Source organism: Mesorhizobium sp. URHB0026 (assembly GCF_054059755.1).
The window spans coordinates 1668930-1726600 of the sequence record NZ_JBSSCN010000001.1; the positions used below are offsets into that span (position 1 = coordinate 1668930).

46 protein-coding genes and 1 pseudogene (2 of these 47 cut by a window edge) are annotated in these 57671 nt (G+C 64.2%); 27 read left to right on the forward strand and 20 right to left on the reverse strand.

The window, feature by feature from the left end:
• Together ACVWWD_RS08515 and ACVWWD_RS08520 are read left to right on the forward strand one after the other, a co-directional pair.
• Positions 1-1467, forward strand: the 3' portion of a protein-coding gene (locus tag ACVWWD_RS08515) for a malate synthase G (protein ID WP_352546333.1). 702 nt of this gene lie to the left of the window's left edge; the window shows 1467 of its 2169 coding nt (coding positions 703-2169); its start codon lies beyond the left edge, outside the window; it ends in the stop codon at positions 1465-1467.
• Between the two features lie 178 nt (positions 1468-1645).
• On the forward strand, positions 1646-2266 hold the full coding sequence (locus ACVWWD_RS08520; protein WP_352546334.1) for a class I SAM-dependent methyltransferase: 621 nt from the start codon (positions 1646-1648) through the stop codon (positions 2264-2266).
• 81 nt (positions 2267-2347) lie between these two features.
• Here ACVWWD_RS08520 and ACVWWD_RS08525 read toward each other — a convergent pair whose 3' ends face one another.
• From ACVWWD_RS08525 to gshB, 3 genes and pseudogenes are all read right to left on the reverse strand, one after another.
• Positions 2348-3880 carry a YifB family Mg chelatase-like AAA ATPase gene (locus ACVWWD_RS08525; RefSeq protein ID WP_023772055.1) on the reverse strand — a complete coding sequence of 511 codons (1533 nt, stop codon included), beginning with the start codon at positions 3878-3880 and terminating at the stop codon, positions 2348-2350.
• 138 nt (positions 3881-4018) lie between these two features.
• Positions 4019-4626 (reverse strand): annotated as a pseudogene (locus tag ACVWWD_RS08530) (class I SAM-dependent DNA methyltransferase).
• A gap of 377 nt (positions 4627-5003) precedes the next feature.
• Complete coding sequence (gshB, locus tag ACVWWD_RS08535) at positions 5004-5945, reverse strand: glutathione synthase (RefSeq protein ID WP_023781957.1); 942 nt, start codon at positions 5943-5945, stop codon at positions 5004-5006.
• A 218-nt stretch (positions 5946-6163) separates the two neighbouring features.
• On the opposite strand from gshB, the gene ACVWWD_RS08540 reads away from it, so the two are divergent.
• From ACVWWD_RS08540 to ACVWWD_RS08580, 9 genes are all read left to right on the forward strand, one after another.
• The gene (locus tag ACVWWD_RS08540; protein ID WP_023781956.1) at positions 6164-7399 is read left to right on the forward strand and encodes a glycosyltransferase family 2 protein; all 1236 of its coding nucleotides are present in this window, start codon (positions 6164-6166) and stop codon (positions 7397-7399) included.
• Positions 7396-7818: a GtrA family protein gene (locus ACVWWD_RS08545; protein ID WP_352546335.1), complete on the forward strand. Its 423-nt coding sequence runs from the start codon at positions 7396-7398 to the stop codon at positions 7816-7818. Before ACVWWD_RS08540 ends, ACVWWD_RS08545 begins: the two co-directional genes overlap by 4 nt.
• A 125-nt stretch (positions 7819-7943) precedes the next feature.
• Positions 7944-9761, forward strand: a complete 1818-nt coding sequence (locus tag ACVWWD_RS08550; RefSeq protein WP_352546336.1) for a GtrA family protein — start codon at positions 7944-7946, stop codon at positions 9759-9761.
• 185 nt (positions 9762-9946) lie between these two features.
• Positions 9947-11296 carry a putative bifunctional diguanylate cyclase/phosphodiesterase gene (locus ACVWWD_RS08555; RefSeq protein ID WP_015314675.1) on the forward strand — a complete coding sequence of 450 codons (1350 nt, stop codon included), beginning with the start codon at positions 9947-9949 and terminating at the stop codon, positions 11294-11296.
• Positions 11297-11463: 167 nt separating this feature from the next.
• Positions 11464-12231 carry an SDR family NAD(P)-dependent oxidoreductase gene (locus tag ACVWWD_RS08560; protein ID WP_023772061.1) on the forward strand — a complete coding sequence of 256 codons (768 nt, stop codon included), beginning with the start codon at positions 11464-11466 and terminating at the stop codon, positions 12229-12231.
• Positions 12228-13187 carry a 2-dehydro-3-deoxygalactonokinase gene (locus ACVWWD_RS08565; protein ID WP_352546337.1) on the forward strand — a complete coding sequence of 320 codons (960 nt, stop codon included), beginning with the start codon at positions 12228-12230 and terminating at the stop codon, positions 13185-13187. Before ACVWWD_RS08560 ends, ACVWWD_RS08565 begins: the two co-directional genes overlap by 4 nt.
• On the forward strand, positions 13184-13822 hold the full coding sequence (locus tag ACVWWD_RS08570; RefSeq protein ID WP_352546338.1) for a 2-dehydro-3-deoxy-6-phosphogalactonate aldolase: 639 nt from the start codon (positions 13184-13186) through the stop codon (positions 13820-13822). Before ACVWWD_RS08565 ends, ACVWWD_RS08570 begins: the two co-directional genes overlap by 4 nt.
• Positions 13822-14703: an SMP-30/gluconolactonase/LRE family protein gene (locus ACVWWD_RS08575; RefSeq protein ID WP_023772064.1), complete on the forward strand. Its 882-nt coding sequence runs from the start codon at positions 13822-13824 to the stop codon at positions 14701-14703. Before ACVWWD_RS08570 ends, ACVWWD_RS08575 begins: the two co-directional genes overlap by 1 nt.
• A gap of 136 nt (positions 14704-14839) precedes the next feature.
• On the forward strand, positions 14840-15898 hold the full coding sequence (locus ACVWWD_RS08580) for a D-alanine:D-lactate ligase-like protein (protein ID WP_457103019.1): 1059 nt from the start codon (positions 14840-14842) through the stop codon (positions 15896-15898).
• Here ACVWWD_RS08580 and ACVWWD_RS08585 read toward each other — a convergent pair.
• From ACVWWD_RS08585 to dnaK, 6 genes are all read right to left on the reverse strand, one after another.
• The gene (locus ACVWWD_RS08585; RefSeq protein WP_023772067.1) at positions 15895-16182 is read right to left on the reverse strand and encodes a DUF1330 domain-containing protein; all 288 of its coding nucleotides are present in this window, start codon (positions 16180-16182) and stop codon (positions 15895-15897) included. The genes ACVWWD_RS08580 and ACVWWD_RS08585 overlap by 4 nt on opposite strands.
• 26 nt (positions 16183-16208) lie before the next feature.
• The gene (gene pyrF / locus ACVWWD_RS08590; RefSeq protein WP_435053901.1) at positions 16209-16907 is read right to left on the reverse strand and encodes an orotidine-5'-phosphate decarboxylase; all 699 of its coding nucleotides are present in this window, start codon (positions 16905-16907) and stop codon (positions 16209-16211) included.
• An 11-nt stretch (positions 16908-16918) separates the two neighbouring features.
• Positions 16919-17515, reverse strand: a complete 597-nt coding sequence (locus ACVWWD_RS08595) for an NADPH-dependent FMN reductase (RefSeq protein WP_352546341.1) — start codon at positions 17513-17515, stop codon at positions 16919-16921.
• Positions 17516-17750: 235 nt separating this feature from the next.
• Positions 17751-18356, reverse strand: coding sequence for a phospholipid N-methyltransferase PmtA (gene pmtA, locus ACVWWD_RS08600; RefSeq protein WP_352546342.1), 606 nt, complete (start codon positions 18354-18356; stop codon positions 17751-17753).
• Between the two features lie 104 nt (positions 18357-18460).
• On the reverse strand, positions 18461-19588 hold the full coding sequence (dnaJ, locus tag ACVWWD_RS08605; protein WP_015314665.1) for a molecular chaperone DnaJ: 1128 nt from the start codon (positions 19586-19588) through the stop codon (positions 18461-18463).
• A gap of 223 nt (positions 19589-19811) precedes the next feature.
• Positions 19812-21728 carry a molecular chaperone DnaK gene (gene dnaK, locus ACVWWD_RS08610; RefSeq protein ID WP_352546343.1) on the reverse strand — a complete coding sequence of 639 codons (1917 nt, stop codon included), beginning with the start codon at positions 21726-21728 and terminating at the stop codon, positions 19812-19814.
• 242 nt (positions 21729-21970) lie between these two features.
• On the opposite strand from dnaK, the gene ACVWWD_RS08615 reads away from it, so the two are divergent.
• From ACVWWD_RS08615 to ACVWWD_RS08635, 5 genes are all read left to right on the forward strand, one after another.
• Positions 21971-24184 carry an NHL repeat-containing protein gene (locus ACVWWD_RS08615; protein WP_352546344.1) on the forward strand — a complete coding sequence of 738 codons (2214 nt, stop codon included), beginning with the start codon at positions 21971-21973 and terminating at the stop codon, positions 24182-24184.
• A 10-nt stretch (positions 24185-24194) separates the two neighbouring features.
• Complete coding sequence (locus ACVWWD_RS08620) at positions 24195-28055, forward strand: DUF7929 domain-containing protein (protein ID WP_457103020.1); 3861 nt, start codon at positions 24195-24197, stop codon at positions 28053-28055.
• A 219-nt stretch (positions 28056-28274) separates the two neighbouring features.
• Entirely contained in the window at positions 28275-28952 is a 678-nt protein-coding gene (rpe, locus tag ACVWWD_RS08625; protein ID WP_023772073.1) for a ribulose-phosphate 3-epimerase, read from the forward strand.
• Between the two features lie 386 nt (positions 28953-29338).
• On the forward strand, positions 29339-30076 hold the full coding sequence (locus tag ACVWWD_RS08630; protein ID WP_023772074.1) for a GntR family transcriptional regulator: 738 nt from the start codon (positions 29339-29341) through the stop codon (positions 30074-30076).
• A gap of 155 nt (positions 30077-30231) precedes the next feature.
• Positions 30232-31758, forward strand: a complete 1527-nt coding sequence (locus ACVWWD_RS08635; protein ID WP_457103021.1) for a malonate--CoA ligase — start codon at positions 30232-30234, stop codon at positions 31756-31758.
• 33 nt (positions 31759-31791) lie between these two features.
• Here the strand turns inward: ACVWWD_RS08635 and ACVWWD_RS08640 are convergent, their stop codons facing one another.
• From ACVWWD_RS08640 to ACVWWD_RS08660, 5 genes are read right to left on the reverse strand one after another with little or no spacing between them, the layout of a single operon-like run.
• Entirely contained in the window at positions 31792-32904 is a 1113-nt protein-coding gene (locus tag ACVWWD_RS08640; RefSeq protein WP_352546347.1) for an NAD(P)/FAD-dependent oxidoreductase, read from the reverse strand.
• 10 nt (positions 32905-32914) lie between these two features.
• Complete coding sequence (gene nagA / locus ACVWWD_RS08645; RefSeq protein ID WP_352546348.1) at positions 32915-34087, reverse strand: N-acetylglucosamine-6-phosphate deacetylase; 1173 nt, start codon at positions 34085-34087, stop codon at positions 32915-32917.
• Positions 34084-35118, reverse strand: a complete 1035-nt coding sequence (locus tag ACVWWD_RS08650) for an SIS domain-containing protein (protein WP_352546349.1) — start codon at positions 35116-35118, stop codon at positions 34084-34086. Before ACVWWD_RS08650 ends, nagA begins: the two co-directional genes overlap by 4 nt.
• Positions 35115-35897 (reverse strand): GntR family transcriptional regulator, encoded by a 783-nt coding sequence (locus ACVWWD_RS08655; protein WP_023772079.1) that lies wholly within the window; start codon positions 35895-35897, stop codon positions 35115-35117. Before ACVWWD_RS08655 ends, ACVWWD_RS08650 begins: the two co-directional genes overlap by 4 nt.
• Positions 35894-36775: a BadF/BadG/BcrA/BcrD ATPase family protein gene (locus ACVWWD_RS08660; RefSeq protein ID WP_457103022.1), complete on the reverse strand. Its 882-nt coding sequence runs from the start codon at positions 36773-36775 to the stop codon at positions 35894-35896. Before ACVWWD_RS08660 ends, ACVWWD_RS08655 begins: the two co-directional genes overlap by 4 nt.
• A 198-nt stretch (positions 36776-36973) precedes the next feature.
• On the opposite strand from ACVWWD_RS08660, the gene ACVWWD_RS08665 reads away from it, so the two are divergent.
• From ACVWWD_RS08665 to ACVWWD_RS08695, 7 genes are all read left to right on the forward strand, one after another.
• The gene (locus tag ACVWWD_RS08665) at positions 36974-37924 is read left to right on the forward strand and encodes an N-acetylmuramic acid 6-phosphate etherase (protein ID WP_352546351.1); all 951 of its coding nucleotides are present in this window, start codon (positions 36974-36976) and stop codon (positions 37922-37924) included.
• Between the two features lie 116 nt (positions 37925-38040).
• On the forward strand, positions 38041-39300 hold the full coding sequence (locus ACVWWD_RS08670; RefSeq protein ID WP_023772082.1) for an ABC transporter substrate-binding protein: 1260 nt from the start codon (positions 38041-38043) through the stop codon (positions 39298-39300).
• Between the two features lie 229 nt (positions 39301-39529).
• The gene (locus ACVWWD_RS08675; RefSeq protein ID WP_023772083.1) at positions 39530-40459 is read left to right on the forward strand and encodes a carbohydrate ABC transporter permease; all 930 of its coding nucleotides are present in this window, start codon (positions 39530-39532) and stop codon (positions 40457-40459) included.
• A 10-nt stretch (positions 40460-40469) separates the two neighbouring features.
• Positions 40470-41309 carry a carbohydrate ABC transporter permease gene (locus ACVWWD_RS08680; RefSeq protein WP_023772084.1) on the forward strand — a complete coding sequence of 280 codons (840 nt, stop codon included), beginning with the start codon at positions 40470-40472 and terminating at the stop codon, positions 41307-41309.
• Positions 41306-41773 (forward strand): DUF4304 domain-containing protein, encoded by a 468-nt coding sequence (locus ACVWWD_RS08685; protein WP_352546352.1) that lies wholly within the window; start codon positions 41306-41308, stop codon positions 41771-41773. Before ACVWWD_RS08680 ends, ACVWWD_RS08685 begins: the two co-directional genes overlap by 4 nt.
• A 3-nt stretch (positions 41774-41776) precedes the next feature.
• A complete protein-coding gene (locus ACVWWD_RS08690; RefSeq protein ID WP_352546353.1) occupies positions 41777-42832 on the forward strand; it encodes a Gfo/Idh/MocA family protein in 1056 nt (351 codons plus the stop codon).
• 67 nt (positions 42833-42899) lie between these two features.
• Positions 42900-43898 (forward strand): ABC transporter ATP-binding protein, encoded by a 999-nt coding sequence (locus ACVWWD_RS08695; protein ID WP_023772087.1) that lies wholly within the window; start codon positions 42900-42902, stop codon positions 43896-43898.
• A 245-nt stretch (positions 43899-44143) separates the two neighbouring features.
• Here ACVWWD_RS08695 and ACVWWD_RS08700 read toward each other — a convergent pair whose 3' ends face one another.
• The 5 genes from ACVWWD_RS08700 to ACVWWD_RS08720 form a co-directional block, all read right to left on the reverse strand.
• Positions 44144-44989, reverse strand: a complete 846-nt coding sequence (locus ACVWWD_RS08700; protein ID WP_352546354.1) for a fumarylacetoacetate hydrolase family protein — start codon at positions 44987-44989, stop codon at positions 44144-44146.
• Between the two features lie 199 nt (positions 44990-45188).
• Complete coding sequence (locus ACVWWD_RS08705) at positions 45189-45920, reverse strand: SDR family oxidoreductase (RefSeq protein WP_023772089.1); 732 nt, start codon at positions 45918-45920, stop codon at positions 45189-45191.
• A 170-nt stretch (positions 45921-46090) separates the two neighbouring features.
• On the reverse strand, positions 46091-48463 hold the full coding sequence (locus ACVWWD_RS08710) for an aldehyde dehydrogenase family protein (protein ID WP_457103023.1): 2373 nt from the start codon (positions 48461-48463) through the stop codon (positions 46091-46093).
• Positions 48464-48531: 68 nt separating this feature from the next.
• Positions 48532-49578 (reverse strand): deoxyribose-phosphate aldolase, encoded by a 1047-nt coding sequence (gene deoC / locus ACVWWD_RS08715; protein WP_031251958.1) that lies wholly within the window; start codon positions 49576-49578, stop codon positions 48532-48534.
• A 211-nt stretch (positions 49579-49789) separates the two neighbouring features.
• Complete coding sequence (locus ACVWWD_RS08720; RefSeq protein ID WP_023772091.1) at positions 49790-50617, reverse strand: ferredoxin--NADP reductase; 828 nt, start codon at positions 50615-50617, stop codon at positions 49790-49792.
• Between the two features lie 219 nt (positions 50618-50836).
• Here ACVWWD_RS08720 and ACVWWD_RS08725 point away from each other — a divergent pair, with 219 nt between their 5' ends.
• The 4 genes from ACVWWD_RS08725 (at position 50837) to ACVWWD_RS08740 (ending at position 56700) form a co-directional block, all read left to right on the forward strand.
• Complete coding sequence (locus ACVWWD_RS08725; protein ID WP_457103024.1) at positions 50837-52921, forward strand: hydantoinase/oxoprolinase family protein; 2085 nt, start codon at positions 50837-50839, stop codon at positions 52919-52921.
• Position 52922: 1 nt separating this feature from the next.
• A complete protein-coding gene (locus ACVWWD_RS08730; RefSeq protein WP_352546357.1) occupies positions 52923-54632 on the forward strand; it encodes a hydantoinase B/oxoprolinase family protein in 1710 nt (569 codons plus the stop codon).
• 111 nt (positions 54633-54743) lie between these two features.
• Positions 54744-55520, forward strand: coding sequence for an ABC transporter substrate-binding protein (locus ACVWWD_RS08735; protein WP_352546358.1), 777 nt, complete (start codon positions 54744-54746; stop codon positions 55518-55520).
• A gap of 49 nt (positions 55521-55569) precedes the next feature.
• Positions 55570-56700, forward strand: coding sequence for an aminomethyltransferase family protein (locus ACVWWD_RS08740; protein ID WP_352546359.1), 1131 nt, complete (start codon positions 55570-55572; stop codon positions 56698-56700).
• Between the two features lie 505 nt (positions 56701-57205).
• Here ACVWWD_RS08740 and ACVWWD_RS08745 read toward each other — a convergent pair.
• Positions 57206-57671: the 3' portion of a methionine ABC transporter permease gene (locus tag ACVWWD_RS08745; protein ID WP_023772097.1), read on the reverse strand. It continues 191 nt past the right edge of the window; only the last 466 of its 657 coding nucleotides appear in the window; its start codon lies beyond the right edge, outside the window — the gene reads right to left on this strand; it ends in the stop codon at positions 57206-57208.

The following is a 57671-nucleotide window of genomic DNA, read 5'->3' on the forward strand; positions in this document are numbered from 1 at the left end:
GGGCTGCATGTCGAGATCGTCATCGACCGCGACAACCAGATCGGCCGCACCGATCCGGGTGGCATTGCCGACGTCATCCTGGAATCGGCGCTGACCACCATCCAGGACTGCGAGGATTCGGTCGCGGCCGTGGATGCCGAGGACAAGGTCGTCGTCTACCGCAATTGGCTCGGCCTGATGAAGGGCGATCTCGCCGAAGAAATCAGCAAGGGCGGCAAGAGTTTCGTCCGCAAGCTCAACCCCGACCGCGCCTACATCGCCCCAGCCGGCGGCACGGTGACCGTGCCTGGCCGCTCGTTGATGCTGGTGCGCAATGTCGGCCACCTGATGACCAATCCAGCGATCCTGGACCGCGACGGCGACGAGGTGCCGGAAGGCATCATGGACGCGGCGATGACGGCCCTGATCGCGCTGCACGATGTCGGGCCGAAAGGACGGCGGATGAACTCCCGCGCCGGCTCGATGTATGTCGTGAAACCCAAGATGCATGGCCCGGAGGAGGTCGCCTTCGCCGTCGAGATGTTCGACCGTGTCGAAGCCCTGCTCGGCATGGCCCAGAACACCATCAAGATGGGCATCATGGACGAGGAGCGGCGCACCACAGTCAACCTCAAGGAAGCGATCCGCGCCGCGAAGGAGCGCGTGGTGTTCATCAACACCGGCTTCCTCGATCGCACCGGCGACGAGATCCACACCTCGATGGAAGCCGGCCCGATGATCCGCAAGGGGGACATGAAACAGGCCGCCTGGATTTCCGCCTATGAGGCCTGGAACGTCGACACGGGCTTGGAATGCGGGCTCGCCGGCCATGCCCAGATCGGCAAGGGCATGTGGGCGATGCCCGATTTGATGGCCGCGATGCTGGCCGAGAAGATCGCCCACCCCAGGGCCGGCGCCAACACCGCCTGGGTACCGTCGCCAACGGCGGCGACGCTGCACGCCACGCACTATCACAAGGTCGATGTCCATGCGGTTCAGGCCGCGCTGAGGACCCGCCCGAAGGCGAAGCTCGACGACATATTGTCGGTGCCGGTGGCCGTGCGGCCCAACTGGACGCCCGACGAGATCCAGCGCGAACTCGACAACAACGCGCAAGGCATTCTGGGCTATGTCGTGCGCTGGATCGACCAGGGCGTCGGCTGCTCCAAGGTTCCCGACATCAACGATGTCGGGCTGATGGAAGACCGCGCCACGCTGCGCATCTCCTCGCAGCACATCGCCAACTGGCTGCGCCATAAGGTCTGCTCGGAAATCCAGGTGATGGATTCCTTGCGGCGCATGGCGGCAATCGTCGATCTGCAGAACGTCGGCGACCCGCTCTACCGGCCGATGGCCGCCGACTTCGAAAAGTCGATCGCCTTCCAGGCCGCCTGCGACCTGGTGTTCAAGGGAACAAGCCAGCCCAACGGCTACACCGAGCCGGTGCTGCACAAGCGGCGGCTGGAGCTGAAGGCCCATCAAGGGTAGGACGATGTCGCGTTGAAAGAGTTTGGAGCGCCGACTGGATGTCGCCGGTCCGCGTCGGCGAAGACGGCGGCGTCAGCCCAGCGGCAATGTCGTGCCGAAGGCGGCAGGCTCTTATGGCTGGATACGGTTCCTTTGCTTTTTTCAGCTAGTGCTGGCTGGAAGGCTACGGAGCATTGGCATGGCCAACACGATGGCGATCGAAAAGAAACTGTTGAATTCCGTCCATGACCGGGCGGTTTTCCAGCGCCGCGTGCGCGTCCTGTCTCAGCGGCTGGCCGACGAACTGGGCCCGGCCGGCACCGTTCTCGATCTTGGCTGCGGCGACGGCTCCATCGCCAAGGCGATCATGGAAAAAAAGCCGGGGCTGACGTTTCGCGGCATTGACGTGCTGATCAGGCCGCAAACCCATATCCCGGTCGAACTGTTCGATGGCGGCACCATTCCCGCCGCGAATGGCTCCTATGACTGGGTGACGATCGTCGATGTGCTGCATCATGCCGACCACCCGGGCCATCTCGTGCGCGAGGCGGCCCGCGTGGCGCGCAAGGGCGTTGTCATCAAGGATCACCTGCGCCAAGGCTTCGCGGCCTACCAGACGCTTCGTTTCATGGATTGGGTGGGCAACAAGGGGCACAATGTTCGCCTGCCTTACAACTATCTCTCCAAGGCGGAGTGGGACGCCGTTTTTGCCGCCGCGGGTATCACACCCCGCACCTGGCGTGAGAAGCTGTCGCTCTATCCGTTCCCGGCCAGCGTGTTTTTCGACCGTCGCCTGCATTTCATCTCGACCTTGCGATAGGCAAGGCGGACAGGCTGTTGACAGCTTCATTGACGGGCGCCGTGAAGGTGGGGTGCATGCGTGTGCTGCCGCGGGCAGGCCCTACGCCGCCTGCGCCACGCGCTCCGAACTCATGCGATAGGAAATCGCTTCGGCCAGATGGATGCGGCCGACAGCTTCGCTGGCGTCGAGATCGGCGAGCGTGCGCGCCACTTTGAGCACCCGGTGGTAGGCCCGCGCCGAAAAGGCGAGTTTTTCGCTGGCATCCTTGAGCAGCGACAGGCCGGCGGCGTCCGGCATGGCGATCGTTTCGATGACGGCTGGAGAACAATGCGCGTTGGTGGTGGCGCTGTTGACGCCGAGCCGCTCGAAACGCTCACGCTGAATGGTGCGGGCACGCGCCACCCGCAGCGCCACGTCGGCGCTCTTTTCCGCCCGGTCGGGCCGGATCAGGTCGCTGGCCGAGACCGCCGGCACTTCGATCCTGAGATCGATGCGGTCGAGCAGCGGACCTGAAATACGCGCCTGGTAATCGGTGCGGCAACGGTCGCCGCGCAGGCAGCGATAACCCGGTTCGCCGGCCATGCCGCAGCGGCACGGGTTCATTGCCGCCACTAGCTGGATGCGGGCCGGATAGGTGACGCGATGGTTGGCCCGTGCGATCATGCAGTCGCCGGTTTCAAGCGGCTGGCGCAGCGCATCGAGCGTCTGCGGCGTGAATTCGGGAAACTCGTCGAGGAACAGCACGCCGTGATGGGCAAGCGACACCTCGCCCGGCCGCGCGCGCAGGCCGCCGCCCACCATCGCCGCCATCGAGGCCGAATGGTGCGGGGCGCGGAACGGCCGCCGGTCGGTCAGCTTGCCTTCGCCGAGTTCGCCGGCCACCGAGGCGATCATCGAGACTTCGAGCAGTTCCTTCGGCGCCAGCGGCGGCAGGATCGACGGCAGGCGCTGCGCCAGCATCGATTTGCCTGAGCCTGGCGGACCGATCATGAGCAGATTGTGCCCGCCGCCGGCCGCCACTTCCAGAGCCCGCTTCGCTGTCTCCTGGCCCTTGATGTCGGCAAGGTCGGGCAGGTCGCGTGCCGCCGCGCGGATGCCGGCCTCCGGGCGCGACAGCACCTGCGTGCCGCGGAAATGATTGGCGATCGCAATCAGGCTGCGCGGCGCGAGAATGTCGAATTCCCGCCCTGCCCAGGCTGCTTCCGGCCCGCAAGCGAAGGGGCAGATCAGCCCTTTGCCTTCGCCATTGGCGCCGATTGCCGCCGGCAAGGCACCGGCAACGGCGGTGATCGTACCGTCGAGCGATAGTTCGCCCAGCACGACATAGCCAGCCAGCATGTCGCCCGGAATGGCGCCAAGGGCCGCCATCAAGCCGAGAGCGATCGGCAGATCGTAGTGGCTGCCTTCCTTCGGCAGATCGGCGGGCGCCAGGTTGACGGTCACCTTCTTCGACGGCATCGACAGGCCCGACGCATGCAATGCCGCCTGCACCCGCTCGCGGCTTTCCGCCACCGCCTTGTCTGGCAGGCCGACGATATGCATGTTGACCTTGCCGGGCGCGATCATCACCTGCACATCGACCGGCACCGCCTCGATGCCCTGGAAAGCGACCGTACGAACCCGCGCCACCATTGTCTGCCCCCGATGCCGGCTCGCCCTTGCCCTTGTGAACGGGCCGCGAGTGACGTCAACGCAAGACAACCACGGATTTCAGCCCAAGGCAAGAACATTACAGGAACAAAGTAGAGTAAACGCATGGCTCGCGCCCGATCATGACGGCCTCATCGCCAAGAAGGTGTTCCAGCCCTGCTCATTTCTACCGATGCGGAAGCTGTGGCTGAGAAGCTCCATGCCGGCGGCCTCGATGCGCGCCGCGAAGGCGTCCCTACGCCAGTCGACGCTATGGTACTTGCCACCCGTTTCGCCGTCACCATCTCGCATCGAGACGACGAAGGCACCGCCTTGGCGCAACGAACGCGCAATCTTCTCCAGAACTTGGTCGATCTGGTCGCGAGGCACATGGATCAGCACGGCGAGCGCCACCACCGCGTCGTAGGGACCGCCAAGCTCGTCGGTGATCACGTCGAGGAGTTCGCCTGCCTTGCCGCGCGCGGCCTGCAGTTCGAGAAAGCGTCGTGTGCGTCGGTCCGCCGGACCTCGACCCCAAGGGCCTCCAGGAAGTCCGCGTCGCGGCCCGGGCCGGATCCGATTTCCAGGATGCGGCCGCCCGCTCCGGCGATCGCCGCGGCGCGCTCGAGCGCGGCCCTGTCGTTCGGGTGAGGAACATGCCCAACGATCTCGTCATAATGGACCGCATAGTCCTCATACGACTCTATCGTCCGACGGCTTTGGGCCAGAACCTCTGCCGGTATCTTCATCGTGTTCTCCCATCGGTGTGTGTCTGACGGATTTGGTCAAATCGAGAACATCACGCGAACTGGCAGTTTGCGCCGGTTGCAGCCGGGTGGCGTCCGGTTGCAAAAGCGGAACATGGTTAATACAAAATGAAAACGGAAAACAGGGCCGCGAAGCATGATCGCGGAATGGCGGTTGTGCCGCCATTCATCGTCGGGCTCGGTATCTAGCTCTTCGTTTCGTTAGACCGGTGTCACGGCGAGGGATGTGCGGTGACGTTTGGCGTCGCCGCTTTTTTTGGATATTGGCGCAGCCATCAGCACGGTTGTCAGCCTGATAGCGTTGGCCGTTGCCATACTCAACCGACTGCCTGATTAGGATCTGTGAAAGAGGCTTGCGCCTACTGCCGCTTTTCCTCCACGCAATCCCAGAACAGGCTGGCGATGTCGGCGCCGCCGAAGCGCTTGACCTCGCGCACGCCGGTCGGCGAGGTGACGTTGATCTCGGTCATGTAGTCGCCGATGACGTCGATGCCGACCAGGATGAAGCCGCGCTCTTTCAGCGACGGCCCGATGCGGGCACAGATCTCTCGCTCGCGTGTCGTCAACTCGGTCTTTTCGGCGCGGCCGCCGACATGCATGTTGGAGCGGGAATCGTGCTCGGCCGGCACCCTGTTGATGGCGCCGACCGGCTCGCCGTCGATCAGAATGATGCGTTTGTCGCCCTTGCGCACGTCCTTCAGGTAACGCTGCACGATATAGGGCTCGCGAAACATCTGGCCGAACATTTCGAGCAGCGAGGCGAGATTGCGGTCGGCTTCCAGCATATGGAAGATGCCGGCGCCGCCATTCCCGTAGAGCGGCTTGACGATGATGTCGCCGAACTCCTTGCGGAAGGCGGCGACTTCGAGCGGATCCTTGGTGATCAGCGTATCCGGCATCAGGTCCGGGAACTCGGTGACGAAAATCTTTTCCGGGCTGTTACGCACCCAGGCCGGGTCGTTGACGACCAGCGTCTTTGGATGGATGCGCTCGAGGATGTGGGTCGTGGTGATGTAGTTCATGTCGAAGGGTGGGTCCTGGCGCAGCAGGACGACGTCCATTTCGGACAAGTCGGTGCGCACCTTTTCGCCCAGCGAATAGTGGCTGCCCTTTTCGTCGCGCACCGTCATCTCCTCGACGCGGGCAAACACCTTGCCGTCGCGCATCGACAGCCGGTCGGGCGTGTAGTGGAACAGCTGATGGCCGCGCCGCTGCGCCTCCAGCGACAGGGCGAACGAGGTGTCGCCGGCGATCGACACGGTGGAGACATGGTCCATCTGGACGGCGATTTTCAACTTCATGGCAGGTCCCCAGCGTAGTCGACGCAAGCGATATAAGCGTCGCGGCGCGTTCTGCCAATCGCGACGTTTTGAACATTGGGATCAGCAAGGCGCGTCTGCCGGTTGCAGACAAGACGAGGACTGACGTCATCGCTTTCTTAAGCCTTGCCGTGCGACGGTAAGCTCCGAATGCAGCGGCCGACCTGACGCAGCGCCGGGCACCCGATGGAACGACGATCATGAACGCGCTCACTGCCGTCCGCGCAGCCTCGACCCAGCAGCTCGAACTCACCATCCTGATGCCATGCCTCAACGAGGCCGAGACGCTCGCCGTCTGCATCGGCAAGGCCAGGGCGTTTCTCGACCAATCCGGCATAGCGGGCGAGGTGCTGATATCAGACAATGGCAGCACCGACGGCTCGCGGGAGATCGCCGCGCAGGGCGGTGCTCGTGTCGTCCCGGTCGCGCAGAAGGGCTATGGCGCGGCGCTTCTGGGCGGCATCGCCGCCGCCAGGGGTCGCTTCATCATCATGGGCGACGCCGATGACAGCTATGATTTCGGTGCACTGGAGGCATTCGTGGCGCGGCTGCGCGGCGGCGCCGATCTGGTCATGGGCAACCGCTTCCGGGGTGGCATAGAGGCTGGCGCCATGCCGCCCCTGCACCGCTATCTCGGCAATCCGGTGCTGAGTTTCGTCGGCCGCCTGTTCTTCCGCATCAAGACCGGGGATTTCCACTGCGGTCTGCGCGGCTTCAACGCGGACAGCATCAGGAAGCTCGATCTGCAGACCACCGGGATGGAATTCGCAAGCGAAATGGTGGTGCGCAGCGCGCTTGCCGGCCTGCGTATCGAGGAAGTGCCGACCACGCTCAAGCCCGACGGCCGCGGCCGGCCGCCGCATCTCAGGACCTGGCGCGACGGCTGGCGGCACCTCAAATTCCTGCTGGTCTACAATCCGCGCTGGATGTTCTTCATTCCAGGCGCGGTGCTTTCAGGCCTCGGCACGCTGTTCGCGGCGCTGCTGGTGTTCGGCCCCTTGCGGGTGGTCGACAATCTTTCGCTCGATCTCAACACCTTCGTCGCCGCCTGTTTCATGATCGTCACCGGCATCCAGCTCATCACCTTCGGTGCCATTTCGCGATACTATGCCGAAATTACCGGCATCCTGCCGCGAAGCCGCGGGTCGGACTGGCTGACCAGGACCATCAGCACCGACCGTCTCGCCGCCAATGCCGGCATTTGCTTTGCCGCCGGCTTCCTGTTCTGCCTCTATGCCGTCATGCGCTGGGCCCATCTCAATTTCGGCCCGCTGGACGATTCCGAAATTCCGCGCATCGTCGTGCTCGGGTTGAGCCTGATCGTCATTTCCTTCCAGGCCTTCTTTTCGGCATTCCTGCTCGGTGTCCTGGAAATCCCGGTCAAGCGACTGAAAGCTGGCCTTTCCCAGGAAGCGCCGGCCAGCGAACAGCAATGACCGACGTGCTGCCGGCGCTTGTCCAGGCGCGCCCGTTCCGCTTCATGGTGGTGGGCGTCGGTGCGGCGGGATTGTTTTTCGCGCTCTCGTGGCTGCTGGTTTCGCTGGGGGTTTCGCCGTTCGCCGGCAGTGCCATCGCTTATGCAACGGCGTTCGTCATTGCTTATCGGGCGCAACGGGGCTGGACGTTCGGTGCGGAACACGATCACAAGGTCGCGTTCCCGCGCTATCTTACGCTGCAAGCCGGATGCGCCGCTTTTGCCGGCCTTGTCTCGCAGGTGGCGGTGACGCATTTCGGCCTGTCGCCCGTCGCCATGTCGGCGCTGGCGACGGCCGTGACAAGCACCATCAGCTATGTGGTCTCGAGACTGTGGGTGTTTCCGGCGCGCGGCCACGGCAAACTCGGGAAAACCGTGTAGCGGTTGTCCGTCCGGTCGAGCCAAGACCAGGAGTGGTCCAGCGCCTCCGCGACGCACCGTGCTTTACGCTTTGTGAAGCGAGAGGCACTAGCCTGTAGTCCCGACCATCGGCCGAAAGTCGCTCCATGACCGCTGCCCATGCCGCGATGCCTTCAAAGCACACCGCCCGTCTCTCCTGGCGGGCGGACATGCTGGCGGCGCTCCTCGCGGCCCTGGTGCCGCTCCTGGTCTATGCCATCGCCGGATTTCCACAACTGGCCAACCCGGCGGGCGACAATGACAGCCTGCTGCAGCTGGTCGAAGTCCGCGATCTTCTGGCCGGCCAGGGCTGGTTCGACCTGCACCAGTACAGGATGGGACTGGACGGCGGCTTCGTCATGCATTGGTCGCGGCTGCTCGACGCGCCGCTGGCCCTTGGCGTCCTTGTCATGTCGGCCCTGACAGGCAATGTCGCCCTGGCTGAACAGGTCGTGCAAGTCGCCTGGCCTGCCCTGCTGTTCTGGCTGGCGGTCTTCTTCCTCATCCGCGCCGCGCGCGCTTTCGCCGGCGGCCACGCTGTCCTGCCCGCCGCCGTCGTCGGTGGCGCCGCGCTCTACTACCTCGGCATTTTCTCCCCAGGTTCGCTGGATCATCACAATGTGCAGCTGACGCTGATCCTGGCGAGCCTTGCCTTGCTGCTCGGGGCTCCCTTGCTCCGGCCGGCCGCCTTGCTTTCGGGCATCTGCGCCACGCTGAGCGTGGCCATCGGCATGGAAAGCGCTCCCTGCGCCGGCACCCTTGGCGCCGCTGTCGCGCTGCTGTTTCTTGGCGATAGTGCTCGGGAAAGGCTGACCGCGAGGGATTTTGGCCTCGGCGTCGCCGCTGTTTCGGCTCTCGTCTTCGTCGCCACCGTCCCGGCATCCGCATGGACCCAGGCACAGTGCGACACATTTTCGATTGTTCAGTTCGCCGTCGCCGGACTTGCCGGCGCGGGGCTGGCGATCATCGCCTCGTGGAAGGCCGCCAGTGCGACCGTCGCCGGCCGCCTGGCCTCGCTCGGCCTGCTTGGGCTAGCCCTTGCCGCTGTCGTCGTATTCCTGTTCCCGCAATGCCTGGCCTCGCCCTATGCCAACCTCAATCCGCGCCTCAAGGAGATATGGCTCAGCCATATCGACGAGGCGCAGCCGATTTTCCAGATCGTCACCCATGATCCGGCCAGGGCGGTGGCCCGGTTTGCCACCCCGCTGGTGGCCATCATCCTGATGGCGCTCCGTATCGGTCATGTCTGGCGTCGGCAGGACAGCCTTGTCGGCTCGCTGCTGGTGGTGGCGTTCCTGGTCAGTGCCTGGGAAGTTCGCGGCTCGACCTTCTCCATCGCCTTCGCGGTGATCCCGCTTGCGGCATGGATCGCCCGCTGGCGCCAGCGTGCGCAAACCAGTCCGTCCAACGGCGCCGCACTCAGGATGGCCGCGGCCTGGCTGATCTCTGTAAATGCAATCTGGGCAGGCGCTGCCGGGGCGGCGTCTAGTGCTTTCCAAACCGACGCGGCGGCCACCAGTGCCAAGGCCGACGATGCGGCTTGCCTTGGCAAGGCCTCGTTCGCGGCGCTCGGCCGGATGCAGGCCACGACAGTCCTTTCGCTGTCCAACCTCGGCTCACCGATTCTGGCCTTTACCAGTCATCGCGTGCTGGCCGGGCTGTACCACCGCAATGTCACCGGAAATCTGGTTGCACTGGATGCCTGGCTGGGCTCGGAGGCGGACGCCAAAACCGTCATCGAAAGCCGCCATGTCGGCCTTGTCGCGCTCTGCCGTGGCAATGCGGAAAGCCACCTGCTCCTGGCCAGGGCACCGGAGGGGTTCCTCGCCAGGTTGATGAGCGGCGATGTGCCGAACTGGCTGGAGCCGGTGGCACAAACCCGAGGTGCCCCGCTGGAGCTTTATCGCGTCAAACCAAAGGGCTGAAAATCCAAGTGTTTGACGCATCTTTTAGCCGGCTTCACGACGGTGTCGCGGCGAAAGCCGGACCCCATTTTTCGGGATCGTGCTCCGGCCACGAAAATCGGTCAGTGGGATACGTTTCCTAAAGGGTTTGCTGCCAGTCTGGAAATAAATTCCGACGACAAAAGCAGGGACGAACAGGGACACCGATGCAAACTCCGTTTGGCACCGGTCAGGCAAACAGGGAAAGCACGGATCTGGCGTTCACCGATCCGTTGACCGGGCTTGGCAATCATCGCCGCTTCTTCGACAAGGTCGATCGCCTGATCAGCGACCGTTCCGACGATCCCGCGCCCTTCACGGTCGGCATTCTCGACCTCGACGGCTTCAAGCCGATCAACGACCTGTTCGGCCACAAGGCCGGCGACGACATCCTGATCCAGGTGGCGATGCGGCTGCGCGCCTCGATGGACGGCCATTCGACGGTCTGCCGCATCGGCGCCGACGAATTCGCCTTCCTCTACCCGCTGGTGTTCTCGGAGGAGGCGGCGGCGGAAAAATCCCGTATGCTGATCGAGATCCTGTCGGCGCCCTACGATGTCGGCGAGCGCACCGCCAGGCTCTCGGCCTCGGTCGGATGCTCATTGTTCTATTCCGGCGACGAGACTACCGAGATCCTCATCAACAAGGCCGAAACGGCGCTTTACCATGCCAAGCGCTCCGGCCGCGGCCGCGTCGTCGTCTATACCCGCGAGATGGAGGAAGCCGCCAAGCGCGTCACCCGCATCGAGCAGGCGCTGCGCCGCGCCGTCTCGGCCGGCGAGGTGGAGCCGCATTTCCAGCCGATCGTCGATCTCACCACGCGCCGCACGATCGGCTTCGAGACGCTGGCGCGCTGGACAGACCGCGACCTCGGCGCGGTGCCGCCGACCGTCTTCATCCCCATCGCCGAGGAGCGCGGCATCATCGGCCCGCTGTCGCAGCTCGTGCTGCGCAAGGCCACCGAGGCCGCCAGGAGCTGGCCGAAAGACCTGTTCCTGTCCTTCAACCTGTCGCCTTCGCAGCTCGTCGACCAGAATACCGGCCTGCACATATTGGCGATCCTCGACCGCACCGGCTTCGATCCGCGCCGGCTGGAGATCGAGATCACCGAGACCGGCCTGATGAACGACCCGGCCTCGGCCGCGCAGATCGTCGAGGATCTGCGCCGCGTCGGCATACGTGTCTCGCTCGACGATTTCGGCACCGGCCAGTCCTCGCTCGGCCGCCTGCGCGAGTTCCATTTCGACAAGCTCAAGATCGACCGCGCCTTCGTCTCCTCCATTCTCGATGACCGGCCGTCCGAACACATCATCCGCGCCATTCTCGCCATGTGCGAAGGGCTTGGCATGGACGTCGTCGCAGAAGGCATCGAAGAGGAAGCGCAGGCCGACCGGCTGGTCCAGTTCGGTTGCGCCGGCGGGCAGGGCTATCTGTTCGGCAAGCCGGCCGATGCCGACGCCACATTGGGCTATCTCCGGGATTCCTTCCGTGGCGCCTTGCGCGCCAAGGCGATCTGAGCGGCAGGTTTCGGCGCTGCCCGCCATGCGGCGATGCCTCCTGGCGGGTCAAGCGCGGGCGCGATCGCCTTTTTGTCAGACATAAGCCCGGAAATCAGTCTTTTCGCCCTTGCCCGCCGGACGTGTCTGGCTAGGATGCGCGCCGGTTGACCCGGAGACGAAAAATCATGATGCCATCGGCGTATTTTGCCGACCTCGAAGGCGCTTCGGTGCTGATCACCGGCGGCGGCTCCGGCATCGGTGCGGCGCTGACCGAAGGGTTCATGCGCCAGGGCGCCAAGGTCGCCTTCATCGACATCGCCGATGCGCCCAGCACGGCGCTTGCCGATCGCATCGAGAAGGAGGTCGGCCATCGTCCGCTCTATCTCAAGACCGATCTGCGCGACGTCGAGGCTTTGCGGGCGTCGGCCGTGAAGGCAGCCGAGGCGCATGGCGACCCCACGGTGCTGGTCAACAACGCCGCCTGGGACGAACGTCATGCCGTCGAGGATGTCACCGTCGAGTTCTGGGACAACAACCTTGCCATCAACCTGCGGCCGCATTTCTTCACCGCGCAGGCCGTGGCACCAGGCATGAAGCGTGCCGGCGGCGGCTCGATCATCAATTTTACCTCGACCTCCTATCTGATCAACCATCCCGACATGCCGGCCTATACCGCCGCCAAGGCGGGCATACTCGGCCTCACCAAGGGTCTGGCCGGCAAGCTTGGCCCCGACCGCATCCGCGTCAACGCCGTCGCGCCCGGCTGGGTGATCACCGAGCGGCAGCAACAGCGCTGGGTCACCGAACAGGCGCTTGCCGCCCATGTCGCCAAGCAGTGCATCAGGGACGTCATGCGGCCGGACGATATGATCGGCACGGTCCTGTTCCTGGCCTCGGATGCCTCGCGCATGCTGACCGCGCAGATGCTGGTCGTCGATGGAGGTTTCCTGTGAGCCCGGAGTTTGCCAGCAGCGTGCCGGCAGTCGCGGCGCTCGATTGGGGCACGACCCGCCTTCGGGCCTGGCTGATCGACGGCGTCGGCAAGGTGCTTGCGGAGCGTCGCGGCGACGATGGCCTGATCACCGCGCGCGAAAAAGGCTTCGCCAACGTTCTGGAGGGCCATCTGGCAGCGATGGGCGCGCCGGAGGAATTGCCCGTCATCATCTGCGGCATGGCCGGCTCGCGCCAGGGTTGGCTGGAGGCACCCTATGTCGGCGTGCCGTCGCCGCTCGGCGCCATTCTCGGCGGCGCCGCTAGGGTGCCCGGGCAGAAGCGCGACATCCGCATTATGCCCGGCCTCGCCCAGCGTCTGGCCGACGCGCCCGATGTCATGCGCGGCGAGGAGACGCAGCTTGCAGGCGCCGGCCTGCCGGCCAAGGGCCGCGAATCGGTCTGCATGCCCGGCACGCATTCGAAATGGGTTCTGGTGGAGGACGGCGCCGTCGCCGGCTTCGGCACCTGGCCGACGGGCGAGCTGTTTTCCGTGCTTGCCGCGCACTCGATCCTGCGCCACTCGCTGGGTGAACATCCGGGCCCGGTTGCTCCAGACAATCCGTTCTTCCGCCGCTGGTGCGAAACAGCGCTAGGCGATGGCGGCGACGTCACCTCTCGGCTGTTTGCCATCCGCGCCGCCGGCCTGCTCCAGGACCTCGAGGCCGATGATGCGGCCGCCTGCCTGTCCGGCTTGCTGATCGGCGGCGAGATCGCTTCTGCCCGGCGCCGGCATGGCGCCGGCGCGACATCGGTCGTGCTGATTGCCTCGGGCGCGCTGGCCGGGCTCTACCAGGCCGCCCTCGGCCTTGCCGGGCTTGGTGTGCGGACAGTCGACGCGGACGAGGCTGTACGCGCCGGTCTCATCGAGGCCGCGCGGGAGAATGGCATGATTACCAGAAGTGGAGCCGCCATATGACCGAGACCGCAACCTTTCCAAAACTCAAGCGCGGCCTGGTCGCCATCCTGCGCGGCCTCAAGGCAAGCGAGGCGATCGCCATCGGCCAGGCATTGTTCGATGCCGGCATCGAGGCCATCGAGGTGCCGCTCAATTCGCCCCAGCCGTTTTCGTCGATCGCCAGGCTTGTTCAAGTGCTGCCGAAGACAGCTTTGGTCGGCGCCGGCACGGTGCTGACGGCGGCCGACGTCGACAGTCTTCACGCGGCCGGCGGACGACTGCTGGTCAGCCCCAACATCGATGCCGAGGTGATGGGCCGCGCCGCGCGTTACGGCATGGTCACCATGCCTGGCGTGTTCACCCCGACCGAAGCCTTCCAGGCGATCCGGCTCGGCGCCTCGGCGCTGAAATTCTTTCCGGCCAGCGTGCTCGGCGCATCGGGCATTTCCGCGATCCGGGCGGTGCTGCCGGCGCAGACGCTGGTCGGCGCGGTCGGTGGTGTTTCGGAAAAGGACTTTGCCGGGTACAAGGCGGTTGGCGTGACGGTCTTCGGGCTTGGCTCCAGCCTGTTCAAGCCAGGCATGAGCGTCGATGATGTGGCGGCGCGCGCCTACGCAGCCGTCACTGCCTGGGATGAGGTATTCGGAGAAGCATGATGAGTGAACCGATCGTTGCCGTCTTTTCCGATCATGTCTGTCAGCTCGGCGAAGGGCCAAGTTACGATCCCGGCACGGATGCGCTGTTCTGGTTCGACATTGTCAACAGCCAGCTCATGGAAAAGCCCTTGGCGGGCGGTGCGCTGAAAATCCACGAGCTTGGCCAGATGGCAAGCGCGATCGCCATCATCGATGACAAGCGACAGCTGATCGCCACCGAAACCGGGCTTTTTGTCCGCGACGTCGCCACCGGCGCAATGACGCTGCACACCGCCATCGAGGCCGACAACCCGGTCACCCGTTCCAACGATTCCCGCGTCCATCCCTGCGGTGCCTTGTGGGTCGGTACCATGGGCAAGGGCGAGGAGAAGGGCGCGGGCTCGATTTACTGGTTTTTCAAAGGCGAACTGCGCCGCCTGTTTTCGGATATTACCGTGTCCAACTCGATCTGCTTTTCATCCGACGGCGCGCTTGCCCACTACACCGACACCTCGACCGGATTGCTGATGCGCGTTGCCTGCGATCCCGCGACCGGCCTGCCCGTCGGCGAGCCGAAGATCTTCGTCGATCACCGCTCAGCCAAGGGCTATATCGACGGTTCGGTGCTCGACCGCGACGGCATCCTGTGGAACGCCGTCTGGGGTGGCAGCGTCCTCGAGGCCTATGGGCCGGACGGCAAGCTCGTCCGCACGGTCGCCATGCCGGTGACGCAGCCATCCTGTCCGGCCTTCGTCGGCAGGAATGCCGATCGGCTGGCCGTGACCTCGGCCTGGTCGGGCAAGAATGAAAAGCAGCGTCTGCTCGACCTGCAGGGCGGCATGACCTTCCTGATCGATATTCCTGTCAATGGCCGCCTGGAACCGCGCGTCCTGATCGCCTGACTTTGCGGGGCCACGGGGCCACGGTTCTCAATCCCGGCGCTGTCACGCAGGCGTCCGGCGCGCGTCGATTTCGCGAAAGCCGATTGCGCGGGCCGTGCGATGGTAGGTCATCGCACTGTCGGGAACCTGCCACATCATGCCAATGCACAAGCCGAAACTCATCCTTGTCCACGAACCCGAAAAGGTGTGTTTCGACCGCTTGCTCGCCGACGGTCATGCATCGCAGCGTGCCGCCGAAATCTCGTCCTATCTGGCGCAGTCAACCGATCTCGCTCTCGAATTCGATGCGCTGGCCGCCGCCTGCGAGGCGCGCGGCCTGTCCTTTGCGCCGGTGGTGCTCGACGATGCCGCCAAGGTGCTCGACGGTGAGGATCCGCGAAGCGCGCTGGTCTGGACGCTGACCGACGGCGTCGCCTATTTCCGTGGCGGCGCGGCCCCCGCTTTGGCAAGACTGAGCGGGTTCAACACCATCGGCGCCGACGATTCGCTGTTCGCGCTCTGCCAGGACAAGTTCCGCTCCGGCGCCGTGCTTGGCGCGCTCGGCCTGCCGGTGCCGCGGGCCGGTCTTGCCCGGGATGGCAAATGGCTGGTCGAGGCGCCCGCTTCCGCCGCCGGCTGGTTCGTCAAGCCCAACCGGCTCGGCGCCAAGATCGGCATCTGGCCGGATTCGCGCGTAACCGATCTCGATCACGCCCTGGAGCTTAGCCGGCGTGTTTTCGCCGCCTATCACGACGATGTCGTCGTCCAGCCCTATGTCGCCGGCCGCAACGTCCGCGCCAGCTTCCTTGGGCTGATGCGGGATACCGGCGTCGAAGCGCTCGGCGTCGCCTTTGTAGAGTCGGGAGGTGATTTCCAGACCATGGAAGACAGTTTGGCGCTCTATGGCGGGACCGGCGAAGCGGCAAGGGCGGCGGGCCAATATGCCGAGCCGGTACTGCTCCCGGTTGGCGAAAGTCAGCCGGGCGCTGATGCCGCAATCCGCCGCATCGCGCAAAGGCTGATCACCGGGCTCGGCCTGCGCGACGTGTTTTCCGTCGACCTGCGCGTCGAGGCCGACGACACGGTTCATCTGATCGAGTTCGAGGTCTGTCCCGGCCTGCCCTGCTTCGATTTTCGCGCTTATTGCGCCTCGCAATGGGGGCTGAGCCTGGCCGACGCGATGGCTGAAACCGCGGCGAACAGGCTTTCGCGCTAGATACCCTCGACCAAGACGATCTCGCCGTCGGCGACCTTCTGGCGGATGGCGACGGCGCGTTGGTATTCCGGCGAGTGGTAGCAGTCATGCGCGGCGGCCAGCGATTCGAACTCGATAAGCACATTGCGCTCCCGCCCTGGGCCCTCGGCCTTCTCATGCTCGCCGCCACGGGCCAGGAATTTCGCGCCGAAGCGCTCGAAAGCTGGTTTTGCCGCCGCGACGTAGTCCTTGTAGCCTTCCGCGTCACGCACATCGACGCGGGCGATCCAGTATCCCTTGGGCATTCTTTTTCTCCTTCCGTGCCGGCTCGTCAGGCCGATCGCATTTCTTCGAGTATCGCCTCCGCCGCGGCGCGCCGGTTGCTGGCCGCGACGATCGGGCGGGCGACGACAAGATGGCTGGCGCCGTTGCGAATGGCTTGCGCCGGGGTCACCACCCGCTTCTGGTCGCCATGGTCGCTCCCCGCCGGCCGGATGCCGGGCGTCACCACCGCCATGTCCGGGCCGACGATGCGGCGCACCGCTTCGGCTTCCGCGGCCGAGCAGACGATGCCGCCCATGCCGGCATGCAGCGCCTGTTCGGACCGCCTCAGCACCAGCGTGTGTGGGTCATATTCATAGCCGGCATCGATCATGTCCTGCTCGTCCATCGAGGTCAGCACGCTGACGGCGAGCAGGCAAAGCTCGCTGCCGCGCGCGGCCTCCACCGCCGCCTGCATCGCCTTGGGATAGGCGTGGATGGTCAGCATGGTCATGCCCATCCTGACGATGTTCTCGACGCCTTTGGCCACCGTGTGGTCGATGTCGAGCAGCTTCATGTCGAGGAAGATTTTCGTCCCACCGCTGGCCAGCTCCCTGGCGAAGTCGAGGCCGCCGGCAAAAGCCAGCTGATAGCCGATCTTGTAGAAGGAGACGACGCCGTCGAGCTCGCGCACCGCCTGCTCGGCCTCCTTCACGGTCGGCACGTCGAGGCCGACGATCAATCGCTCCTGCATGGAATGAGGCTGCATGGTTGCGGCAGTCACGCCTCGACCCGGATCGACAGCATGCGCGAGGTTTCGATCAGCGTGCGGCATAGGTGCTCCATCGATTTGTGCAGTCTTTCGTCACGGAAATGGCCGTCCCCGTCGAAGGCGTCGCCACCCTCCGGCACCGAGCATTCCGGTGTCACCACTTCCATTTGGCAGCGCACCAGCACGGCACGCAAATGGTTGATGCAGCGGATGCCGGCGAGGTGCCCGTTGGAGGACGAGCAGAGGCCGGCGATCTTGCCGGCAAGCGGCCTGACCGACCGGCCGCCATCCCGGCGCACCCGGCTCACCCAGTCGATCGTGTTCTTGAGCAGCGGCGGAATCGAACCGTTATATTCGGGTGTCGCGATCAGCAGCCCGTCATGGGCGGCAATCAGCCGCGCCAGCCTCTGGGCGTTTTCAGGAACGCCGTTTTCCTTTTCCAAGTCCTCGTCGAGGATCGGCAATGGGTAATCGGCAAGCGAAATACGGGTCACCTCGGCACCTTGCACCGCAAGTTCCTTCTGCGCCACGTCGGCGGTCCTGCCGCTATAGGCGCCGCTGCGCACCGAGCCGGCGAAGACGAGGATTTTCGGGATCACTGCCATGGGCCACCCTTGTTCCCGGACAGGTACAGCCGGAGGCCGCGCGAATCAACGCGCCAGCGCGAAAATTGAAAACGACCTGGCGTAAACGCCTGATGGGTGCGTCGAAAATTCAGGTCAGGGCGAGTCGAAAATGGCAGATGCCGAGAACCGGAGCGGAGCGTACTTTCGTACGTGAGCACCGGAAGCGCAGGTATCAGCCATTTGCAGGCCGGCCTCACCTGAATCTCGACGTATCCTAATGTGCCTCGCGCCGGTAGATCCACAGCTGCGTCGGCGGGATGTTGCGGAAGATGAAGTCGAAATGCTTCACCGTGTAGTTGCCGCGGCCGGCCGGGATCGGCGACATCGGACCATAGGTCAGTTGCACGATCGGCCGTCCGACCGGAATGCGGTCGAGCAGGCTCTCGATATAGGCGATGCGCTGGGCGACCGGGAAATTGAGCAGCGGCACGCCGGAAACGACGCTGTCGAAGATCATCCCGCTCCTCTCGCCAAGCGTGGCGTCGAGGTTGAAGGCATCGCCCTCGATGACGTTGACGCCGGGGTAGATCTGGCGCAGGTGGCGCACGAAATCGGTGGAATATTCGACCGCGTAGAGGTTTTCGGGCCGCACGCCCTGGGCGAGGATGGCGCGGGTGATGACACCGGTGCCGGGGCCGACCTCGAGCACCGGCAGGCCGGACTTGGGATTGACGATCGAGGCCATCTTGCGCGCGGTGATCGAACTGGTCGGAACGATCGAGCCGACCGTCTTCGGCTTGTCGATCCAGCCCTTGAAGAATTTGAGTTCGTCGTCGAACTTCTCGGCAAACGCCTTCCGCAGTCCGTGACCACGTGCCATGCAAGCTCTCCTCAGCGCGCCCCTTGAAGCTACTTAACACCTGGATGACGCAAGGCAAGGCGCGGCCTTGCCTATGGCGTGGATAAGATAGTTTTCGTCGCGTCTCAACGCTCGCCGAAAGACTCGAAAAAGTCCTTCATGCGGGCGAAAAAACCGCTCGATTGGGGGGAATTGTCCTGCGAGGAGAGCTGTTCGAACTCTTCCAGCAATTCGCGCTGGCGACGCGACAGGTTCTGCGGCGTCTCGACCGCGGTCTGGATGTAGAGGTCGCCGACATTGGGCTGGCGCAGCACCGGCATGCCCTTGCCCTTGAGCCTGAACTGGCGTCCGTTCTGCGTACCTTCGGTCACCTTCACCTTGGTCTGCGTGCCGTCGAGCGTCGTCACCTCGAAGGAGCCGCCAAGGGCAGCGGTGGTCATCGAGATCGGCACCTTGCAATAAAGATCGGCGCCGTCGCGCTGGAAGAATTCGTGCGGCTTGACCGCCAGAAAGATATAGAGGTCGCCCGATGGCCCGCCGCGCAGTCCGGCCTCACCCTCGTTGGCCAAGCGGATACGGGTACCGTCCTCGATGCCGGCCGGGATGTTGACCGACAGCGAACGCTCCTCGGTGACACGGCCCTGGCCAGCGCATTTCGGGCAGGGATCCTTGATTGTCTGGCCACGGCCCTGGCATTGCGGGCAGGTCCGCTCGATCGAGAAAAACCCTTGCGTGGCGCGCACCTTGCCGTGGCCGTTGCACATCGAGCAGGTGACCGGCTGGGTGCCCGGCTTGGCGCCGCTGCCGGAGCATTCCGTGCAGGAGATCGAAGCCGGCACGCGGATTTGCGCGGTCTTCCCCGCGAAGGCTTCCTCCAGCGAGATTTCCATGTTGTAGCGCAGGTCGGCGCCGCGCTCGCGGCCACCGGAAGAGCGGCGCTGGCGGCCGCCCATCATGTCGCCGAAAATGTCCTCGAAGATGTCGGCGAAGCCGCCGGCGCCAAAGCCCTGCGCGCCATTCATCCCACCCTGCTCGAAGGCGGCATGGCCGAAACGGTCATAGGCCGCGCGCTTCTGCGGGTCCTTCAGCGTCTCGTAGGCTTCGTTGATTTCCTTGAACTTGTGCTCGCAGGAATGATCGCCGGGGTTGCGGTCGGGATGGAACTGCATGGCGAGCTTGCGAAAAGCGCTCTTGAGCTCCTTCTCGTCGGCGCCCTTTTGCACGCCCAGCGTTTCGTAGAAATCAGCTTTCATTTTTTCCCGCAGTCCGGATGTTCAACGTCTTGATGCAATGTTGCGTCGTTTGCCGGCACGTTGTTTCGATTTAGGAGCGGTGCTGCCCGTATGCTAGGGCCGGCGCGAACTTGTCCGTGGTTTTCAGTGATTTTTTCTGAAGTGCGCGCCACTATTTCAGCAAGGGTTGCAAAAAAGCCCGGCCTTGCGCCGGGCTCTTCGCATTATCCTGCCGTCAGGCCGCTCAGGCCGACTTCTTCTTGTCGTCGTCTTCGTTGATTTCCTCGAAATCGGCGTCGACGACGTCAGAGTCCTTGGCGGCATCCGCCTTGGCGTCGGCTTCCGCCGCTTCCTTCTGAGAGGCCTCGTACATGGCCTGGCCAAGTTTCATGGAAGCTTCGGCAAGCACCTGGCTCTTGGCCTCGATGTCGGCCGGATCGTCGCCCTCGGCAGCGGTCTTCAGCGCTGCGATCGCGTCCGAAATCGCCGTGCGCTCGGCCTCCGAGACCTTGTCGCCATATTCCTTCAGCGACTTCTCGGACGAATGCACCAGGGCTTCGGCCTGATTGCGGGCCTCGACCACGGCGCGACGCTTCTTGTCGGTATCGGCGTTGGCCTCGGCATCCTTGACCATCTTCTCGATGTCGGCGTCGGAAAGTCCACCCGACGCCTGGATGCGGATCTGATGCTCCTTGCCGGTGCCCTTGTCCTTGGCCGAGACGTTGACGATGCCGTTGGCGTCGATGTCGAACGTGACCTCGATCTGCGGCACGCCGCGCGGCGCCGGCGCAATGCCGACCAGGTCGAACTGGCCGAGCGCCTTGTTGTCGGCGGCCATTTCACGCTCGCCCTGGAAGACACGGATGGTCACGGCGGACTGACTGTCTTCGGCCGTCGAGAACACCTGGCTCTTCTTGGTCGGGATCGTCGTGTTGCGCTCGATCAGCCGGGTGAACACGCCGCCCAGCGTTTCGATGCCGAGCGACAGCGGCGTCACGTCGAGCAACAGCACGTCCTTGACGTCGCCCTGCAGCACGCCGGCCTGGATGGCGGCACCGAGTGCCACGACCTCATCCGGGTTGACGCCCTTGTGCGGCTCCTTGCCGAAGAACTGCTTCACGATCTCCTGGATCTTGGGCATGCGGGTCATGCCGCCGACCAGGACCACTTCGTCGATCTCGCCAGCCTTCAGGCCGGCATCCTTGAGCGCCGCCTTGCACGGCTCGATGGTGCGCTGGACGAGGTCTTCGACCAGGCTTTCGAACTTGGCGCGCGTCAGCTTCAGCGTCAGGTGCTTCGGTCCGGTCGCGTCGGCGGTGATGAAGGGCAAGTTGATTTCGGTCTGTGTGGTCGACGACAGCTCGATCTTGGCCTTTTCAGCCGCCTCCTTGAGGCGCTGCAGGGCGAGCTTGTCATTCTTCAGGTCGATGCCCTGTTCCTTCTTGAACTCGGCCGCCAGATACTCGACCAGGCGCATGTCGAAGTCCTCGCCGCCGAGGAACGTGTCGCCATTGGTCGACTTCACCTCGAACACGCCGTCGCCGATTTCGAGTACCGAAATGTCGAAGGTGCCGCCGCCAAGATCATAGACGGCAATGGTTTTGCCTTCCTTCTTGTCGAGGCCATAGGCAAGCGCTGCCGCGGTCGGCTCGTTGATGATGCGCAGCACTTCCAGGCCGGCGATCTTGCCGGCGTCCTTGGTGGCCTGGCGCTGGGCGTCGTTGAAATAGGCCGGAACGGTGATGACCGCCTTCTCGACCTTCTCGCCCAGATAGGCTTCCGCCGTTTCCTTCATCTTCTGCAGGATCATGGCCGAGATCTGCGAGGGCGACTGCTTCTTGCCGCCGGCCTCGACCCAGGCATCGCCATTGTCGCCCTTGACGATCTTGTAGGGGACAAGCTTCTTGTCCTTCTCCGTCACCGGATCGTCATAGCGGCGGCCGATCAGGCGCTTGACCGCGAAGATGGTGTTTTCAGGATTGGTGACCGCCTGGCGCTTGGCCGGCTGGCCGACGAGGCGTTCGCCGTCGCCCGAGATGGCGACGATGGAAGGCGTCGTGCGCGCGCCTTCCGCATTCTCGATTACCTTCGGCTCCTTGCCATCCATGATGGCGATGCACGAGTTGGTGGTGCCGAGATCGATACCGATTACTTTTGCCATTTTTCTAGTCTCTCCGCTAAGCAGGCTCTCAGGACCCGGGTAAGGCGTTCCGACGAAAGCCCCTGTTCACAAGAAATACCGTCCACCCACCGGTTCTCCGGCGCCGCACGGCTTGGCGCGTATATAAGAACAGGCGGCATCGCGCGCAAGCATTCTGCGCAACGCTTCCATGAACCTTTCCGCGCCGGCCCGCGACTGATGTCCAGGTGCCGCATGGCGCGGCCCCGGAAAGGAAGCCCCCCATGACCAGCAACCCAGAGACTCCATGGTCTCCGGGACCAACAGGAGCTCGGCGCGACCACCGCCTTCGGGACGGGGTCGATGCGCTGGGCTTCCCGCTGATTCCGTTGACCCTGCGCAGGAGCAGGCGTATCGTCACTGCGAGGAAAGCAGACAATTCGATCAGGGAAGAACGAGCCGGACCACCGCGCCTTGCCCTGATTTGCGCGGCAAGTCCGGACGTCTCTCCCCTGGACTACGGGGGTAGTGTCATGTCTCGCATCCGCGGCGCGTTCGTGCTTTTTTTTGAGTTCGACAACCGCTTGCGCGGTGCCTTGCAGGCCGGTGGCCTGCTGGCTCTGGCGCTTGCCGCCAACCTGTGGCTGAGCGCCGCCGCCCAAGCGCAGGAAACCCAGATCATCTATCCCGGCTCGATGGCGGTCACCGGCTTTCCCGGCACCATCATCCCCAATTTCGACGAGGGGCTGCCGCCCGGCGTCGATCCGGTCGACGAAACCTTCATCGACATCTCGCGCGCCACCTTGCGCGTCTTCGACGTTTCACACCTGGGTGGTCCGGCTTCGGGCCAGCTCGTCTTCACGCCGCCGCCCTTCGAGGTGACAGCAGGCCAGATCGGTGAGGTGTTCGGCCTCACCTATGATGACGCCGTGCGCGACGGTGTGCCGTCTGGCGTTCCCAACCTCTATGCGGCCGCTACCTCGCTGCATGGCATTGAGATCGTCACGCCGGACGCAGACAGGGACGGCAGGCCGGAGCGGCAGCGCCGCGGCACGGCGGGCGCCACCTTCATGGAGGGCCAATTCGGCACCGAAAACGGCGGCGGACCGGGCACCATATGGAAGGTCGACGGCATCACCGGCCAGGTCGCCAAATTCGCCGACATCGACACCAACAGCGGACCCGGCATCGGCAATATCACCTTCGATCCCGCCCACCGCCAGTTCTTTGCCTCCGATCTCGACACCGGCCTGATCCATCGCATCGACGCCGACGGCAGACTGGTCGACACGTTCGACCATGGCGTCGCCGGCCGGCCGGCGCATGGGCTGGCCCCGGTCGCCGACGACGGCGCGGTGATGGACGTACAGGGCGCGGCCTTCGACTCCGAGGACCCCGACAGCTGGGGCTACACCCAGGACGAGCGCCGGGTCTGGGCCGTCTCCTATCATGGCGGCCGGCTCTATTATTCGGTCGGCGAAAAGTCGGAAATCTGGTCGGTGGGCATTGCTCGCGACGGCACCTTCGCCGGCGATCCCCGCTGGGAACTGACTGTGAAGGCCGACAAGGACTACGCCGTCAACGACATCGCTTTCGACAACAGCGGCTTCCTGTATCTCGCCCAGCGCGGCCCGATCGAAAACCGCTATGATTACAGCCGCTTCGCCGATTCCGGCAAAGGCGAGGTCATCCGCTACTTCAGGGAAAATCCCGACGATCCCTCGACGGAATCGGTCTGGGTGGAAGCGCCGCAGGAATATGCGGTCGGCTTCCCGCAAGGCAACAGGCAGTCGGCCGGCGGCCTCGATCTGCAATATGGCTACGATGCCGACGGCAATCTCGACACCTCGGTCTGCACCCAGACCTTGGTCAACACAGGCGACAAATTGCGCGACAACCCCGAGTTCGCCGAAAAGCTCGCCGTGGGCGGGCCGCTTGCCGTGCATGGCGTGCAGATCACGCCCAAGGAGCTGGTCAAGCCGGACAACGTGCCGCCCTTCGGCTCCTGGTTCGTCGATTTCGACGGCTATTTCGAGGATCCCGAAGTGGAAGGCCATGTCGGCGACGTCGCCGTCTGGCATCCCTGCGAGGGCCGGGCCGGCTATTATGAGGAAATACCGGGCGGTTATGAGCCCCCCTTCTACCCGCCGGATTTCCCACCGCCCGGCAATCTGCCTCCGTGTCTCGATGTGGAGGACGTGCAGTATTACTGCACGCCGCGCGGTCTCGAGGCCGATCTCTATCTCCATGACCATGCCGGCTTCGGCGGCGATTCGATCAGGGCCCAATCCAGGACGCCAGGCGTCGCGGTGACCTCACCTATGTCGCATGCACCGGGCAAGCCCTACACGATCGACATCACCGGCCACTATCCGGGCGACAGAGTGGATGTTGGACTTTGCTTCTACAGGAAGTCCGACAAGGACAAGGGTGGCTACTACCCTTGCTGCAAGATGACCTTGCCGCTCCGAACCCCAGCCGTCAGCTGCGAACGTTGAGGAGGCAAAGATGAACAGTCTTGCCCCATCCCCGCTCGCGGCCAAATCTCCCAAAACCGTCATGGAGACGATCATGAAACCCCTGTCACTCGCCAGGCGCGGCGCGCGCCGGCTGATGGCGGCCGGGATCGCGGTCGCCCTTGCGCCCGCGCTGCCGGCATCCGCCGCCCAGACCGTCCAGGCTCTCACCAGCCAGGATGTGCAGCCGCTGCAGTTCGACAATCCGCGCATCATCAACCCGGAACCCGGACGTGTCGTGCCGTTCTTCACCAAGACCGGGGGCCAGCGCAGTTGCGACTATGTCTTCTATACCTTGACCTTCGGACTGCGCGGCAATCCGCAAGGCTTTGCCAATCCGGCCCTCGAGGCCGCGCTGAAGAAAGCCCGGCTCGACTTCAAGGACCAGCTTCCGCACGGTCTTTCGATCGTCAATGTGACCGTCTCCGGCGACGGCACCGATGCATCGGGTGGGGCCTTGCCGGGCGCTGTCGTAAGCGCTTCGGCCGGCCCCAACGACACGGCAACGGTTTCCGATTTCCGGATTTCCGCCAGCGATCTCGATGGTTCGGGCGCACTGAACGAACGCGTCATCACGTTCCGCATCACCGCCAAGATCGACCACGGCGCGTTTCCAGCGCCGGTCAACGTCGACAACCAGGGCATGATCAAGGTCACCGGCGGCACCGGCACGGGCACCATCATCCTGTCGCACGATCCGGGCAAGCCGGACGACGGCAACATCGCGACCGGGGAAAAGACCTCGATCCGGATCGACCTCACCAAATGCGACAAGCAACCCCCGCCTCCAACCGACCACGGGTGTTTCAAGGTCGAACGCGGCACGGTTGACTGCGTGCCCGGCGGTGGTGCCTTCATCTATCACATGCCTGTCGGCCCCGAAATGAGCGGCAAATGGGTGCAGGTGTCGACGACCTCATCAGGCATCAGCATCGTCCCCGACACTCAGAAGGTGCCGGCGGGTGGCGGCGTGCTCAACTGGAAGATCGTCGGCGCGTCACCCGGCGACGTCATCCACCTCATCGTCACCGGCATCGAGACCTATGCCGGACCGAAGGAGGGCTGGGGCCTGTGCTGCACGCAAACCATCGACATCGTCATTCCGCGTGACCAGAGGTGCCCGCCCAGGGATAAGGAACCGGACCTCAAGGTTGAAAAGCATGCCGACGTCACACGCTGCACGATGGGCGGCGGCTGCGACTTCACCATCCGCGTCACCAATGTCGGCACAGCGCCTTACAACGGTAAGATCGTGCTCGACGAGGTGACGCTGCCGGCCGGCTCGACGCTGAGTTCAGGGCCCAATCCGCCCTGGGTCTGCGCGCCGGGAACCACCCCGATGACGTGCACCTACCCGGTGACCACGCTCGCTCCGGGAGCCTTTGTAGACCTCAAGCTCGGCTTCAAGCCGGCCGGAGGCTGGCAAGGCAGCGTGCTGCGCAACTGCGCCACCTACAATTACGGCGCCAGCGGCAAGCCGCTGTTCGGCAGCCAGGCCAATGACCGGGGCTGCGCCTCGATCCCGATCTGCCGCCGCGGCGACCGCAATCCGGATTGCCAGCCGCCAGTCGAGAAGAAGGTCGACCTGATCCTTAAGAAGCGTGCCCGCACCGAAGTCTGCACCGCCGATGGCGTCTGCACCTTCATCATCGACATCATCAACAACGGCACATCGACCTATAACGGGCCGCTGACGGTGATCGACAACTACCCCGGCGGCGCGCCGGCATTCTCGACCTTCGGGCCGAGCCCGCCCTGGACATGCGGCCCTAACGGCCCCGGCCAGTTCCGCTGCGACAATGCCGGCATCTCGCTGCCCGCGGGCGCTTCGACGCCGATCTTCGTCAAGGCGGTCATGGCGGCCGGCTACCGGTCCGACACGGTCGAGAACTGCGCCGAGGTGAAGGCCATCCCCGGTGAGGTCGATCTCACCAACAACAAGGCCTGCGCCAAGGAACGCATCCGCCATCCCAACAGCGGCCAGCCGACCTTGCGCATCACCAAGGCGTGCAACGGTTCGCTGGCCGGCGCGGCGCTGGTGTCCTGCCGCATCACCGTCGCCAATGTCGGCACGGCTGCCCCCACCGGTCCGGTGCGGGTCGACGATGCCGCCACGCTGGTTTCGGGCGGCGCGCCTGTCCAGATCCAGACCGTGACCCCTGACGGCGCGGAATGGGCATGCGGACCGGTTCCGGCCAATGCGTTGTCGTGCCAGATACCAGGCGCCGTCATGACGCCTGGGACCTCAAGGCATTTCGACGTGACGGTTTGGGCCAATGGCGAATTCGAGAACTGCGCGCGCGGCTCCTATGGGCCGGCGCAGGGCGACGACGTCGTCTACCCCATCGGCCAAGCCTGCGCCAAGGGCGGCGGCTCCTCGACCATCCGTGTCGAGAAGACAGGCGACCGCGAATGCAGGCTGAGCCAGCCCTGCTCGTTCGACATCACCATGACCAATGACGGGACGAGCCCCTTCTCGGGCCCGGTCCGCATCGGCGATGCGATCGGCGTCGATGGGCTTGGCCGGCTGGAAGGCGTCGCGATCACTTCGATCGAGCCGCCCTTCGGCTGTTCGCCGGAACCGACGACCTTGCCGGCCTCCTGCATCGCCAACCTGACGCTCGGCGCCGGCGAAAGCCGCTCGTACCGTGTGACAGTGGTCATCCCTGACGATGGGCGTCTTGCCAACTTGCAGGGTAATGTCAACGGCCGGAACTGCGTTGGCGTGCTCTCTCCCGAGACACGGGTGCAGAACGGCGGCGACGTGCTGTCCAACGACGCGACCAATGTGCAGGGGGATCGCGGTAAGGCCTATGCCTGCCATCCCTTCATCATCACGCATGAGGTGAAGAACCAGTGCTCGCCGGGCTTTGTCATGAACGACGCCGGCAGATGCGTCTGCCCGGAAGGCACCACCTTCCGCAACGGCCAGTGCACCGGCGGCGGCACCAATGTTCTGCCGACACCTCCACCGCCGCGCTGCGTGCTGCTCGAAGGCCAGATCCGCACCGAGGACGGACGTTGCGTCTGCCCGCGCGGCACGGAGCTGGAGAACGGAAAATGCGTCGGGACCGACAAGCCCGAGCAGTGCACCATCCGTGGTCAGGTCCACAATGCGGACGGGGACTGTGTCTGCCCGCAAGGCACCGAGGTGCGAGACCGGGCCTGCCGCCAGATCCGGCCAAAGCCTCAGCAGTGCCGCATCCCTGGCCAGTTCCGCAATGCCGATGGCGATTGCGTCTGCCCGCAAGGCACCGAGCTGCGCAATGGCGCCTGCCGTCCTGTCGGGCCGAAGCCCGAGCAGTGCACCATCCGTGGCCAGGTCCACAATGCGGACGGGGACTGCGACTGCCCGCAAGGCACCGAGGTGCGAGACCGGGCCTGCCGGCCGATCAGGCCGAAGCCTGACCAGTGCACCATCCGAGGCCAGGTCCATGACTCAGATGGCAATTGCGTTTGCCCGAAGGGTACCGAGGTGCAAGGCAATGCCTGTCGGCGCAAGCAGCCGCAGTTGGAGCAGTGCGACATACGCGGCCAGGTCCGCAACAAGCGCGGCGAATGCCTCTGCCCGCGCGGGACCGAGGTGATCGACGGCGCGTGCCGCAAGCCCAGGCAAGAGAGCGAATGCGCGCCGGGTTCGCAGATGGTCAACGGCCAGTGCCAGCCGATCTTCAGGCGGCACTGTCCGGAAGGCATGGTCGGGCGCTATCCGAACTGCCGGCCGATGCGCGGGCAGCCATCGCTGGAAATCGATCCGGGGCAGTTGCTGCAATTGCTGCCGCGGCGCAGGCAGGCGATCGACCAGCAGCAAGACCCGGTGCCAAACAGGGTGCTGAAGCTCCAGCAGCAGTAAGCACCCGCGCGACACCAAACGAAAACCCGCTGGAGCAATCCGGCGGGTTTTTCTTCATGATCCAGGCAGGCGAAGGTTGGCGGCGACAGGATCGGGAACGCCGCGACGTTACCCTGCCTGTGGAACCGCTGTACTGGCGCCCTCGACAAGTCCCCGGGAGCGCTTTAGGCAGTCGGTACGCAGCGATCGTAGCAAAAGGGCGCCCGGAAAGGCCGCGAGATGAGCAAAAAAACCTTGATCGCACCGTCGGTGCTGGCATCGGATTTCTCGAAGCTCGGTGACGAGGTCGAAGCGGTGGCGGCGGCCGGTGCCGACTGGATCCATCTCGACGTGATGGATGGGCATTTCGTGCCAAACATCACCTTCGGCCCGCCTGTCATCAAGGCGATCCGCAATCGCACCAAGGCCTTTTTCGACTGTCACCTGATGATCGCGCCAGCCGACCCCTACCTCGCCGCCTTCGCCGAAGCCGGCTGCGACGGCATGACGGTGCATGCCGAGGCCGGGCCGCATCTCGACCGCTCGTTGCAGACAATCAGGAACCTCGGCAAGAGGGCGGGCGTCTCGCTCAATCCGGCAACGCCGGAAACGGCGATCGAATATGTGCTCGACCGGCTCGACCTGATCCTGATCATGACCGTCAATCCGGGTTTCGGCGGGCAGGCCTTCATCCCGGCAATGGTCGACAAGGTGAGAAGGATCAAGGCGCTGATCGGTGACCGGCCGATCCGCATCGAGATCGACGGAGGCGTCTCGCCGGAAACCGCTCCCTTGGTCACCGCTGCCGGCGCCGACGTGCTGGTGGCCGGTGCTGCCATCTTCAGGGGTGGCAGTGTCGAGGCTTACCGCGCCAATATCGAAGCGATCAGAGCGGCGGCCGACAAGGCCGCCGGCTAACACAGCGCGGTCATTCCGGGACCAATTGCCACGGATCGGCGTCGTTGGAAGGGCATGGTCTGCCGCATATCCGAATCAGGCTGCGCGGCGATCTGATTCGGGCAGTCGCCTGCTGTCTTTGCGCGCGACAGAAAAGATGCTCGCATGGGAGCACAAGAAACAGATGATCCTGCGTGCATACAAAACACGTTAAACTTCTGCTGGTTGTAGAAATATTCGAATTCTCGCGATCGGCTCCGCGCATTGCGTATATTTCATTGTCCTAAAGTACAATAGCGCGATCTTCTGCTTGAGTGCCGGAAGCGTAGCGCTGTATGGTACACGTACGGAGAGAGAATTCGGACTCGAATTGCCCAAGACGACAGTAAGGGGACAAGGAGTCGCTTTTGACGTACGGAGCTGCCAATCTGAGCGACGACGGGACCGGAGCCAAGAGCACACTTGCCAGCACGGTCTATCATCAATTGCGTGATGATCTTCTCGGCGGCGCTCTTGAAACCGAAAGCAAGCTGCGCGTCGAGTGGGTCGTTTCCAAGTATGGCGCCGGTGCCTCTCCGGTTCGTGAAGCCCTCAATCGCCTTGCCTCCGAAGGTCTCCTTGGCCGCCATGACCAGCGTGGCTTTTTCATCATGCCGGTCAGCGCGACGGAACTCGAGGAACTGACGCGCACCCGCTGCTGGCTCGAGGAGCGGGCCCTGCGCGAATCCATTGCCCACCGGACCGCCGAATGGGAAGAACAATTGGTGCTGGCGCTGCATCGGCTGGGGCGGGCCTCACGGCTTTCGTCGCAAAGTAGCTCGTCGCTCAATCCGGAGTGGGAGAAAGTGCATCGCACTTTCCATCGGGTGCTGATCTCGGCGTGCCGGTCGCACTGGCTGGTTGGCTTCTGCGACCAGCTTTCCGATCACGCCTACCGCTACAGGCAAATGGCCAATGACGGGGAGAGCATCCAGCGCGACGATTTCGCCGAACATCGGTTGATTGCTGAAAATGCGCTGGACGGAAATGCGGATGGTGCCGTCCAGGCCCTGATCGATCACTACCAGCTGACCGCCGCCATGTGCATGGAACGCTTCAGGCAAGGCGAGGCACCCGCTGGTCCGGGTCAGCGCGCCCAGCGTTGACGGCTGTTTGGTCGGCGCCCTCTGCCGTCCCATCCCTCGAATCTTTTCGGTGGACGCAGGGCAGCCTGTCGCGGCCTTGACGGCAGGGCTGGGAAACGCGAACTCTTCGTCGCGTGCCGCCGAGACCGCGGCCGGCATCACCCTGGGAAGATGTCATGAGCAATCATCTGTTCGATGCGTTCCGGTCCCGGATGCCGGCGCCTGGGCATATGTTGATGGAAACCGATGATGGACGCTCGCTCACCTATGGCGACATGCTGGCACGCTCGGCGCAGCTTGCGCATGCGCTCCTGCAAATGGATGTCGCGCCCGGCGACCGGGTTGCCGTGCAGGTCGAGAAGAGCCCGGAGATGGTTTTGCTCTATCTCGCCTGTGTGCGCGCCGGCGCCGTCTTCCTGCCGCTCAACACCGCCTATACGCTGGCCGAGCTCGGCTATTTCTTTGGGGATGCGGCACCTCGGGTGATCGTATGCGATCCGGAACGATCGGCGGACATCCGTGGGACGGTCGAGCCGTCCGGTGCCGTCGTGGTCACGCTCGACCGCGGTGGCCAGGGATCCCTGGCGGACCAGCCATCGCGTCAGTCTTCCGAGTTCCACGATGTGGAGCGCGGCGCGGACGACCTTGCGGCGATCCTCTACACGTCGGGAACGACCGGCCGTTCGAAAGGCGCCATGCTCAGCCATGAGAATCTCGCCTCGAACGCGCGGGTGCTGGTCGAGCAATGGCGGTTCACCAGGGATGACGTGCTGATCCACGCTCTGCCGATTTTCCACACGCACGGCCTGTTCGTCGCCACCAACGTCACCCTGATGGCCGGCGCCTCGATGCTGTTCGAGCGGAAATTCGACGCGGGCCGCATCGTCTCGCTGCTGCCGCGCGCCACCGCCCTGATGGGCGTGCCGACCTTCTATACCAGGCTGCTGAAGCAGGACGGGCTGGATCGCGAGGCGGCGAAAAACATCCGGCTGTTCGTGTCTGGTTCCGCGCCGCTGCTGGCCGAAACGCACAAGGCCTGGCGAGTCCGTACCGGCCACGCCATCCTCGAGCGCTACGGCATGACCGAGACCAACATGAACACCTCTAATCCTTATGAGGGCGAGCGGCGCGCCGGAACGGTCGGCTTCCCCTTGCCCGGCGTGTCGCTGCGCATCGCCGATCCCGATTCCGGCAAGCCGCTTGCCCAGGGCGAGGTGGGCATGATCGAGGTCAAGGGCCCGAACGTGTTCCGCGGCTACTGGCGCATGCCGGAAAAGACCAAGGCGGAATTCCGCGCCGACGGCTTCTTCATCACTGGCGACCTCGGCATGATCGACGCCGACGGCTATGTCCACATTGTCGGTCGCGGCAAGGACCTGATCATCTCAGGCGGCTACAACGTCTATCCGAAGGAGCTCGAAAGCGAGATAGACGCGCTCGACGGCGTCCTGGAAAGCGCCGTCATCGGCCTTGCCCATCCGGACTTCGGCGAAGGCGTCACCGCTGTGGTCGTGCGCTCGCCCGCGTCGCGGATCAGCGCGGCCGAGATTCTCGACGCTATCACCGGCCGCATGGCGAAGTACAAGCATCCCAAACGGGTGATCTTCGTCGACGACCTGCCGCGCAACACGATGGGCAAGGTGCAGAAGAACCTTTTGCGCGACAGCTACAAGGATCTCTACATCCCAAGCAAAGCCGGCTAAGCAGATATCGCGCTCCGGCCCGCGAACGCTGGCTCAGGTCGGGTACAACAGTTCGGCGACATGGTCTGCGATGGCCAGGCTCGCCGTCAGGCCTGGGCTCTCGATGCCGAACAGATTGACGATCCGGCCCACGCCATGATCGGCCGGTCCCTGAATCACGAAGTCCGCCGCGGGCTGCCCGGGTCCCGAGAGCTTCGGCCGGATGCCGGCATAGGCCGGCTGCAGCGCGCCATCCGCGAGATCGGGCCAATAGCGGCGGATCGCCTCGTAGAAGACGGCGCTTCGGCTGGGGTCGACCGTGTAATCCACGCCGTCGATCCATTCGACGTCGGGGCCAAAGCGCGCATTGCCGGCCAGATCGAGCGTCAGATGGACGCCAAGACCCCCTTCGACCGGACCCGGATAGATCAGCCGCGAAAAGGGTGACCGCCCTGGAAGCGCGAAATAATTGCCGCGCGCCAGCCACTGCCGGGGGATGACATCCCATGGGAAACCCTCGATCCGACTGGCCACGGCCTGCGCATCGAGGCCGGCTGCATTGACGAAAGTGCCGGCCTCCACGGCGAAGGTCTCGCCATTGGCGTCTCGCGTGTCGAGCCGGATCCGATCGGCTTCGATCGTCGCCCCGGCAACGGAGGTGAGGAAGGCGAAGGACGCGCCTGCTGCTTCCGCGTCACTGCGTAGCGACAGCATCAGCGCGTGGCTGTCTATGATGCCCGTCGATGGCGACAGCAGCGCGCCGGCGCATCTCAGCGCCGGCTCCAGGCTTTCGGCCTCGGCGCGTGTCAAAAGCTCGAGATCGTCCACCCCACAGCGCTTCGCATTGGCCTCGATCGCCCGCAGCCCGTCCGTCTGGCCGGGTTCGCTGGCGACGATCAGCTTGCCGGCGCGGCGATGGCCGATAGTGTGTTCGGCGCAGTATGCATAGAGCTGCCGGCGCCCTTCGACGCACAGCCGGGCCTTCAGGCTGCCGGGCGCATAATAGAGCCCGGCATGGATGACTTCGGAATTGCGTGAACTGGTGACGGTGCCGATCGCGTCGGCCTTTTCGATCACCACCACCTCGCGGCCCGACAAGGCCAGCGCTCTGGCGACGGCAAGCCCGACGACACCTGCTCCGGCGACGACACAATCGATTGTCTGCATGGCCTCGCTCTCAGCGCGGAGCGACAGCCTCGAACACCTTGTCGCCGCCGATCCAGACCCTTCCTATGTCAAGATCGTCCGACAGCGCAACGATGTCCGCTGCCGTCCCATTCGCGAAGCGGCCAAGCCGGTGCGACTGGCCGATCGCCTGGGCCGGGTAGAGCGAGGCCATGCGCAAGACTTCGGAAAGCTCGAGCCCGACAGTGCGGTGCATGAACCGGATGGCCGAGATCATGTCGAGGTCGGCACCGGCCAGCGTCCCGTCGGCAAGCCTGAGGCTGCCATCCCTGCGGTAGATGGTGCGGCCATTGAGCGTGAACGAACTCATCTCGGTGCCGATCGTCGCCATCGCGTCGGTGACCAGCACGATCCTGCCCGGTCCCCGCTTGGCGTCGAGCGCGATCCTGATCGTGGCGGGATGGACATGGATGCCGTCGGCGATCAGCCCCGCCGACAAGGCGCCGATGTCGATGGCGGCGCCCGCCAGCCCGGGCTCGCGGTTGCCGATCTGGCTCATCGCGTTGAACAGATGCGTGACGACGCTGGCGCCGGCCTCGGCGAAGGCTTTTGCCGTGGCATGGCCCGTGTCGGAATGGCCGAGGCTGACGATGATCCCGGCCTCGGCCAAGGCCTTGACGCGGGTAGGGTCGACGGATTCCGGCGCGATCGTGGTGAGCAGCACCGGCAGCTTCTGGCGCGCCGCGATCAGCATGGCCTGGTCGGCGTCCGTCATCGGCCGGATCAGCGCCGGATCATGCGCCCCCTTGCGGGCAATCGACAGATGCGGACCTTCCAGGTGCAGGCCGAGAAAACCCGGCACTTTTTGCAGCACTGCCGCTTCGCCGGCGGCGATCGCGGCGGCCGTGATTGCGGGCGTGTCGGTGATCAGCGTCGGCAGCAGCGCCGTCGTGCCGAACGGCGCGTGCGCGCGGCAGATGGTTTCGATCGAGGCGACATCGGGATGATCGTTCAGCATCACGCCGCCGCCGCCATTGACCTGGATGTCGACGAAGCCTGGCACCAGCATGCCGCCGCCGGTGTCGATGGCGCGGATATTCCCGGGCAGCGCGCCTTGCGGCAGCATGGCTTCGACGAGGCCGCCGCGCACGACAAGGACCGCGCCTTCATGCCAGTCGTCGCCGTCGAAGATGCGGGCGCCCGTCAGGGCAAAACGGTCGCTCATACGGTCTCCGTCACCTTGCGAAGGTTGCGCGGCGCGTCCGGATCGAGGCCGCGATGGCGGGCAAAGGCCTCGACGAACATGTAGAAGGAGACGATCAGCGTTAGCGGATCGGTCAGCGGGTGACCGGTGGCGACATGCGGCAGGCGCGTGGCGCGATTGGCGAGCGCCGAGGTGACGAAAACCGGCGCGCCTTTTGCCGCCAGGCTGTCGGCGGCGTCGGCGACCGAGGGCTCGGACGCGTCGCGAGCGGCCAGCGCCAGCACCGGAAAGTCGGGACCGATCAGCGCCAGCGGGCCATGCATCACTTCGGCCGCGCTATAGGCCTCGGCATGCATGCCGCAGGTCTCCTTGAACTTCAGCGCCGCTTCGTTTGCCATCGCCGCCGACGGACCGCGGCCGAGAATGAACAGCGATCTTTGCTTCTCGATCGTCTCGGCCAGCACGCTCATCCAGTCGCAGCCGATCGCCTTGCCGAAATGGTCGGGCAGGCGGGCCAGAGCCGCGAGAAGCGCTTCGTCGCCGGTCGAATGCGCCATTAAAGCGAGACCGGCAACGGCGGAATTGATGAAGGTCTTGGTTGCCGCGACGCTGCGCTCCGGCCCGGCGAGGATGTCTATCGCATAGTCCGAGGCGCGCGCGAGCGGCGAATCTGCGGTGTTGGTGACGGCAATGGTCAGCGCGCCGCCGGCCCGTGCGGTTTCGGCCATCGCGACGATGTCGGGGCTCTTGCCCGACTGCGAGATCGCCAGGCAGGCCGAGCCGTCAAGCCGGAGCTTGCGGCCGTAGATCGAGGCGATAGACGGCCCGACCGAGGCGACGGCAAGGCCCGCGGTCAATTCGACGGCATATTTCATGAAGGTGGCGGCATGATCGGACGAGCCTCGCGCCACGGTGACGACGAAATGCGGGTCGCGCTGCTTGATGCCGCGCCCGGCTTCTGCCAGCACGGCACCGGAGCCGTCGAGCAGGCGGGCGACGGCTTGCGGGATTTCCTCGATCTCGCGCTGCATGTGAGTGGCGTTGGCAATCATGGTCGGCCCTCTTCGCTCGGCCCTGTCAGCCGCAGTTCGGCGACGAAATCATAGGCGTCGCCCCGGTAGATGGAGCGGGTGAACTCGATCACCTTGCCGCTCGCCAGGTAGGAAATACGTTCGATATGCAGGCCGGCAATGCCCGGCGGCACTTCGAGCAGGCGCGCATCGCCTTCGCCGAGATTGGCGGCGGAGATGCGCTGCACCGCGCGCACCGGCCGGTTGCCGGTCAGTTCCAGTGCCGCGTAAAGCGACGAACCGATGCCAGCCGGATCCGGCAGCACGCTGGCCGACAGCGAAGCGCGTTCGATCGCCAGCGGCGTGTCGTTGGCGATGCGCAGGCGGGCCACGCGTGCCACCAGTTCGCTCGACGAGAGGCCAAGCACCATCATCTCGTCGGGCGAGGGCGCGTAGAGGCCGCGGTCGAGCCAGGCCGAACGCACCGCCATGCCGCGCCGCGCCATGTCCTCGGTGAAGGAGGTCAGCCGCGACAGCGACTGCTCGACGCGCTCCATGCGCGGCGCCACGAAGGTGCCCGAACCGTGGCGCTGCACCAATACGCCGCCCTTGACCAGGTCCTGCACCGCCTTGCGCACGGTGACGCGCGAAATGTCGGCCTTGGTGGCGATGTCGCGCTCGGATGGCAGCGCGTCGCCTGGGCCGATCAGGCCGCGGTTGACGGCGTCCTCGATGCTTTTCCTGAGCTGCAGGTAAAGCGGCGCGCCGCTTTGCGAGGATTGTTTGAGCGTGGCGAAGATCTGGTCGGCGGCATCGCTCATCGCGCAGCCTCCACACGTCCAGCGAAAAGGCGTGCCGCCATCTGCACAGCACCGCCTAGCGCATCGTCGAGCGGTTCCTTCAGCAGGGCGCGGTAGCGCTCCGACAGGCGCGGCGCATAGAGCGGCGCCAGCCCGCCGAGCAGGCAGAGCGGTGCTCCGGCGGCGAGGTCGAGCGCGCCAAGCGAGGCCTCGACATCGGCGACCGCCTTGTCGAGTATCCAGTTGGCGACGATGTCGCCTTTTCGCGCATGTTCGAATACTTTCGGCGCGAAGCCGCCGAAATCGCCGGGCTTGGCGTTGGTCGTGAATTCGACCACGTCCTCGGGATTATTGCGGAAAACGGCCATCATGCTGTCGGTCAGCGGCGAGGCTAGGCGCACGCCATCATGCGCGAGCAGTGTCTGCTCCAGCAGGTCGCGGCCGATGCGGGCGCCGCTGCCCTGGTCGCCGACCTGAAATCCCCAGCCGCCGATGGCGCGGGACTTGCCATCCTTGCGCGCCATATAGGCGGTACCGGTGCCCAGGATCGCCATCGCACCGTCACCGGAACCGACCGCGCCTTCGAGTGCGATCTCCGCATCGGTCTCCACGCGGCTGGTGCTGAACGGCAGGATCGCCTCGAGCTGTTGCCGGTACGTGCCGACATTGGCGCCGGCAAGGCCGAGGATGGCGGGTGTTTGCGGGATCAGGTCCGGATCTTGCCCGGCGGCGATGAAAGCCTGCCGCGCCGCATCGACGATGTTCGAGCGGGCGCCGGTGAGGTCGGTGCGGATGTTGGCGGCGCCGCTTTTGGCGCGGCCGACGACAGCGCCGTCCGCCGTTGCCAGCGCGGCCCTGCAGCTGGTGCCGCCGCCATCGATACCGAGCACGAATTTCACACGATTTCTCCTCCGGCAGGATAATACCAATAAAATACCAATAGCCAAGGTTAATTTCCGTTTCAAAAAGATTAAGCGGTATTTTATTGAAAAGGTTCCGCAATTCGTCGGCTCACCGATTTCCCGTCCGCGAATTCGTTAATGCATGTGGACAAGTGGTATTTTTTTGGTATTGTTTTGTCGATTGGAGGAACTGGGATGGCCGAAACGCGCACCGAAGCGTTGCATGGGAATGCCGAGGGGCTGGATATCCGGGCTCCCGAAGTCATCCTTGCTTCGCTGGCCTATGCGCAGGTCGAGGCCGCGAAAGCGGTCCGAAACGCCATTCCCTCCATCGCCAGGGCAGCCGAGATCATTGCCGGCTGCCTGAGCGGCGGCGGCAAGCTCGCCTATGCCGCGGCCGGCAGCTCCGGCCTGATGGCGCTGGCCGATGCGCTGGAATTGCCGGGCACGTTCGGTATCCAGCGCGACCGCATTGCCATCCTGATCGCCGGCGGCGACAACGCCTTGAGGGCACTGGCCGGCGGGCCCGAGGACGACACCGAGGCGGCCACGACGGCGGTTGCCAATGCCGGTATCGGCGTGGGCGATTGCCTGATCGCCCTTTCCGCCAGCGGCACGACGCCCTATGCGGTGGGCGCCATCGAGGAGGCGCGGCGCCGGGGTGCCGCCACCATCGGCATCGCCAACAACAAGGGTTCGGCTCTGCTCCAGCAGGCCGACACCGCCATCCTGCTCGAGACGCCGCCGGAAGTGATCGCCGGTTCGACCCGCATGGGCGCCGGAACGGCGCAGAAGATCGCGCTCAACATGCTGTCGACACTGACCGCCGTTCATCTTGGCCATGTCCATGACGGCTACATGGTCAACCTCCTGGCCGACAATATGAAGCTGCGCGACCGGGCGGCGCGCATCGTCGCCGCCGTCAGCGGCCGCGGCCAGGAAGAGGCCGTCAGCCTGCTCGAAAAGAGCGGCGGCGCGGTCAAGACAGCCATTCTGCTCGCCGCCGGCGCCGACAGCGCCGATGCGGCGCGGAAGATACTGGAACGGACAGGCCAGAAGCTGCGGCCAGCCCTTTCCGCGCTGGGGCATGATCCCGAAAAGTGGAAACCGCTTTTCGGAAAAGATCACGCTCCAACAAAGAAATAGGCCAGTTTCATCCCGATTCCCCTCGGGGTGAAACGGGCTTGCGAGGGGAACAAGGGCTCCAAAGCCTGGGTTCTCATCAAAACCGAACCTGAAAAAGGTCAACAGGGAGACTGAGCATGACAACGAAACTACTGACGGCACTGCTTCTGGGCACCAGCATTCTCGGCTCGGCCGGATTGGCTCACGCCGAGGACGTAACGCTCAACATCGAAAGCTGGCGCGGCGACGACCTTGCCATCTGGAAGGACAAGCTGATCCCGGCCTTCGAAGCCAAAAATCCCGGCATCAAGGTGGTGTTCGCCCCCTCGGCCCCGACCGAGTATGACGCCGCCCTCGGCGCCAAGCTCGCCGCCGGCTCGGCTGGCGACCTGATCACCTGCCGCCCCTTCGACAAGTCGCTCGAACTGTTCAAGAAGGGCAACCTTGCCGACCTCTCGGCGCTGCCCGGCATGGACAACTTCTCGCCGGTCGCCAAGTCCGCCTGGCAGACCGATGACGGCAAGGCGAGCTTCTGCGTGCCGATGGCATCCGTCATCCACGGCTTCATCTACAACAAGGACGCCTTCGACAAGCTCGGCATCAAGGTGCCTCAGACCCGTGACGAGTTCTTCGCCGCGCTCGACAAGATCAAGGCCGACGGCACCTACATCCCGATGGCGATGGGCACTAAGGATCTCTGGGAGGCCGCGACCATGGGCTACCAGAACATCGGCCCCAACTACTGGAAGGGCGAGGATGGCCGCAAGGCGCTGATCAAGGGCGATCAGAAGCTGACCGACAAGGACTGGGTCGCGCCGTATGAGGAACTGGCCAAGTGGAAGCCTTATCTGGGCGACGGCTTCGAGGCCCAGACCTATCCCGACAGCCAGAACCTGTTCACGCTCGGCCGGGCCGCCATCTATCCGGCCGGCTCATGGGAAATCGGCCTGTTCAACACCCAGGCCCAGTTCAAGATGGGGGCCTTCCCGCCGCCGGTCGAGAAGGCCGGCGACACCTGCTACATCTCCGACCATACCGATATCGGCATGGGCCTGAACGCAGCCTCCAAGCACGCGGACGCGGCCAAGACCTTCCTGTCCTGGGTGGCCTCGCCTGATTTCGCCACCATCTACGCCAACGCGCTGCCGGGCTTCTTCAGCCTGAACTCCGCGCCGGTGAAGATGGAAGACCCGCTGGCGCAGGAATTCGTCTCCTGGCGCGGCAAGTGCAAGTCGACGATCCGCTCGACCTACCAGATCCTGTCGCGCGGCACGCCGAACCTCGAAAACGAGACCTGGGTTGAATCGGCCAACGTCATCAACGGCACCGATACGCCCGAAGCCGCGGCCAAGAAGCTGCAGACCGGTCTCGACAGCTGGTATAAGCCGGCCAAGTAAGAGCTGAGGCAGCGGAGCCGGCTGGGCGCATGCCCGGCCGGTTCCGGATTATCCTGTTTTCATATTGCGATTGTCGGCTCTGCCTCACGGCCTTACCCTTGCTGTTGGGGAAGGCTGGCTGACCAGTCGCAGGCTTTTGTCTTGCCGCGCCGGGCAGGTTTGGGCCACGCATCGGGGCATCATCTAGCATCACATCATCTGGAACCGAGAGACGGCGGGGACCGAACTCATGGCCGCACAAACACGACCCAAAAGACCATTCCGCTGGCATATCGCCGTCTTCCTGGCGCCGGCGGTGCTCGTCTACACGGCGATCATGATTCTGCCGCTCGCCGGCACGCTGCAGCTCTCGCTGTTCCGCAATGTCGACCAGTCCCAGATATTCGTCGGCCTGGACAATTTCCGCACCTTGTTCGGCGACCCCAACTGGTCGGTCAATTTCTGGAATGCGCTGCGTAACAATGTCTGGTTCTTCATCATCCACATGCTGGTGCAGAACCCCGTCGGCGTGCTGTTGGCGGCAATTCTCTCCAGCCCGAGGCTGCGGTTCGCCGCCTTTTACCGCACCGCGATCTTCGTGCCGACCATCCTGTCCTTCGTCATCGTCGGCTTTGCCTGGAAGCTGATCCTGTCGCCGCTATGGGGCGTGGCGCCGCATCTGCTCGACTTCGTCGGGCTGAAGAGCCTGTTCACGCCCTGGCTCGGCAAGGAGCAATACGCGCTGACCGCGCTCAGTCTGATCTCGGTGTGGCAATTCATCGGCATTCCGATGATGCTGATCTATGCCGCGCTGCTGTCGATCCCGGAAGAGGTGCTCGAGGCGGCCGAATGCGATGGCATCACCGGCCTGTCGCAGTTTTGGAAGATCAAGCTGCCGCTGATCCTGCCGTCGATCGGCATCATCTCGATCCTCACCTTCGTCGGCAATTTCAACGCCTTCGACCTGATCTACACCGCGCAGGGCGCGCTCGCGGGTCCCAATTATTCGACCGATATTCTCGGCACCTTCCTCTACCGCGCCTTCTTCGGCTTCCAGTTGCAGGTCGGCGACCCCAACATGGGCGCGACCATCGCCACGATCATGTTCCTGATCATCCTGGGCGGTGTCTGCGTCTACCTCTTCCTTATCCAGACGCGCCTGCGTCGCTACCAGTTCTGAGGGGACGAAGATGAGCATCGCCACCCGTTCACTGCCCCGCGCCATCGGCGCCCACGCGATCCTGCTGACCTACACGGCGATCGCGCTGTTTCCGGTGATCCTGGTCATCATGAATTCGTTCAAGTCCCGCGCCGGCATCTTCGGCGCGCCGCTGACGCCGCCGACGCCAAAGACGTTCGACCTGATCGGCTACACCACGGTGATCGGCCAGGGCGACTTCATCCATTATTTCCAGAACAGCCTCGTCGTCACCGTCGGCTCGCTGTTCTTCGTGCTTCTGTTCGGCGCCATGGCTGCGTTCGCGCTGTCGGAATATCGCTTTCGCGGCAACACGATGATGGGGCTTTATTTAGCGCTCGGGATCATGATCCCGATCCGGCTCGCCACCGTCGCCATCCTCCAATTGATGGTGGCGAGCGGGCTGGTCAACACGCTGACCGCGCTGATCCTGGTCTACACCGCGCAGGGGCTGCCGCTCGCCGTCTTCATCCTGTCCGAATTCATGAAGCAGGTGTCCGACGATCTAAAGAACGCCGGCCGCATCGATGGCCTGTCGGAATACACCATCTTCTTCCGGCTGGTCGTGCCGCTGGTGCGGCCGTCGATGGCAACCGTCGCCGTCTTCACCATGATCCCGATCTGGAACGATCTGTGGTTTCCGCTGATCCTGGCGCCGTCGGAAGAGACCAAGACGGTGACCCTCGGCGCCCAGCTTTTCCTCGGCCAGTTCGTCACCAACTGGAACGCCATCCTGGCAGCACTGTCGCTGGCGATCCTGCCGGTGCTGGTCCTCTATGTCATCTTCTCGCGGCAGCTGATCCGCGGCATCACGTCGGGGGCCGTCAAGTGAGCGACGGTCAGGAGATTGTCGGACAGGCCCTTGTCGAGACGGCGAGCCGGCATGGATTTCGCGGTGTGCGCGCAAAGAATTTCTACCGGGAATGGCCGGAGACGATCTGCGTGCTGAACCTTCAGAAGTCTTCCTGGGGGCCGCGGTTCTATATCAACGCTGCTGTCTGGTTTACGCGGCTCGGGCCGGAGCGCCGGCCGAAGGAATACAATTGTCACATTCGTTGGCGCGTTAATTCCTTGATGGGAGACGAGCAGTCAAAGGCATTCGAGCAGGCCCTCAATCTGGAGCAGCTCTTGTCTGACGATCAGAGGCTTTCATTGGTCAAGGACGGAGTCGATGCCTACGGCTTCAGGCTTCTGTCTCGCTGCGACAGCGAACAAACTGCCTTGCAGGTCGCGGACGAATGCGAGCCTCATGTCATGGTTGCTCTCAAGGCTCGCACGCAAGAAAAGGTGAATTGATACATGACTGAACCCCTTCGCGTCGTCGTCGCCGGCCTCGGCAATATGGGCCGCAGCCATGCGCTGGCCTATCACACCAATCCGGGTTTTCAGATCGCCGCGCTCGTCAACCGCTCCGACGTGCCTTTGCCTGGGGGGCTTTCCTTCTATGGCATCAGGCGTTCGTTCGATGACGCCCTGCGCGACGAAAAGCCCGACGTCGCCTGCGTCGCCACCTATTCCGACAGCCATGCCGATTATGCGGTGAAGGCGTTCGAGGCCGGATGCCATGTCTTCGTCGAAAAGCCGCTGGCAACGACGGTGGCCGATGCCAGGCGTGTCGTCGCGGCAGCCAAGGCCAACGGACGAAAGCTGGTGATCGGCTATATCCTGCGCCACCACCCGTCCTGGATCCGGTTGATCGCCGAAGCGCGCAAGCTCGGCGGTCCCTACGTGTTCCGCATGAACCTCAACCAGCAATCCTCGGGCCATACCTGGGAGACGCACAAGCAGCTGATGCAGACGACATCGCCGATCGTCGATTGCGGCGTGCATTATCTCGACGTCATGCTGCAGATCACCGATGCCAAGCCGGTCGAGGTGCGCGGCATGGGCGTGCGGCTGACCGAGGAAGTCGCGCCTTCCATGTACAATTACGGCCATCTGCAGGTGCTGTTCGATGACGGCTCGGTCGGCTGGTACGAGGCCGGCTGGGGTCCGATGATTTCGGAAACCGCCTTCTTCGTGAAGGACGTGATTTCGCCCAAGGGCTGCGTGTCGATCGTCATGAAGGAGGGCGTGAAGTCCGACGACATCGACACCCACACCAAGACCTCGACCATCCGCCTGCACAGCGCCGTGACCGGCCCGGACGGCAAGTTCTTAAAGGCGGACGAGATGCTGTCGATGGAAGGCGAACCCGGCCATCAGGATCTCTGCGATCTCGAACAGGCTTTCGTCCTCAAGGCGATCCGCGAGGATATCGATCTCACCAGACATATGGACGACGCGGTGCGGTCGCTCGCCGTCTGCCTTGCCGCCGACGAGAGCGTGCGCGGCGGAAAGGCGGAGCGGCTATGATTAGGCTGTCGTCTTCCGCGCCCTACGGCGCCCGCTTGGCGCCCACTCATCAATTTGGAGGACTGCCGTGGGCTCGCTAAAAATCGAGAACGTGAAAAAGGCATTTGGGCCGGTCGAGGTGCTCAAGGGCATCGACCTTGAAGTGACGGATGGCGAGTTCGTCGTCTTTGTCGGCCCTTCGGGTTGCGGCAAGTCGACATTGCTCCGGGTCATCGCCGGTCTGGAGGATTCGACCTCGGGCCGGGTGCTGATCGATGGCGAGGATGTCTCGGTCACCCCGCCGGCGAAACGCGGCATCGCCATGGTGTTCCAGACCTATGCGCTCTATCCGCATCTGACGGTGAAGAACAATATGGGCCTCGGCCTCAAGCAGGCGAACACGCCGGCGGCGGAAATCGACCGCCGCATCGGCATCGCCTCGTCCATGCTGTCGCTGGAGCCCTATCTCGAAAGACGACCTGCGGAACTTTCCGGCGGCCAGCGCCAGCGCGTCGCCATCGGCCGCGCCGTGGTGCGCGAGCCGAAACTTTTCCTGTTCGACGAACCGCTGTCGAACCTCGATGCGGCGCTGCGCGTCAACACGCGGCTGGAGATCGCGCAACTGCATCGCCGGCTGAAGGCGACGATGATCTACGTAACCCACGACCAGGTCGAGGCGATGACGCTGGCCGACAAGATCGTGGTGCTCAATGCCGGCAAGATCGAGCAGATCGGCGGCCCGATGGAACTCTACAATTCGCCGGCAAACGAGTTCGTCGCCGGCTTCATAGGCTCGCCGAAGATGAATTTCGTCGACGGCGCCCGGCTCGGCGAGACAGCCAAGACCATCGGTGTGCGGCCGGAGCACCTGACGGTCGATCCGAAATCCGGCGCCTGGAAGGGCACGGTGGTGCATGCCGAACATCTCGGCGCCGACACCAATCTCTATCTCGACTGCGAGAAAGCCGGCCTGATCACCGTGCGCATTTTCGGTGTTTATGACGCCGAGCCCGGCGCGACGCTTTATGCGACGCCGGAGCCAGGGAAGACGTATCGGTTTGGCGCGGATGGGAAAGTGCTGAAGTAGTATCGCAACATAGGTTTGCGCCGCCCCTCATCCGCCTGCCGGCACCTTCTCCCCGTATAGTGACGGGGAGAAGGAAGGTAGCTCCAGCGCCGGCGATTGGCAAAAGCAGTAACGACAGCGCCCTTCTCCCCGTTCTACGGGGAGAAGATGGCGGCAGCCAGATGAGGGGCAGCGCCAGCGCCTAAAATGTCACGCCTAGAGCAATTCCAGGGAAAGTGTGAAACGGTTTTCCGTCCGGAACTGCTCTAAACGTCAGCCCTGAACGTCTGCTTCTGCTGACCCAATCCCTCGATCCCCAGCTCGACAACATCACCAGGCTTCAAGAACACCGGCGGCTTCATGCCGAGCCCGACGCCGGGCGGGGTGCCGGTCGAGATAATGTCGCCGGGGTGCAGCGACATGAACTGGCTGAGGTAGGAGACGAGATAGGCCACTCCGTAGACCATGGTCTTGGTCGAGCCGTTCTGCATGGTCTTGCCGTTGACCGTCAGCCACATCTTCAGGTTCTGCGGGTCTGATACTTCGTCCTTGGTTACCAGCCACGGGCCGGTCGGGCCGAACGTGTCGCAGCTCTTGCCCTTGGTCCATTGGCCCTGGCGCTCGGCCTGGAAGGCGCGTTCGGACACGTCATGGGAGACGCAATAGCCGGCGACATGGTCGAGCGCGTCGGCTTCGCTGACATATTTGGCGGTTTTGCCGATGACCACGCCGAGCTCGACTTCCCAGTCGGTCTTCTCGGAGCCGCGCGGGATCAGCACGTCGTCGTCCGGGCCGACGATGGCCGAACTTGCCTTCATGAAGATGATCGGTTCCGGCGGCACGGTGGCCCCGGTCTCGGCGGCATGGTCGGAATAGTTGAGGCCGATGCAGATGAACTTGCCGGTGCCGGCAACGCAGGCGCCAAGGCGCGGCTTGCCGGAAACCGCCGGCAGCGACTTCGCGTCGAGCTTCGAAAGCATGTCCAGCGAGGCCGGATGAAGTGTCGTGCCGGCAATATCGGCGACATGGGCGGAGAGATCGCGGATCGTTCCATCCGCATCGAGCAGGCCGGGACGTTCGCTTCCCACCTCGCCATAGCGCAGCAGTTTCATGCATCTTCTCCTGATTGCGGCCTCGTGGCCGTCCTACAAACTCTCCGCCGGGGCGGCCGTCCTCTGGAACCCGCCGGAGCCTAGCCATGGGCCTGCTTAGCGACAAGCGCGAACAGCCTCTATTGGCGGCCGGCGGGCGGGATTTTCAGACTTCCCGATCCTGCACCAAACCCGATGTCCGGTCGTCCCCAGGCAGCGCTCAGATCGACCAGCCGCCGTCGATATTATAGGCCTGTCCGGACGTGTAGCTGGCGCCGGCCAGATAGACGGCGAGATCGGCGATCTCCTCTGGCGTGCCGAGCCGGCCCATTGGCTGGCGGGCGATGAAAGCGGCGCGGGCGGCGTCGTAATCGCCCTGGGCGTGCATGCGGTCCTGCAGCGACGGGCTTTCGACCGTGCCGGGGCAGATGGCGTTGCAGCGTATGCCCTTGCCGACATAGTCGGCCGCGACCGCCTTGGTCAGCCCGATGACGGCGGCCTTGGTGAGGCCATAGGCGAAGCGGTTTGGCACACCCTTGGTCGAACTGGCGAGCGAAGCCATGTTGATGATCGACCCGTCGCCACGCTCCAGCATGCCGGGCAGCACCGCCCGGATGGTTCGGATCATGGCGCGCACGTTGAGATTGAAAGCGAAATCGAGATCGGCGTCCTTCATCTCCAGGATCGAACCCGAATGGACGAAACCGGCGCAATTGAACAGCACGTCGACGGCGCCGATCTCGGCAAAGGCGGCATTGACCGCCTCGTCGTTGAGCACGTCGACCTTACGGGTCTTGATCCCTGATGTCTTGGCGAGTTCCGCCAGCAGCGTCTCGTTGATGTCGGTGGCATGGACGGTGGCGCCAGCCTTGGCGAAGGCCAGCGCGCTCGCCTTGCCGATGCCTTGCGCCGCTGCCGTGATGACAACGACCTTGCCCGCCAGTTCCGCCATGCTTTGTTCCTCGCCTGCTTGGGTCAATTGCCTTTATCGGCTGCCGGCGAAAGCGTCATGTGCCAGTCAGGCGCGATTGTGCGGCCGGTGCCAGTTCACTGATAAAGATGTTTTTTCTCGTTAAAGAACATATGGCCAGGCGTCAAGCCCGATCGCGATCACTCTGGGCCTTAGTCGCCGTAAGGCACCCAGACATTCTTCACCTCGATGGCACGGCGCAGAAAAACGTCACCGCTGGCATCTTCCGAGGCCCAGTCGAGACTGCGGCCGTTGCCGCTCCAGACGCGTTTGAGGTTGCCGATGGACTCGGCTTCCGCCTTGGCGCAGGTATCCGCGTCGGTGAACAGCCACAGTCCGTCGACGTCGTCGTGCTTGGCCAGCACGACGGCAAGCTCCGCGGTGCGTCCGGTGATGATGTTGACGGCGCCGGCCGGCACATCGGAATATTCGATGACCTGATAGAGATCGGTGGCCAGCAGCGGATACCGTTCCGACGGCACGGCGACCACCGTGTTGCCCATGGCCAGCGCCGGCGCGACCAGCGAGATGAAGCCGAGCAGGGGTCGATCGTCGGGCGCGACGACGCCGACGACGCCAACAGGCTCATGCAGCGCCAGCGTCACGGCACGCGCTGGCGGCTGGTGCACGCGTCCCTCGAACTTGTCGGCCAGGCCGGCATAGAGGAACAGCCGCTCGATCGAGAGCTCCACCTCGTCCCGCGCGGCCTTGGCATTGGCTCCGGTCAGTTCGGTGAGCCGGGCGGCAAATTCTTCCACGCGGCCGGAAAGGTTCTCGGCCAGGTAATAAAGCACCTGCGACCTGTTGTAGGCGGTCGCCTCCGGCCAGCTTTTGCAGGCGCGGGCAGCCGAAACCGCATCGCGGATATCCTTGCGGCTGCCGAGCCCGACTTCGCCGGCGAGCTTGCCCTTGGCGGTGGCGACGGCAAGCGAGTAATTGCCGTCCGGCCGCACCTGCTTGCCGCCGATGAACAGCTTCGCCGTGCGGTCGATAGCGACGCCGTCCGCCTGTTCCACGGGCTGCGCCGAAGACGTCGCTGGTTTGATCACCGGGCCGAGCGGCAGTTTTGCCGAGAGATATTCGAACATGCCCTCGCGCCCGCCCTCGCGGCCGAAGCCGCTCTCGCGATAGCCGCCAAAGCCGCAGGCGGCGTCGAACATGTTGGTGCCGTTGACCCAGACCACGCCGGCCTTCAATTGCGGCGCGACATGGAGCGCCAGGTTGACGTTCTCGCTCCACACCGAGGCCGCGAGGCCATAGCGCGTGTTGTTGGCGAGTTCGATCGCTTCCTCGGTGTTGCGGAAGGTCATGGTGGCGAGCACCGGCCCGAACACCTCTTCTTGCGCCAGGATATTAGCCGGGGATACACCGGTGGCGAGCGTCGGCAGGTGATAATAGCCGGAAGACGGCAGCGTTGCATCCGGCTGCCAGCAGACGGCGCCCTGCCGGGCACCTTCGGCGATCAGTCCCTTGACCCGGTCGAGCTGGGTCAGATCGACCAGCGGGCCGATATCGGTGTTCTTGTCGAGCGGGCTGCCGACACGCAGCCGGCTCATCCGCGTCTTGACTTTGGCGATCAAGGCGTCGGCGATGCCTTCCTGTACCAGCAGCCGCGAACCGGCGCAGCAGACCTGGCCCTGGTTGAACCAGATGCCGTCGACCAGACCCTCGACGGCGCTGTCGAGATCTGCGTCCTCGAAGACGATGAAGGCCGACTTGCCGCCAAGTTCCAGCGACAGTTTTTTCCCTGACCCGGCGGTGGCCTTGCGGATGATCTTGCCGACTTCCGAGGAGCCGGTGAAGGCGATTTTCTGGATGCCAGGGTGGTTGACGATCGCCGCACCCGCTTCCGGACCGCCCTGCACGATGTTGACGATGCCTTTCGGAACGCCGGCGCGTTCGCAGATCTCGGCGAACAGGATCGATGTCAGCGGCGTGAACTCGGCCGGCTTCAGCACCACGGTGCAGCCCGCCGCAAGCGCCGGTGCGATCTTCCAGGCCAGCATCAGCAGCGGAAAATTCCACGGGATGATCTGGCCGACGACGCCGACACCCTTTTGGCCGGGAAAATCCCTGTCCAGCGCCTGAGCCCAGCCGGCATGGTGAATGAAATGGCGGATTGCCAGCGGCACGTCGATGTCGCGGCTTTCGCGGATCGGCTTGCCGTTATCGATCGTCTCAAGCACCGCGAACAGCCGCTGGTGACGCTGCATGGCGCGGCCGATGGCGTAGAGCACTTTAGCGCGCTGGTATCCGGAACTGGCGCTCCATTTCGGCAACGCCTTTGCGGCGGCCGCAACCGCCGCGTCGATGTCGGCGGCATTGGCATCGGACACCTTGGCCAACAGCTTGCCGGAAGACGGCTCGCTGGTGTCGAAGGTCTTGCCGCCCCCGGCCGCTTTCCAGTCGCCACCGATGAACAAGGCCTTGGAGAAATCGCGCCCGGCCAGCCAGGCGTCGGCCTCGTTGCGAGCCTCCGGCGCCGGGCCGTATTCCATGACGTGATAGCGTTCAAGGATGTTCATCAGGTTCCTCCTTCACCCTCCCACTTGTGGGGAGGGTCGATCGGCAAAGCCGATCGGGGTGGGGGTGCTCAAGCCATCGCGTGGCGGTGATTGGCCGAATAATGCCCGGTCAGATGATGCTCGAGCTGACGTTCGATATCGGTCAGCAGGCTCGAGGCGCCAAAGCGGAACAGCTCGGGCTCCAGCCATGGACGGCCGAGTTCTTCCTTCATCAGCACCAGCCAGTCGAGCGACACTTTCGCGGTGGAAATGCCGCCCGCCGGCTTGAAGCCGATGAGATAGCCTGTTTCCTCGAAATAGGCCCTGATGGCGCGCACCATGGCGAGGCCGACGGGCAGCGTGGCGTTGACGCTTTCCTTGCCGGTCGAGGTCTTGATGAAGTCCGCACCCGCCATCATCGCCACCATCGAGGCCAGCATGACATTGCGCAGCGTGGCGAGGTCGCCGGTGCCCAAAATGACCTTGAGATGCGCGTCACCGCAGGCGGCACGCATCGATACGATCTCATTGTAAAGCTCGCGCCACTTGGCGCCGAACACCAGGCCGCGCGGGATGACGACATCGATCTCGTCGGCGCCGTCCTTCACCGAGGCCTCGATCTCCTGCAACCGGGTCGATAGCGGCGCCAAGCCATGCGGGAAGGCGGTGGAGACCGCGGCGACATGGATGCCGGTGCCGCGCACCGCGTCCACGGCCGTGGCGACGAAGGGATGGTAGACGCAGACGGCGGCCGGCCGGATGGTCTCGCCCGCAATGCCGAGACCTTCGATGATGTCGCGGCGCAACGGGTTGATCGCCTTGGCGCAGAGCCGGCGCACGCGCTCCTCGGTGTCGTTGGAGTTGAGCGTCGTCAGATCCATGCAGGCGATCGCCCGCAGCAGCCAGGCCGCCTGGTTGTCGGCCTTGATCGAGCGCCGCTTGGTCAGGCTGGCGACGCGGCGTTCCAGCGCGGAGCGGTTGACGCTGCGTACCGATTCGAGAAAACCGAGGTCGAGTTTCAGGCCGGGATTGCGCGTGATGTGATGGTCCAGCGGCACCGGCGTGTTCGCGGCGGCGCGTGCCGGCAGCGGCGTCACCTTGGTGCCAAGATCGGCTTCGCGGATGGTGCTGCTCATCTCCTGCCCTTTCATTCAAGTGGCGTGCGCTTGATATCTCGGCGCGCATCTTTACCCCAAAGCCGTCGACAGTTTTGGGCGACACGCACGAAGATAGCCCGCGAAGTCGCGCTTCACGAGTCCTCAAGCGAGGGATAGCTGAAAAAGGCCGCGAAAGCAGCTGATTTTTGACCGGAAGGTCAAAACCAGCTTTCTGGGAGACGCGCTGGCCTCAGCCGACGAAGGCGCGTTCGACGACGAAGCTCGAGGGATGGCTGAGCGAACCTTCCTGGAAGCCGAGGCTTTCGGCCAGCTCCTTGACGTCTTTCAGCATGTGCATCGAGCCGCAGATCATGACGCGGTCGGTTTCGGGATTGAGCTTTTCGATGCCGAGGTCGCTGTAGAATTTGCCGGAGCCGATCAGCGCGGTGATGCGGCCCATGCGCGCCGACTCTTCGCGGGTCGTCGAATTGTAGAGCGTGACGCGCCCAGTGGTCAGCTCGCCGATCAGCGGGTCGCTTTCGAGCGCCGCCACCAGTTCCTGGCCGTAGATCAGCTCGGCATTGTCGCGGCAGGTGTGGGTCAGGATCAGCTGGTCGAACTTCTCGTAAGTGTCGGGATCGCGCAGCAGGCTGGCAAAGGGCGCGATGCCGGTGCCGGTCGAGATCATGAACAGGCGCTTGGCGGGGGTCAGCGCGTCGACGACCAGCGTGCCGGTCGATTTTTGGCGCATGATGACGGTGTCGCCGACCTGGATCTTCTGCAGTTCCGAGGTCAGCGGGCCATCCGGCACCTTGATCGAGAAGAATTCCAGCTCTTCGTCCCAGGCCGGGCTGGCGACGGAGTAGGCGCGATACACCGGCTTCTCGGCATTGGGCAGGCCGATCATGACGAATTCGCCCGAGCGGAAGCGCAGCGATTGCGGCCGGGTGATGCGGAACGAGAACAACCGGTCGGTATAGTGTTTCACCGAGACGACGGTTTCGGCATAGACATTGGCCGGAATCGGAAACTGCAGCGGGCGGGCTTCAGCGGTGTTGAACGAGGGCGTGGTGTTCATCAATTCCAACCTTCTCGCCCAATGACAGACGCGGGCGCCAAACTTTCCCGTGCACGCCCGAACCATTCAGGTTCCGGCATGCCATGCACGCTACCGAAGCGGTAAGCTCTTGTGTCCGGAATTTATTAGTATACAAACGATATTTGCGTCAAGACGCCGCCGTAAAACACCTTTCCAAACTGCGGCATATCCGTAGTCCCAGCATTTCGGGTTTCGACAATGAAAGAGAATTTTTCGGTGCAGCCGCCGGATTCCCTGGGCAGCGTCGTCGCCGGCATCGATGTCGGCGGAACCTTCACCGACCTGCTCCTGATCGACGGCAAGGACGGTGGAAGAGTGTATCTGGCCAAGACCCCGACCACTGTCGACAACCAGGCCTTTGGCGTGGTTTCGGCGCTTGGCGCCACCGGCTTTCCGATCGACGGTATCGACCTCATCGTGCATGGTACGACCACCACCACCAATGCGGTGCTGGAGCGCCGGCTGGCCAGGACCGGGATGATCACCACGCGCGGTTTTCGCGACGTGATCGAACTCGGTCGGCGGACACGGCCGCAACCCTATGGCATGACGGGAACCTTCGTCCCGATCATTCCGCGCAACCTGCGCCTCGAAGTGTCGGAGCGCGTCGAGGCATCAGGTGCGGTGCGCACGCCGCTTGATGAAGCCGAGATGCGCGAGGCGGTACAGGCGCTCATCGCGGCCGGCTGCGAATCCCTCGTCATCCATTTCCTCCACTCCTACGCCAACCCCACGCATGAGCGGCGCGCCGCCGAAATAGCCGCCGAGCTCTGGCCGAACGGCTACATCACCACGGGCCATGCGCTATTGTCGGAAGCGCGCGAATTCGAGCGCGGGGTGACGGCATCGGTCAACGCTTCGGTGCAGCCGATCCTGGAGCGCTATGTCGAGCGCCTGCGCACGGAATTGGCCGACAAGGGCTATGCCCGCGACTTCCTGATCATGAACGGCAATGGCGGCATGATATCGGCCCGCTTCGTCACACGTGAATCGGCCAAGACGGTCATGTCGGGCCCCGCCTCCGGCGTCATCGCCGCCGCCTACACGGGCAAGCGCGCAGGCTTCGAAAACCTCGTTACCTACGACATGGGCGGCACCTCGACCGACGTGGCGCTGATCCGCAACGCCGAGCCGGCTGTCTCGAACGAGATCGAGATCGAATATGCCATGCCCATCCATGTGCCGATGGTGGCGGTGCATACGGTGGGCGCCGGCGGCGGCTCGATCGCCCGCGTCGATGCGGCCGGCCTGATTCAGATCGGGCCGGAAAGTGCCGGCGCCAATCCCGGCCCGATCTGCTACGGGCGCGGCGGGACCGAGCCGACGATCACCGACGCCAACCTCGTGCTTGGCCGGCTAGCGCCGAAGAAGCTGCTGGCCGTCGAAAACCCAGTCACATCGGAGCGCGTCACCGGCATTTTCGAGGACAGGATCGGCAAGGCAACCGGCCTGTCGGGTGTCGAGGCCGCGGGCGCGGTGCTCAGGCTGGGCAACATGAAGATGGCCGGCGCCATCCGCATGGTATCGGTGTCGCGCGGCCACGACCCGCGCGATTTCGCGCTGTTCGCCTTCGGCGGCGCTGGGCCGCTGCATGCGACGGCGCTCGCCCGCGAACTCGGCTTGCCCAAAGTGCTGGTGCCGGCGCGGCCCGGCATCACCAACGCGCTCGGCTGCGTCGTCGCCGATCTGCGCCACGACTTCGTCAACACCATCAACCAGCCCGTGGCCGTGCTGGATGAAAGCCAGCTCCACCAAGTACTGGAACGGCACCGGAACGAAGGCGAGGAGCTGATCGCCAAGGAAGCGGTGAAGCCGGAATCGATCCGCGTCTCCCACTCCGCCGACATGCAGTTCGTCGGCCAGACCCACATCATCAACGTGCCGCTACCGTCCTCGTCGGTGACCCGGAGCCAATTGCAGGCGTTCTTCGAGAAAGCCTATTTCGCCCGCTTCAAGGTGGAGTTGCCGGAAATCCGCGCCAACCTCGTCAACCTCAACACCTCGGTCACCGGCGTGCGTCCGGCGATCGACCTGTCACGGCTGATCGACCCGGCCGGGCGGGCGAAAACGCTCGACGCGGCGCGTCGCGAAATCCGACCGGTCTGGTACGCCGGGCGCTGGCACGACACGCCGGTCTATAGCAGGGAAAAGCTGCCGCTCGATGCGGTCATCGAAGGGCCGGCGATCCTCGAACAGATGGACGCGACCACCGTGCTCGAACCGGGCGACCGCGCACGCTCCGACGCCGACGGCAACATCATCATCGACATTGGCGAGGCCTGACATGTCAGTTGATAACGCAAAGCTCGACGCAATCACGCTTTCGGTGCTCCAGGCCGCTTTGCAGCAGGTCTGCGACGAGATGGACCTGACCTTTTCCCGCGCCGCCTTTTCGCCCGTGATCGCCGAGGCCAATGACCGCTCGGACGGCATCTATTCCGCCGTCGACGGCTCGTTGATCGCGCAGGGCAGTCAGGGTCTGCCTGTGTTTGTCGGCGTCATGCAATATTCGACCAGGACGGTGATCGAGATGATCGCCGACGGCCGCTGCCTGGCCCCGGAGCCGGGCGACATCTACATCGTCAACGATCCCTATCTCGGCGGCACGCATCTGATGGATGTGCGCTTCGCCATGCCGGTCTATCGCGGTGAAAAGATCTTCTGCTGGTTGTCGAACACCGGCCATTGGCCCGACATTGGCGGCTCCGTGCCCGGCGGCTTCTCGGCTTCGGCGACGGCGGTCGAGCAGGAAGGCCTGCGGCTGCCGCCGGTAAAGCTGTTCAAGAAGGGCGTGCTCGACGCGGAAATCTACGCCATCATCTGCTCCAACATCAGGGTTGCCGACCAGCGCATCGGCGACATCCGGGCCCAGGCCGCCGCGCTGCTGATCGGCCAGGACAGGCTTAATGGAATCCTGGATCGTTACGGGGACGAAATCGTTGTCGAAGCGATCGCCGAATTGCGCCACCGTGCCGCCGAGCAGATGCGCGCCAACATAGCGGCCATTCCCGACGGCACCTACCGCTCCAAGGCTTTTGTCGATTCCGACGGGGTGGTCAACGAACCGCTGACCATCGCGCTCGCCGTCGAGAAACAGGGCGACACTCTGACCTTCGATTTTTCAGGCTCGTCAAAGCCTTGTGCGGGACCGATGAACAGCGTGCTGGCGACGACGTTGTCCTCGGTCTATCTCGCCATGCGCCATATCTTCCCGGACGTGCCGATCAGCGCTGGTGCCTTCGAGCCGCTCGAGGTCAAGCGGCCGGAAGGCACTTTCCTCGACGCCAAATATCCGCGCCCCGTGTCTGGCTGTGCGGCCGAAGTATCGCAGCGCATCGCCGAGGCGGTGTTCGCGGCGATGGTGCAGGCGCTGCCCGACAAGGTGACGGCGGCCCCGGCCGGCTCCAGCGGCAATTTCGCGCTCGGCGGCAATGATCCGGCGCGCGGCCGCGACTACGTCATGTACCAGATCTCCGGTGGCGGCTATGGCGGCAATTCGGGGCATGACGGGCTGACCAATGGCTGCTCGACCATCGGCATTTCCAAGTCGCCGCCGGTCGAGATCATGGAGCAGGCCTTTCCGGTGCTCTATCGCCACTATGCCTTGCGCGAAGGCTCGGGCGGCGCCGGCAAGCATCGTGGTGGTTTTGGCCTCGCCTATGAGGTCGAGATCCTGCGCGGCGAGGCGCGAGCCTCCTTTGTAATGGACCATGGCCGTTTCGGTCCGCAAGGCGCCCTTGGCGGTCGGGACGGCGAGCCCAACAGCGTGACCGTGTTCCGCAACGGCGAGGAGCATGTGCCGCCGCACCTATCCAAGGAGCAGGACATCCCGCTGAAGGCCGGCGACCGCGTGCGCGTCGGCACGCCGGGTGGCGGCGGCTATGGCGATCCGCGTGAGCGCGATCCGGAACTGGTCGCACGGGACGTCCAGCTTGGTTATTATACTACGAAGCAAGCAAGGGATCTGTTCGGAGCCGAGGCACAAGGAACCTGACCGGACGCGGAGGAACTGCACCGCGCCGTGATCGCCGCGGCACATGTCGTTTTCGTCTCCGCCGGGAGCATGAAAGCCCGTAGATTTACCCGGTCAACGGAGATCTGGACCATGCGTCTTTTCGGTCGTTTCGTGCTTGCCGCTTCCGTGGCTTTTGCGCTTGCCACCGGTGCTGCTTCCGCCCAGGAGAAAAAACTGAGGCTCGGTACCGAGGGTGCCTATCCGCCCTTCAACCATGCCAATGCCGATGGCACGCTCGGCGGTTTCGACATCGATCTCGGCAACGCGCTGTGCGCGCAGATGAAGGTCGAATGCGAGTTCACCGTGCAGGATTTCGACGGCTCTATTCCCGCGCTCCAGGCCGGCAAGTTCGACGCCATCATCAACATCACCATCACGCCCGAGCGGGCCGAAAAGGTCGAGTTCACCCACAAATACTACCAGACGCCGCCGGCCATCGCGGTGCCGAAGGACTCAACCATCGCGGGCACCTCGCCGGACGATCTGAAAGGCAAGGTGCTGGGCGTGCAGAGCGCCACCATCCACCAGAATTTCGCCGAGCAGAAATATTCGGGCTCGACCGTCAAGGCCTACCCGACCGGCGACGACGCCCGCGCCGACATGGCTAATGGCCGCGTCGATGCGATTATGGATGGCTCGATCATCCTGACCGAATGGCTGAAGAAGCCCGACGGCGCCTGCTGCAAGCTGCTCGGCACGCTGACGGCAGATCCCGCCATTCACGGCCCGGGGGTCGGCATTGCGCTGCAGAAGGGCAACAGGGAACTGGCCGACAAGTTCAACGCGGCAATCGACGCGCTGCGCGCCAACGGAAAGTACAAGGAAATCAACGACAAGTATTTTTCATTCGACGTCTATGGGAGTTGATCCCGGTACCAATCGAGCTCGGCGGCGCAACCCGGCGCTGCCGATTTGAATGATGGAGATTTTATTGGCTGAGCGTCGCTCCCCCTTTTACAGCAGCATCGTTGGGCTGGGCGCGACCATGGGTCGGGTCGGCGGCGATTTCATCTCGGCCAAACATTATTCCGGCATCGCCGACGAACATTTGAATACGCGTAAAAATGTTGGCGTGCAGGACCTCAGCACCATGGGCAAGATGGACATTAAGGGTGCCGACGCCGAGGCGCTGGTCAACCATGTCATTGTCAATGACGCCGCGGCGATGGGGCCGGGCCAAGTACGCTATTCCACCGTCTGTCGTGAGGACGGCGGCATCATGGACGACCTCACCGTGTTCCGGCTGGGCGCGGAGCATTTCATGCTGGTGACCGGTTCGGTCAACCGCCTCAAGATGCTGCCCTGGCTCCAGCATCATGCGCAAGGGCGCAGGGCCTATGTCACCGACATCACTGCCGCCGTCGCCTTCCCGACCATCCAGGGCCCGCGCTCACGCGATCTCCTGAAGGCGATGATCTCGGACGCCGATCTCGACGAATTGAAGCGCTGGGCGTTTACGTCAGGCCATATCAACGGAACGCGGGTCTTGATCTCACGTACAGGCGTGACCGGCGAACTCGGCTTCGAACTGTTCGTGCCGGCCGACGAGGCGACCTCGGTTTGGGACGCGCTGATGCGCACTGGCCAAACTTTCGGCTTGAAACCCTATGGCGTGCTGGCCATGTTCACGCTCGGCCTGGAAAAGGCCTATCCGGCGCACGGGCTCGACATGGACGAGACGCGCACGCCGTTCCATGTCGGCCTCGACCGCTGGATCAAGTTCGATAAAGGCGATTTCATCGGCCGGGACGCGCTGCTCAAGGTGCGCGACAAGGGCCTCGACGAGCGCTGGACCGGGCTTTTCCTCGACGGCGACAAGCCGGCGGCGACGGATGCACGGGTGATGGCCGATGGTGAGAACGCCGGTGTGGTCACCTACAGCGACCACGGCTATTCCCTGGGCAAGGTGCTGGCGACAGCGCATTTGCGATTGCCGTTCACGGCTGTTGGAACAGAGCTCAGCATCGCCATCGATGGCAAGCCAGTACGCGCGGTGGTGGCGCCGATGCCGTTCTTTGACCCGGAAGGGGCGAGGCTGAGGGGCTAGCGCGGAATGATTTTGGTTTCCGCTTGGCGTCCATGATATGGTTCGCGGATGAAGTCTCCTAGTTCAAGAATCGGCCGTTCAGTAAGGCTGGTCATTTCGAGCTGACGAGCGCGCGTGGCGAGAAAATCAGCGCTGTCGAAGGCATGAAGCTGTCGCCCCCCATGGCCAAGGTACTCAACCACGGTGCGCGGCAGGGATTGTCGGGTGATGAGCGGCGCTCACTGGTCAAGGAAGAAGTCCGTAGGAACAGCCCTACAGTGTCATGGCAATTACTGATAATGGCGAGCGATCGGCGCTGCCCTCACCTGCCTGCCGGCATCCTCTCCCCGTATATAGTGACGGAGAGAGGGGCGCTCACATCGACGATTTCGCCAATCATCGGCGTTGCTTGGAGAATGCCGGCGTCCAGGGCTAGCCCCTCTCTCCCAGATGTCCGGCAGGACAGTGAGGGGCAGCGCTGACGTTGATGAGAAGGTCACGGCCACCCGGATGTTCAGCCGGCTCATCACCCCCGCCGATCCAGCCTCGCCACCAGCCGGTCACCCACCCACTGGATGCCGCAGACCAGGATGATCAGCACGATCACCACGGCGATCATCACCGATGTCTCGAAGCGCTGGTAGCCGTAGCGGATGGCAAGGTCGCCGAGGCCACCGGCACCGATGGCGCCTGCCATCGCCGAGGCGCCGACCAGCGTCACCAGCGTCACGGTGAAGCCGGCCACGATGCCGGGTAGCGCCTCCGGCACCAACACCTCGCGGATGATCGTCCAGCGGTTGCCGCCCATGGCGCGCGCCGCCTCGATCAGTCCGTGGTCGACCTCGCGCAATGACACTTCGGCGATTCGCGCATAGTAGGGTGTGGCGGCGATCGACAGCGGCACGATGGCCGCCCATGTGCCGATCGAGGTGCCGACGATCAGCCGCGTCACCGGGATCAGCGCCACCAGAAGGATGATGAACGGGACCGAG

Bases quoted from the DNA above. Each gene is read 5' to 3' on its own strand.
- pmtA (WP_352546342.1), bottom strand. From the start codon at position 18,356: ATGGCACGTGGTCACGGACTGCGGAAGGCGTTTGCCGAGAAGTTCGAC.
- ACVWWD_RS08670 (WP_023772082.1), top strand. From the start codon at position 38,041: ATGACAACGAAACTACTGACGGCACTGCTTCTGGGCACCAGCATTCTC.
- deoC (WP_031251958.1), bottom strand. From the start codon at position 49,578: ATGAGCAGCACCATCCGCGAAGCCGATCTTGGCACCAAGGTGACGCCG.
- ACVWWD_RS08540 (WP_023781956.1), top strand. From the start codon at position 6,164: ATGAACGCGCTCACTGCCGTCCGCGCAGCCTCGACCCAGCAGCTCGAA.
- nagA (WP_352546348.1), bottom strand. From the start codon at position 34,087: ATGAGCGACCGTTTTGCCCTGACGGGCGCCCGCATCTTCGACGGCGAC.
- rpe (WP_023772073.1), top strand. From the start codon at position 28,275: ATGAGCAAAAAAACCTTGATCGCACCGTCGGTGCTGGCATCGGATTTC.
- ACVWWD_RS08710 (WP_457103023.1), bottom strand. From the start codon at position 48,463: ATGAACATCCTTGAACGCTATCACGTCATGGAATACGGCCCGGCGCCG.
- pyrF (WP_435053901.1), bottom strand. From the start codon at position 16,907: ATGCAGCCTCATTCCATGCAGGAGCGATTGATCGTCGGCCTCGACGTG.
- ACVWWD_RS08740 (WP_352546359.1), top strand. From the start codon at position 55,570: ATGATGGAGATTTTATTGGCTGAGCGTCGCTCCCCCTTTTACAGCAGC.
- ACVWWD_RS08675 (WP_023772083.1), top strand. From the start codon at position 39,530: ATGGCCGCACAAACACGACCCAAAAGACCATTCCGCTGGCATATCGCC.
- ACVWWD_RS08585 (WP_023772067.1), bottom strand. From the start codon at position 16,182: ATGCCCAAGGGATACTGGATCGCCCGCGTCGATGTGCGTGACGCGGAA.
- ACVWWD_RS08690 (WP_352546353.1), top strand. From the start codon at position 41,777: ATGACTGAACCCCTTCGCGTCGTCGTCGCCGGCCTCGGCAATATGGGC.
- ACVWWD_RS08720 (WP_023772091.1), bottom strand. From the start codon at position 50,617: ATGAACACCACGCCCTCGTTCAACACCGCTGAAGCCCGCCCGCTGCAG.
- ACVWWD_RS08735 (WP_352546358.1), top strand. From the start codon at position 54,744: ATGCGTCTTTTCGGTCGTTTCGTGCTTGCCGCTTCCGTGGCTTTTGCG.
- ACVWWD_RS08635 (WP_457103021.1), top strand. From the start codon at position 30,232: ATGAGCAATCATCTGTTCGATGCGTTCCGGTCCCGGATGCCGGCGCCT.
- ACVWWD_RS08705 (WP_023772089.1), bottom strand. From the start codon at position 45,920: ATGGCGGAACTGGCGGGCAAGGTCGTTGTCATCACGGCAGCGGCGCAA.
- ACVWWD_RS08545 (WP_352546335.1), top strand. From the start codon at position 7,396: ATGACCGACGTGCTGCCGGCGCTTGTCCAGGCGCGCCCGTTCCGCTTC.
- ACVWWD_RS08550 (WP_352546336.1), top strand. From the start codon at position 7,944: ATGACCGCTGCCCATGCCGCGATGCCTTCAAAGCACACCGCCCGTCTC.
- ACVWWD_RS08640 (WP_352546347.1), bottom strand. From the start codon at position 32,904: ATGCAGACAATCGATTGTGTCGTCGCCGGAGCAGGTGTCGTCGGGCTT.
- ACVWWD_RS08620 (WP_457103020.1), top strand. From the start codon at position 24,195: ATGAACAGTCTTGCCCCATCCCCGCTCGCGGCCAAATCTCCCAAAACC.
- ACVWWD_RS08570 (WP_352546338.1), top strand. From the start codon at position 13,184: ATGACCGAGACCGCAACCTTTCCAAAACTCAAGCGCGGCCTGGTCGCC.
- ACVWWD_RS08680 (WP_023772084.1), top strand. From the start codon at position 40,470: ATGAGCATCGCCACCCGTTCACTGCCCCGCGCCATCGGCGCCCACGCG.
- ACVWWD_RS08580 (WP_457103019.1), top strand. From the start codon at position 14,840: ATGCCAATGCACAAGCCGAAACTCATCCTTGTCCACGAACCCGAAAAG.
- ACVWWD_RS08525 (WP_023772055.1), bottom strand. From the start codon at position 3,880: ATGGTGGCGCGGGTTCGTACGGTCGCTTTCCAGGGCATCGAGGCGGTG.
- ACVWWD_RS08520 (WP_352546334.1), top strand. From the start codon at position 1,646: ATGGCCAACACGATGGCGATCGAAAAGAAACTGTTGAATTCCGTCCAT.
- ACVWWD_RS08575 (WP_023772064.1), top strand. From the start codon at position 13,822: ATGAGTGAACCGATCGTTGCCGTCTTTTCCGATCATGTCTGTCAGCTC.
- ACVWWD_RS08665 (WP_352546351.1), top strand. From the start codon at position 36,974: ATGGCCGAAACGCGCACCGAAGCGTTGCATGGGAATGCCGAGGGGCTG.
- ACVWWD_RS08595 (WP_352546341.1), bottom strand. From the start codon at position 17,515: ATGGCAGTGATCCCGAAAATCCTCGTCTTCGCCGGCTCGGTGCGCAGC.
- ACVWWD_RS08725 (WP_457103024.1), top strand. From the start codon at position 50,837: ATGAAAGAGAATTTTTCGGTGCAGCCGCCGGATTCCCTGGGCAGCGTC.
- dnaK (WP_352546343.1), bottom strand. From the start codon at position 21,728: ATGGCAAAAGTAATCGGTATCGATCTCGGCACCACCAACTCGTGCATC.
- gshB (WP_023781957.1), bottom strand. From the start codon at position 5,945: ATGAAGTTGAAAATCGCCGTCCAGATGGACCATGTCTCCACCGTGTCG.
- ACVWWD_RS08700 (WP_352546354.1), bottom strand. From the start codon at position 44,989: ATGAAACTGCTGCGCTATGGCGAGGTGGGAAGCGAACGTCCCGGCCTG.
- ACVWWD_RS08560 (WP_023772061.1), top strand. From the start codon at position 11,464: ATGATGCCATCGGCGTATTTTGCCGACCTCGAAGGCGCTTCGGTGCTG.
- ACVWWD_RS08615 (WP_352546344.1), top strand. From the start codon at position 21,971: ATGACCAGCAACCCAGAGACTCCATGGTCTCCGGGACCAACAGGAGCT.
- ACVWWD_RS08650 (WP_352546349.1), bottom strand. From the start codon at position 35,118: ATGATTGCCAACGCCACTCACATGCAGCGCGAGATCGAGGAAATCCCG.
- ACVWWD_RS08555 (WP_015314675.1), top strand. From the start codon at position 9,947: ATGCAAACTCCGTTTGGCACCGGTCAGGCAAACAGGGAAAGCACGGAT.
- dnaJ (WP_015314665.1), bottom strand. From the start codon at position 19,588: ATGAAAGCTGATTTCTACGAAACGCTGGGCGTGCAAAAGGGCGCCGAC.
- ACVWWD_RS08655 (WP_023772079.1), bottom strand. From the start codon at position 35,897: ATGAGCGATGCCGCCGACCAGATCTTCGCCACGCTCAAACAATCCTCG.
- ACVWWD_RS08730 (WP_352546357.1), top strand. From the start codon at position 52,923: ATGTCAGTTGATAACGCAAAGCTCGACGCAATCACGCTTTCGGTGCTC.